Raw genomic sequence first — 56,662 nt, 5'->3', positions numbered from 1 at the left:
CGCTCCCGGGAAGGGAGCAGCCGCGACGGCGGCTCCGGGCGGGTGCACTCCCGGAACCGCCGCTTGCCGCCCGCGCCGTCAGGGCGCGCTGGTGTGGGTCAGGGTCTCCCAGCCGATGAAGTAGTTGGCCCCGAACGGGCTGTGCGCGGCCACGTACTGCTCGGTCTGCGGCATCGCCACGCCCTCGCGCAGGTGGTACTCGTTGTACGCGAGCTGGACGGCCGGGCCGAGGCCGGTCTTCGCCGAGCCGTCGCAGAGCCAGTCCGGCACGTTCGCGCCGTTGTCGTAGGCGGTGTGGAACTCCAGGGCCTTGACCAGCCGTTCACGCCCCTCGCCCCACAGGTCGAGGCCCTGGAGCCGGGCGGTCTCGGCGGTCTGGGCGGCGGCCTCCAGGCCCCAGCCGGTGTGCCCGAAGTCGCGGCAGGTCTCCTGCGAGAGCCCGTCCACGAAGGTCGACTGGCCGGACCAGTACTTCACCAGCGCGGTCTCGCCCTCGATCCCGGCCTTGGGCGGCGGCACCGGCAGATCGCCGTCGGAGGACAGGTAGACGTAGGCGGGCAGGCGCTTGCGCCACATGCCGGCGGCCTGGTCGAACAGGCCGCGGTCGTCGAGGAAGACCGCGATGCCCATCAGGGCGTCGGTCTCGATCAGCTCCCAGTTGCCGTTCTTGCGCGGGCTGCCGGGCGACAGCAGCGGCACGTAGACGGTGCGCAGCATGGTGGCGAAGCGGTCGACCGAGGCGGCCGGCCAGCCCGCCCCGGAGTGGCGGATCAACTCGGCGGCCCGGGACCAGTTGTTGCCCGACCAGCCGGTCTGCAGCGGGGCGTTGCTGTTGGTGTGCTCCTGGATCACGGCCGACCAGGCGTCCATGATCTCGATCGCCTTGTCGGCGTACCGCTGGTCGCGGGTGAGCACCCACTGCAGGGCGTGGGCGTAGGCGGCCATCGCGTCGTCGCGCTCGTCCGAACAGCCGTTGTCGGGGTGGGAGCTGGACCCGCACTCGACGGTGGCGCGCGGCCGGGGCCGCCAGTCCAGCGAGGCGTACTTGCTCGACCGGAGGCCGGCGAAGGCGGACGTCCAGGGTTCGGCCCCGGCCGCCAGCTTGTCCTTGAGGAAGCCGAGTTGCTGGTCGCCGACCAGCACGCCGGGGTGCTGGAAGGCGGCCCGCGGGCTGTGCGGGGCGGGTGCGACGGGTGCGGTGGCCCCGGCCGGTGCGGAGGCGAGCGGGAGCAGGGCGGCGAGTGCCGCCGCGGCGATCAGTGTCCTGGTGCTGCTACGTCCCATGGGGAGGTGTTCCTCTCGCGGGGGAGGCGGTCGAGCGCTGATGTCATGTTAGGAAAGTTGCCTAACATGGGAAGTGAACCACCAACCCCCGCGCGCGCCAAGAGGACCGGCTCCGTTCACCGCCGCACCCGTAGGCGTGCGTTCCGCATTTATCGCCTGTTGATCGTCGGGGCGTAACGTCGGACCCATGAACGAGATGACGGCCGAGTGGCCGGGGGCGGCGCCCGAGGGGCGGATGACGGAGCAGGACACCGAGCGGTTCCGGGAGTTGCTGGCGCGGTTGGAGAACTCGCTGGCGGCGGATCGGACGGCTGACCGGGCGAGGCGACGGGCGGCGGCCGGGTCCGATGCCTGACGGGTCGGAGCGGCGCCCGGTGGTGGTGCTGCCGCTCTGGCGGCGCGGTGAGGCGTACGGGCCGGCTGACCGGCCCGGGGTGCCGCGGGGGCGCTCCGGGCCGGTGGCGGTCGATCAGGTGGCGGTGTCGCAGATGCCGCCGCTGCCGCCGGCGGCGCGGTGGAATCCGGACGGCTGACGGTACGGCACGTCAGCAGCTGCAGTCGCAGCAGTCACAACCATCACAACAGCCACAGCCGTCGCAGCCATCGCAACCGTTGCAGCAATTGCAGGGGTCGCAGCAGTCGGCGCAGTCGCAGTCGTGCCGCTGGCACCAGCCCTCCCGGCGCTCCCGGTTGAACGGGTCGTTGTGCTCGCAGCAGAGCAACTGGCAGGTGCAGGCCATCAGCGCCCACACGGCGCACCCGGCCAGCAGGTTGCGCGGTCGCGGCGGCTTGGCGCCGATCGGGGTGAAGCCGGGGCCCTGGGGCACCCACGGCGGGAGTGGGGTCCGGCCGGGATCCTGACCGGGAGTCTGCCCGGGCGGCGCCTGGCGCGGCGGCGCGTCGTGCGGGTGCTCCCCGGCGGCGTGCGGGTGCCCGCCGGTCGCCGCGTGCGCCGACCCGTCGGCGGCGGGTCCGGCGTTCCGGGTCTGGCAGGCGGCTGCGTGGGCGGCCGGGCCGAAGACCCGCTCGACGGCCCGCTCGGTCTCGTGCGCGAGCAGCAGGTGCACCAGGGCCCGGTCGGTCAGTTCGACCTCGCGCAGCGCGAGCCGGATGCCGTGGACGGCGTCGCGGCACAGGCGTTCGGCTTCGGCGCGCCCGGTGCCGGTGGCGGTCAGCGGGTTCCAGGCGCCGCCGGCGGCGTCGGCGGCCTGGTCCTCGGCGGCGTCGAGGAGGTGGGCGAGCCGGCCGAAGAGCCGGCCGGCCTCGGCGAGTGGGGCGGCGTTGCCGGGGCGCCCGGCGAGGACGGCGGTGTGCGCGAACGCGGCCGAGGTGGCGGTCTCGGTGGGCTCGGTGACCAGCAGGACTGAGCCGCCGGGCGGCAGCGACCGCTCCAACTCGCCCTGCCGGGAGGCGGCTTCGAGGAGTACGCCGGTGTCGAAGCCGACCGTCGAGGCGCTGCCGGCGCTCTGCCGGTCCCACCGCCGGGTGACCGCGCGGGCCCCGACGGCGACCGGGCGGCGGCCGAACACGCCGTCACGGTCCTCGACGTGGTCGCGGATCTTGACCGAGGCGAGGGCGAGCGAGACGGCGGCGGCGAGCCGGGCGCCCTCGCCCCGGGCGACGGAGGCGGTGCGCATGCCGCGCAGCGGGCAGGGCCCGGCGGTGCGCCGCCAGGAGGCGTCCTCGCGGGCGGCCTGGGCCTCGACCAGGACCGAGATGATCAGGCCGTCGTAGTTGGTGGCGGTGCGGGCGAGTTGGCCGTGGTCGTCGCGCAGCGCGAGGCAGAGCCCGCACAGGTGCGCCAGCCACGACGCCTGAAGCCGTTCGGACAGCCGGTGCTTGCACGGTCTGATGATGCCGAACATGGTTCCCCCTCGCCGGTGGGCCGCTGACCAGCCCTGATCCGCCGCACATCATATGATCACCGCCCCTCCCGGGCCGAGGGGGCGGAAGAGTCGAGGCGGCGGAGGAGCCGGAGGAAGGGAGAGGGCGCGAGGAGCGCAGGGGCGCGCACCCGAACGCGGCGCGCCGTCCCGGCCGAGTCCACGCCTCCCGCCCTTCTCCACGCCCCGGCCACAGCGGCCCGCGCCCCTGGGAGTGATCTCATATCCGGGATAGCATCGCGAATATGGGAATCGAGACGGCCGTCGACGAGCGGCTCGCCAACCGGCTCGCCGAATTGAGGCTGGAACGGGGCTGGACGCTGGAGGAACTGGCCCGGCTGGCGGACGTCAGCCGTTCGACGCTGTCGCGCGTCGAACGGGCCGAGGTCAGCCCGACCGCCGCGCTGCTCGGGCGGCTCTGCGCCGTCTACGGGCGGACCATGTCCCGGCTGCTCGCCGAGGTCGAGTCGGCGCCGGCCCGGCTGGTGCGGGCCGCGGACCAGCGGATCTGGCGGGACGAGACCACCGGCTTCGTCCGCCGCTCCGTCTCCCCGCCGCACGGCTCGCTGCGCGCCGAGATCGTCGAGGGCCGGCTGCCCGCCGGCGCCGACATCGCCTACGACCGCCCCTGCCTGGCGGACCTGGAACACCACCTGTGGGTGTTCGAGGGGGTGTTGGAGCTCACCGTCGACGGCGAGCGGCACCTGCTCGGCCCCGGCGACTGCCTGCGCTACGTCTCCGGGACCAGCCGCTTCCGCGCCCCCGGCCCGGACGACGCCCGGTACGCCCTGGTGGTGGTGGAACCGTGAGGCGCCCGAAGACCCGGATAGCCGCCGGGCCCCGCGAGCGCTTCGACGCCGCCGGGCGCCGCGTCCTGCTGGTCTGCGTCGCCGGCGGCTTCACCACGCTGCTCGACCAGTCCGTCCTCAACACCTCCATCCCGGCCCTGCGCGAGAGCCTGCACGCCCAACCCGCCCACCTCCAGTGGATCGTGGCCGGCTACTCGCTCGCCTTCGGCCTGGCACTGATCCCCGGCGGGCGGCTGGGCGACGTCAGGGGCCGCAAGTGGTTCTTCGTCACCGGCCTCACCCTGTTCACCCTGGTCAGCCTGGTCTCGGCGACCGCCACCGCGCCCGAGGTGCTGATCGCCGCCCGGCTGCTCCAGGGCGTGGGCGCCGGACTGGTCAACTCGCAGATGATCGGCACCCTCCAGGACGTGTTCGACGGCCAACTACGGGCCCGCGCCCTCGGCATGTACGCCGTCACGGGCGGGCTGGCCTTCGCGCTCGGCCCGCCGATCGGCGGCGCGGTCCTGGCGGCGGCCGGCCCCGAGCACGGCTGGCGGCTGACCTTCCTGCTCAACGTGCCGTTCGGCCTGGCCACCGTCGCGCTGGCGGTGCGTCACCTGCCCAGGCCGCGCCCGAGTGCCCGGCACGCCGACCTCGACCTGGTCGGCCTGCTGCTGGTCGCCGCGCTCACCCTCGCCCTGATGCTGCCGTTCGTCCAACCGCCGGGCTGGACCGGCTGGCTGGCCTTCGCCGCCGTCGCCGTCCTGCTGCTCGGCGCCCTCGCCTGGTGGCAGCGCCGCTACGCCCGCTCCGGCGGCCACCCGCTGATCCACCCGGCACTCACCCGCTCCGCGCCGTACGCGCTTGGCACCGCGACCGCGATGGCCCAGTTCGGCTCCTCGCTCGCCGCCGGACTGGTGCTCACCATGTTCCTCCAGGACGGCCTCGGGCTCTCCCCGATGGGCGCCGCACTCGTTGCGCTGCCCTCGGCGGTGGCCATGGGCGTCGCCTCCGCGCTGGCCTGGCGGGTGGTGCAGCGCTTCGGGCGGCGCACCATCACCGCGGGCATGACCGGCTCCGCCCTGGTCATGCTGGCGAGCGGACTCGTCGCGCACTGGGCGCCCGCGGCCGTCCTGCCCTGGCTGCTGGCGCTGCTGCAACTGTTCGGCGGCGCCTCGATCGGCGTGATGGGCGCCACCAACCAGGCGTACGTGCTGCGCCACGCGCCCGCCGAGGCGGCCGGGGTGAGCGGGGCCATCCTGCAGATGGCCCAGCGGATCGCGGCGGCGGTCGCGGTCTCGGCGCTGTCCGGCGTCTACCTGCGGCAGACCGCCGGGGGCGGCGACCACCGCTCCGCCTACCTGGCCACCAGCGTGGTGTGCGCGGCGGTCGCCGCCCTCGCCGTCCTGGCCTCGGTGTTCGCCGGCCGGCGGGCGGCCCGGGAGGCGACCGGCGAGCCCGTCGCGGTGAGCCGTGGGCGAACAGCGGTCCGTTAGCGCAGGCCTGCACGTACGGTGGCGGGCATGACCGAGAACCGGATCGTGGACCTGCCCGAGGTGGCGCTCGCCTACCGCGAGAGCGGCCCGCCGGACGGCCCGGCGCTGGTGCTGCTGCACGCCCTCGGGGAGCGCGCCACGGACTGGGACGTCGTCCTGCCGGAGCTCGCCCCCAGGCACCGCGTGTACGCGCTCGACCTGCGCGGCCACGGCGACAGCGGCCGCACCGCCCGGTACGGCCTGGAGGAGATGCGCGACGACGTGCTCGCCTTCCTCGACGCGCTCGGCCTGGCGCGGGTCGACCTGGTCGGCCACTCGATGGGCGGCGTGGTCGGCTACCTGGTCGCCCAGGCCCGGCCGGAGCGGATCGGCCGTCTGGTCCTGGAGGACATCCCGGCACCGCACCCGCGCCCGGCCGGCGCGGTGCCGGACGCGCCGGAGGAGCCGGTGCACTTCGACTGGGCCGTGGTGAAGGCCGTCAAGGCGCAGGTCGACACCCCCGACCCGGCCTGGCTGGCGGGGATGGCCGGGATCACCGCCCGCACCCTGGTGGTCGCGGGTGGCTCGGCGAGCCACGTCCCGCAGGAGCGGCTCGCCGAGCTCGACCGGCTGATCCCGGACTGCCGGATGGTCACCATCGAGGTCGGGCACCTCGTGCACAGTGCCCGGCCCGTCGAGTTCGTCGCCGCGGTGGCGCCGTTCCTGTCCGCCTGACCCGGGCGTCCTGACGCGCGGGCTCCGTTCGGGCCCGGTGCCCCCGGTCAGACGCCGAACTCGGCCGGCAGCCGGCCGGCGCGCACCGCCGCGACCAGGTCGGCGTGGTCGGCCTCGGTCCGGTCCGCGTACGCGACGGCGAAGGCGGCGACCGCCTCGTCCAGCGCCTCGCTCCTGCCGCAGTAGCCGGCCAGCAGGCCGGGGTCGGCGGTGTGCGCGTGCGCCCGGGCCAGCAGGGCGCCGGTGATCCGCGCGTAGTCGTCCAGTTGGCCCGGCAGCAGCGCGGCCGGGTCGACGCTGCCCTTGCGGTTGCGGAACTGCCGGACCTGGTAGGGGAGTCCGTCCACCGTCGTCCAGCCCAGCAGGGTGTCACTGACCACCTGCATGTGCTTCTGCCCGAGCACCACCCGGCGGCCCTCGTGGCCGTCCTGACCGGCCACCGGGTGGCCCGCGCGCTCCAGGTACGGCAGCAGCACGGACGGTCGGGCCTCCTTCACCTGGAGCACCAGCGGCTGGTCCCGGTGGTCGGTGAGCAGCACCACGTACGAGCGGGTGCCGACGCTGCCGGTGCCCACCACCCGGAACGCCACGTCCTGCACCCGGTAGCGGGACAGCAGGGTGCGCACCTCGGCGGGCACCGTCGCCACGTACGGGCCGAGCGACTGCGCGACGGCCCGCGCGGTCGCGTCGGTCACCTCGGTGAGCACCGGCGGAGCGGCCGTGAACCGCCGTCCGCCGTCCGCCGTACGGGCGGTGCTGCGGGCGGCGAACCTGGCGCTGGTGTTGCCCAGCGCCTTCGTGCCGACCTTGCGCAGCACCTCGGCCAGGTCGTGCGCCTCGGTGAAGGAGACCAACTGCTCGTCCGCGACGGCGTTCCAGGCGTCCAGCGCGGGCAGCTTGGCGAGCGTGCGCATCGTCCGGCGGTAGGAGCCGGCCGCGTGCTGGGCGGCCTCCCGGGCGGTGGTCTCGTCGGCCCCGGTCTCGCGGCCGGCCAGCACCAGGCTCGCGGCCAGCCGCTTGAGGTCCCACTCCCACGGGCCGGGCACGGTCTCGTCGAAGTCGTTGATGTCCATCACCAGTTGCCCGCGGGCGTCCCCGTACAGCCCGAAGTTGGCGGCGTGCGCGTCCCCGCACAGCTGGGCGCCGACCCCGGTGTCCGGGGTGCCCGCCAGGTCGGCGGCCATCAGTCCGGCCGAACCGCGCAGGAACGCGAACGGCGTGGCGGCCATCCGCCCCACCCGGATCGGCACCAACGCGGCGATCCGGCCCGCGTTGGACGCCTCGATCGCCTCGACGGCCGTCGGCCGCTCGGGCCCGGGCGAGAACTCCGCGTGCCGTTCCCGGGGGATGCGCCCGCGCAGCGCCTTCCCCCGTTCCCGCGCCCGCCCGCCCCGCCCCGACGCGAACCCGGCCACCGCGAACGCCCGCCGCCCCTGCGGCGCAGCTCCGTCCACACCGGCCACGGCCCCGTCCGCCACCTCGGTCACCTCGGTCACCTGCGTCACCGTTCCCCACCCGTCCCTTCCGGCTCCCACTCGCCCGCGACGTGCGCGAACGGCTTGCAGGGGGAGTGACGTCCGACATCTGACGACGGTTCCTGAGCCCGCCGGACGCGGGACGGCCGGCGAGCAGTCGGCGGAGGTCTCCGGAGGTCTTCGGAGGTCTGCGGAGGCGGGAAGGGCGTCCGCCCGTATCCTCGGGGCACGGCCCGCCGTGGAGGCCGGGCGTGGAGCTGGTCGGGACCGGGGGGCAGCGGTGAGCGACGGGGGGAGAGCCCGGCGGGGCAGGCCCACGGTGAACGACGTGGCGGCGCTGGCGGGCGTGTCGATGGCGACGGTGTCGCGCGTGCTGGCGGGCGACTACCCGGTGGCCGGGGCCACCCGGGAGCGGGTGCTGCGCGCGGTGCGCGACCTCGACTACGTCGTCAACGCGCAGGCGCGGGCGCTGGCCGGCCGGCGGTCCCGGACGGTGGCGATCCTGCTGGGCAACCTCGCGGCGCCCTTCCACAACCGGGTCGCCCACGGCGTGGAGCGGCAGGCGGTGGACGAGGGCTGCCTCTGCCTGGTGGCGGCGACCGACGACGACCCCGACCGCGAACTGACGCTGGTCGAGGAGATGCGGGCGCGCGACGTCGAGGCCGTCGTGCTGGTGGGCGGGGTGGAGGACAGCCCGGGGTACCGCTCCCGGATCGCCCGGCTGGCGCGCATCCTGGACGCGGCCGGCTCCCGGCTGGTGCTCTGCGGCCGGCCGGCCCCGGGGGAGGAGCTGCCGCTGACGGCCGTGCACTACGACAACGCGGGCGGCGCGCGGGCGGCCGTCGACCACCTGCTGGCGCTGGGCCACCGGCGGATCCTCTTCCTCGGCGGACCGGCCGCGACCACCACCACCCGGGAGCGCCTCGCCGGGTACGAGGCCGCGCTGGCGACCCACGGCCTGCGCCGCCCGGCCGAACTGACGGTGGAGGGGTGCCACACCCGGGACGGGGCGCGGGCCTGGCTGCGCCGCCGCCTGGCCCAGGGGCCGCCGGACTTCTCGGCGGTCTTCGCGCACGACGACGACGTGGCGGCCGTCGTGCTGACGGTCCTGCGGGAGCACGGGATCGCCGTGCCCGGACAGGTCTCGGTGGTCGGCTTCAACGACCTGCCCGGGGCCGAGGACCTCAGGCCCGGCCTGACCACCGTGCGCATCCCGCACCTCGACCTCGGCCGCACGGCGCTGCGCCTCGCGCTGCACCGCCCCGGCCCCGAGCCGCAGCGGGCCGTCCTCGCCACCGAACTGGTGCCCCGCGGGTCGACGGGGCCGGTCGGGTAGCCGGCCCTCCGGTCACGGGCCCGTGCCGGAAGCGTTGTCCTCGCGATAGAAAGCGCTTACTCTCCGGTCAGACAAGGGAGTTCGCGAGGAAGGACGGCCCGATGGACAGCTCGTGGACGGAGACCGGTGACCCGGCGGCGATACCGGTCCTGAGCAGGCGCGGACTGCTCAGGACCAGCGCCGCCGCCACCGCCGCGGCGGCCGCGTGGTGGCTCGGCGGGCCCACCGAGGCCCGGGCCGCCGACGGCTACGACGCGATGCGCGCGGCCTGGTCCGAGCAGCTGACCGGCACCGGGTACGACCCGGCCGCGCCGCCGTTCGCCCGCGCGCTCACCGCGCTGGGCGACCAGGCGCGGGGCCACCAGGCCGCGTTGAGCCCGCAGTCCGGGTCGCTCTGGCCCGACCTGCCGGTCGGCTCGGCCTCCGCCGCCGTCACGTCGACGGTCGGGCGGCTTCGGCTCATGGCCCTGGCCCTCACCCGGCCGGCCACCGGCTCGACGGGCGATCCCGGCCTCGGCGCCGCCGTCGCGACCGGCCTGGACTGGGTGCTCCAGCGCTCCTACACCGCCACCACCACGTCGTACGGGAACTGGTGGGACTGGCAGATCGGCGCCCCCCAGGCGCTGCTGGACGTGTGCGTGCTGCTCGGCGACCTCCTGACGGCCGAACGGGCGGCCGCGTGCGGTGCGGCCGTGGACCACTTCGTCCCGTCCACGGTGGTCGACAAGTACACCGGGACCAGCACCGGGGCCAACCGGGTGGACCTGTGCCGGGTGCTCGCGCTGCGCGGTGTCATCGGCCGCTCGGCGGCCCCGGTCGCCGCCGCGCAGCGGGGGCTGTCACCGGTGTTCCGCTATGTGACCACCGGCGACGGGATCTACGCCGACGGCAGCTTCGTCCAGCACACCTGGGTGCCGTACACCGGCAGCTACGGCGAGGTGCTGCTCGGCAGCCTGAGCCGGCTGCTGCGCCTGCTCGCCGGAACGCCCTGGGCCGTCACCGATCCCGCGCTGCGGAACGTCTTCACCGCCGTGGACCGGGGGTTCCTGCCGTTCCTCTTCAACGGCCTGGTGATGGACGGGGTTTCGGGCCGCGCCGTCAGCCGGGGCGTGCAGGCCGGCGACGCGCGGCGGGCCCGCCTGGACGACCACGTGCGCGGTCACGCCCTGCTCGGGGACGTCCTGCGGCTGGCCGACTCCGGGTCGGTGCCGGCCGCCCAGGCGGCGGCCTGGCGCGCCGCCGTGAAGGGCTCCCTCCAGCGCGACCAGGTGCTCCCCTACCTGTCCAACGTCCTCGCCGACATCCCCGAACTCGCCCGCGCACAGGCCCTCCTGGCGGACTCCGGCACCCGGGCGGCGGACGAGGGCACGGGCAGCCGGGTGTTCACCATGGACCGGGCCGTCCACCGCCGGCCCGGCTGGAGCGCGCAGCTCAGCCTGTCCTCGTCCCGGACCGCCTTCTACGAGTGCGGGAACGGCGAGAACCTGCGGGCCTGGCACAGCGGCAGCGGAATGCTCTACTGGTACGGCGGCGAGCAGGGCGACGAGCAGTACAGCGACTCCTTCTGGCCCACCGCCGACCCCTACCGGCTGCCCGGCACCACCGTGTCGACGCGCCCGCTGGCCGACGGGGCCGGCGGCGACTGGGGCCAGGCCCGCCCGGCGACCGCCTGGGCGGGCGGGGCGAGCGACGGCGACTGGTCGGTGGTCGGCCAGGACGTCCGGGGCCTCGGCTCCGCCCTGGTCGGGCGCAAGTCCTGGTTCTGCCTGGACGATTCGATCGTCTGCCTCGGCGCGGGCATCGGCTGCACCGACGGCGTCGCCGTCCGCACGACCGTCGACCACCGCAACCTCGGGGCCCGCGAAGATCGGGAGTTCGTGCTGGACGGCGTCCGCCAGCCCGCCGACCCCGGCTGGAGCCGGAGGGCCGACGGCGTCCGCTGGGCGGCGCTGGCCGGGTCGGGCGCCTGGGTGTTCCCCGACGGCGCCACCCTCGACCTCGCCCGCGAACGGCGGACCGGGGCGTGGGTCGACATCAACCGGGGCGGGGCGCCCGACCCGATCACCCGGACCTACCTGTCGATCGGCCTCGACCACGGCACCGACCCCGTCGACGGGACGTACCACTACGTGCTGATGCCCGGGGCCGGCCCGGACCAGGCGGCGGCCCGCGCGGCGGCCCCGACGGCCACCGTGCTCGCCAACACGGCCGACGCCCAGGCGATCAGCGTGCCCGGACTCGGACTCACCCTCGCCAACTTCTTCGCCCCCGGCACGGTCGGCCCGCTGACCGTCTCCGCCCCCTGCTCCGTCCTGCTTCGCGAGAACGGCGGCGACCTCTCCGTCGCCGTCGCCGACCCCACCCGGAAGGCGGCCACCGTCCAGCTGACGCTGGCGCGGGACGGCTACCGGCTCGCGAGCGGCGGCACCGGCATCACGGTGCTCTCGGACTCCGGGCCGCTGGCGCTGCGCTGCGCGGTGGCGGGCACCGGGGGAGCGAGCCTGTCGGCGGTGTTCCGGCGGGGCGCCGCCTTCCAGCGAGGCGCCGCCTGACGGGGCCGCCCGCCGAGGTCAGCGCGCCGGGACGGGCCTCACTGGCCGACCCGCCCGTCGAGGCACTCGCGCAACAGGTCGGCGTGCCCGCAGTGACGGGCGTACTCGTCGATCCTGTGCACCAGCAGCTCTCGCACCGCGATGCCGTTCTTCCCCAGCCGCACGCCCAGATCGGGGTGTGCGGCCAGGGCGGCGTCGGTGGCGGCCTGTTCGCGGGCGAGGTCGGCGAAGGCCGCGTCGACCTCGGCCTGTTCGGCGACGGCTCCGTCGAAGTCCGCGTCCCGCCGGCCGTAGAGCTTCGGCAGCGGATCACCGTCGCTGATCCAGCCGCGCCAGTCCCGTTCCACTTCGGCGAGGTGCCGGACGAGGCCGAGCAGTGACATCGTCGACGGCGGGACGGAGCGGCGGGCCAGCTGCTCCGGGTCCAGGCCCTCGCACTTCATCCGCAGGGTGTGGCGGTAGTTCGTCAGGAAGTCGTTCAGAGTCGGGAGTTCGCCGTCCGGGCTGACTCCCTCGCTGTTGCGGGGGTCGTCGTCCGGGTCGGCCCACATGTCGGGGTAGACGGTCGCCTGGGTCCATCGCTCGGGTTGGTCGCTCATGCGGGCCATGCTCGTTCGTGCGGGCCCGAGCCGCCAGTGGGTTTCGCCGCGATGGTGGCGGCTCCTCAGAGCGTGGACGTGGGCGTGGGTGTCGGCGTGGGCGTGGGAGCGGCGGCCGGAGGCGGAGGGCCGGGGAGGGCGCTCGCGCGGGCGGCGAGGTCGGTGACGACGCCGGTGCAGCTGTCGCCCTCCTTCTGGTGGCCGCACACCTGCAAGGTGGTGTCGCCGGGGCTCGCGTCGACCATCACGGAGTAGTTGTCGTAGCCCCAGTGGATCAGGGCGGTCTCCTGCGAGCCGTGGTTGGTGGTGATGGTGGCGCTGTCCCCGGGGGAGCCGTCGGTGATCCCCGACCAGGCGGCCCGGCACCGCGGGCTGTAGTGGACGTAGAGGACGACCTTGCCCACGTTGCCGGTCAGCAGGGTGCGCTGGTCGACGTCGCACCGCATGTCCTGGGGGTCCTTGCCGGCGCAGCCGACGCCCTCGCAGAGCGGCGCCGACCCGGCGGCCGTCGTCGCCGCCGTCTTCGGCGGGAGCGTCGCCGCCGATGCCGTGCCGTTGCCGCCGTGCGGGCCGCGCAGGTACAGGGCCGCGAACAGGATGAGCACGGCGGCGACGGCGGCTCCCACGCCGGCCGCCGGCCGCCGCCACGGGGCGGCCCGCGGTGAGGCGGGGGCGGCGTCGGGCGCTTCGGTCGCCGGCTCGGGCACCTCGGCGGGCGGTGCGGGCGCAGGTACGGGCTGGGGCTCGGGGGCCTCGGCCGGCGCTGCGGGCGCGGGCGCGGGGGCTTCGGCCGGCGCGGGCGCGGCCTCGGGGGAGAGCGCCTCGTCCGCGTCGCGCGCGGCCTCGGCCTTCCGCAGCAGGGAGGTGAGCAGATCGGCGTCGCACTCGACCGTGGCGATCAGGCCGGCCAGGGCCTGCGGGGTGATCAGGCGCTTCCCGTTCAGCCAGCGCTCCCAGGAGGCCTTGCTGAGGTAGGTCCTCTTCCCGAGTTCGGCCAGTGAGATCTGGTGCGCGTCCTTGACCGCGCGCAGCTCCTCGGCCAGACGCCGAGCGGGTTCCGAAAGATCGTCAGGGAGCGGCTTCCAGGACTGGCTCATCGCGGGTACCTCGGGCGGGTCGGTGGAGGATGCAAACTGATCCACTTTCGGATGATCAGTCTAATCGGTCGACTTCCCTCGGCCACCGCCCGCTTCCCCGAGCGCCGCGCCCTGCGGCGCGCCCACCCGGGGCCCGCGTCCCGGACACCGTCTCACGATGCCTCCGCCCCGGCGTCCCAAGGTGCAGCTCCGGGCCGTGGGACGACCTCGGACCGTCTCAGAACCGCCGAAGACGCTCGAAGACCGGCGGAGAATCCCGCAGAGTGGGCCGCGCCTTGGCCGGCACGCCAGCAGGCTCCCGGCCCGGGCACGGTCACAGCACAGAGCAACGGGGGAGAAGCCACATGGACCGCCACCACGCGTCGTACACCACGTCTCCAGCCCCTGCCGACGAACTCGCCAGGGAGCTCCGGTCGCTGAAGTCCGAGTCGGGCCTGACGTACGCCCGGATCAGCGAACGCACCCACTACGCGAAGTCCTCCTGGGAGCGGTGGGTGAACGGCAAGCAGTTCCCGCCGCGCGACGCCGTGGAGAGCATCGCCTCCGTCTGCGCCGGCGACGCCGACCGGCTGCTCGACCTGTGGCGCCGGGCGGACGGCTGCCGCGCCGCGGGCGCACCGGTCGGCGCACCGCCGGACACCGCCGTGCCGCCGGCACCCGGGCCGACGGGGACCCACCGCTGTCGGACGGCCCTGCTGCGGCCGCTGATCGCCCTCGTGCTGGTGCTGGCGGCGGGCCTGGTGCTGGCCGTCACCGGCCGCCGGCCGTCCCGGCCGGACAGGACCTTGGGCTGACCACGACGACGCCCCCGCGGACGCAACGGATCCGCGGGGGCGTCGGGTGGTCCGGGCCAGGGCCGGCGGGCACGGGGTCAGGCGACCAGCCGGCTCCAGGTGCGGGCGTCCACCACCCCGTCGGCGGGCAGTCCGGCCGAGGTCTGGAAGGCCGTCACCGCGGACCGGGTGCCGGGGCCGAACGCGCCGTCCACGCCCACCTGGATGCCGTGCGCCACCAACTGGCCCTGCACGGCCAGCACCGCGCCGCCCGAGGCGCCGTCGGCGAGGGGCGCGACCGCCTGGCTCCACGTCTGGTTGCCCGCGATCCCGTCCGCGGTGGCGTGCGTGAGGTTCTGGAAGGCCGTGACGGCGCTCTGCGTGGCGGGCCCGTACGCCCCGTCGACGGTCAGGCTCGCGCCGTGCTGCACCAGCAGGTACTGGAGGGTCCGCACCGTCTCGCCCGAGGCCCCGCCGGTGAGCAGCGGCCACACGGGCCCGGTCGGGTCTCCGCCGATGCGGGCCGCGACGTCGCGGCGCAGCTGCGGGATCAGCGCGTACAGGCGGTCACCGGGGCACTCGGTGTTGTTGAAGTCCCGGTGCCCGTAGATCTGGTAGGCCCGCAGCCCGTACTGGCGGCAGATGTAGGTGATCAGGTCGACCAGCGCCGCGTACTGCTCGCCGCGCGGGTCGACGGTGGTGTAGGTGCCCTCGTTCTCGATGCCGATCGCCACCGTGTTCTGCGCCGTGCAGTGGGCGGACTCGACGTGCTGGGCGCCGCCGCGCAGCGTGGACAGGCTGTTGTGGCGGCCCTCCAGGACGTACGCGCCGCGGCTGATGGTGAAGTGCTGCCCGGTGTCGATCCAGCCCTCGGAGTCCATCTGGTACGTCTGCATCGACCGGGCCAGCGAGAACGCGGCCGCCTGCGAGTAGTCCGTCACGTTGGGGGTCGCGGTGTGGTGCACGATCACCTTGTCCGGCACCCCGGCCAGGACGTTGACGGGGATGCTGGAGGGCCGGGCGCCCCACGCGGCCGTGTCGGCGACCGTCGGCCCGTCGGCGGCTCGTGCCACCCCGGCGGGCAGGGCGGACGCGAGCAGGGCACCGCCGCCGACCGCGAGGGCGCCGGTCAGGAAGGAGCGGCGACCGGGGCGGGGCGGGGTGAAGTCGGGGTACATGAACGGGGCCACCTGTTCCTTGGCGGGCTGGCGGGCTGGCGGGCGGGTCCGGGCGGGTCCGCGGGCGGTCCGCGGTCCGCACCGGTCGGACCCGTCGGACCGGTCGGCCGCCACGCTAGGAGCGCGGAGGCCCGGTCCACCATGGCTTCGCCGTCCCTCCCACGTCCCGGGACGCCGCAGCCCGGGGCGGGAGACGCGAGGGTGCGTTCCTCGGGGAGCCTTCGCGCACCCGGCGCCGATCGCCTACCATCGCGGTCGGCCGCGTCGAGCGACGGGCGGGGCGACGGGCAAGGGCGATCCGAGAGGCGCGGAGCATGGGCGACGAGCGCGGCTACCTGCTGGACAACCGGCAGCGGGAGGCGGGTCGACGGTTCGAGGGCATCGCCGAACTGTTCGACCCGTGGACGCTGGAGCACCTGGACCGGCTGGGCCCGGCCGACGGGCACCACTGCTGGGAGGTGGGTGCGGGCGGCCCGGGGATCCCGCTGGCGCTGGCCGAGCGGGTCGGGCCGACCGGCCGGGTCCTGGCCAGCGACCTCGACACCAGCTGGCTGACCGGACTGCCCGCCGACCGCGTCGAGGTCCGCCGGCACGACGTCACCCGCGACCCGCTGCCCGACGAGCTGTTCGACCTGGTGCACGTCCGCCTGGTGCTGGTGCACCTGCCGGACCGGGCCGAGGTGCTGCGACGGCTGGCGTCGGCGGTCCGGCCCGGGGGCTGGCTGGTGGTGGAGGACGCGGACCCGGCCCTGCAACCGCTCGCCTGCCCGGACGAGCACGGACCGGACCAGGAGCTGGCGAACCGGGTGCGCCGGGCGTTCCGGGCCCGGCTCGCCGAGCGCGGCGCCGACCTCGCCTTCGGCCGCACCCTGCCCCGGCTGCTCCGCGAGGCGGGCCTGACGGACGTCGCCGCCGAGGCGTACTTCCCCGTCACCTCCCCGGCCTGCCGGGAGCTGGAGGCGGCGACGGTCCGTCAGCTCCGCGACCAGTTGGTCGGCCCCGGCCTCACCGCCGCCGACCTGGACCGGCACCTGGCCAACCTCCGCGACACCGAACTGGACGTGACCACCGCCCCGCTGATCACCTGCTGGGGCCGGCGCCGGTAGCCGACCACCGCGGGAACGCTCAGTCCCCGACCGGCCGGGTCGTCGAGGCGACGGCGTAGCCGGTGAGCAGGGCGGTCACGATGTCGGTGAGGCGGGGTTTCAGAACTCGGAGCTGGGGGCGTCCGTGACGGGGCCGAGGTCGGGTCGGTCGCGGAGGTCGAGGGCCTCGCCGTGGCGGGTGAGTTCGAGGAGGACGAGGGTGTTGGTGCCCGGGCGCCAGAGCGGGGCGGGGGCGTAGAGGGTGCGCTGCGGTCCCTCGTCGGTGTAGCGGCCGAGGAGGAAGCCGTTGAGCCAGAGCAGGCCGCGGCCCCAGCCGGGGAGGGCGAGGAAGGCGTCGGCGGGGGTGTCGAGGTCGGTCTCGAAGCGGTGGAAGGCCGGGTCGCCGTCGGTGGCGGTGGTGGCCGGGTCGAAGGCCAGGCCGCTCAGGTCGGTGAGGGGGAGCGGGCGGATCTCCCAGTCGTGGAGGCGCTGGCGTTCGTGCGAGACGCCGCGCCGGATGCCCTTGCGGTCGTCGAGTTGGGGGCCGTAGTTGGTGCGGCCGAGCGCCTCGACCAGGATGTCCAGGGTGGCGCCGGCCGGCGTGGTGGCCAGCGGGAGGGTGGCGCCGGGGTCGTTGCGGTCGAGGGTGCCGAGGGGGTTGCCGTCGGCGAAGACCTGGGCGCGGTCGCCGAGGCCGTCGACGCTCAGCGGCAGGGTGGGGCGGGGGCCGGGGACACGGGTGCGGTAGTGGATGAGGCCGAGTGACTGGCCGAGGTTCTCCATGGGTTCCGGGACGGGCCGGTGGTGGGGGGTGGCGAGCGCGTCGAGGGAGTCGAACAGGCGGGCCCGGCCGGTCCTGCGGTCGATGCGGCGCGGGGTCAGGCGGGGCGGCTCGGCGGGGAGTTCGCCGTCGGGCAGGGGGAGGTACCGGCCGATGACGTCGCGCAGGGCGTGGAACTTGGGGGTGAGCTCGCCGGCCTCGCCGATGGGGGCGTCGTAGTCGTAGCTGGTGGTGGTGGGCTCGTAGCCCGGGGTGTCGGGGCTGGTGCCGGTGTGGTTGGCGCCGGACCAGAGGCCGAAGTTGGTGCCGCCGTGGGCCATGTAGAGGTTGACGGAGGCTCCGGTGGCGAGGAGTGCGTCCAGGGAACGGGCGGTCTCCTCCGGGTCGCGGACGTGGTGGGGCCCGCCGACGCGGTCGAACCAGCCGATCCAGAACTCCATGGCGGCGAGCGGCCCCTTGGGCTGCTGGCGGCGCAGCACCTCGAAGCGCTCGGGGGCGCGGGAGCCGAAGGTCGCGGTGGCGAGCAGGCCGGGGATCGCGCCGCCCTGCTGCATGAAGTCCTCGGCGCCGTCGGCGGTGAACAGCAGGCAGTCCACGCCGCGCGCGAGGAGGCCGTCGCGCAGGTGGGCGAGGTAGCCGGCGTCGGTGCCGTAGCTGCCGTACTCGTTCTCGACCTGGACGGCCACGACGGGGCCGCCGCGGCTCGCCAGCAGCGGCACCAGCTCGGGCACGAGGGCGTCGAACCAGCCGTCCACGGCGGCCAGGAAGGCGGGGTCGGCGCAGCGCAGGCGCAGGCGCAGGCCGTCGACGGCGAGCAGCCGGGCGGGCAGGCCGCCGAACTCCCATTCGGCGCAGATGTAGGGGCCGGGCCGCAGGATGACGTCCAGTCCGTGCTGCTGGGCCAGCCGGACGAACCGGGCCACGTCCCGCCAGCCGGTGAAGTCGATCTCACCGGTGGGAAGTTCGTGGAAGTTCCAGGGGATGTAGGTGTCCACGGTGTTGACGCCGAGGGCGCGCAGGCGGCGCAGCCGGTCGTCCCAGAGCTCGGGGTGGACGCGGAAGTAGTGCAGGGCGCCGGCGACGATCCGGTGCGGGGCCCCGTTGCGGCGGAACCCGGAGTCGTCGTAGTCGAGTTCGATCGTTTCGATCATGGCGTGACCAGCTTTCGAGGGGGTGGCACGGGCTGCCAGGGTAGGGCAGGGCCGAACGGCGAACGCCCGACGGCTACCGGCGCGGCGCGGCGACCACGTGGGTGCGGTGGCGGTCGGCCACGGTGGCGAGGGTCTGCGCGCCGGGGGTGGCCCAGATCCGCTCGTTGAAGATCTCGACCTCGATCCAGCCGGTGTAGCCCGCGGCCGTGACCTGGTCGGTGAGGGAACGGAAGTCGATGTGGCCGTCGCCGACGTGGCCGCGCCCGAGCAGGACGTCGGCGGGCAGCGGCAGCGTCCAGTCGCACACCTGGTAGGCGGCGATGCGGCCGTCCCGGCCCGCCCGGTCGAGCTGCTCGGGCAGCGCCGGGTCCCACCAGACGTGGTAGCTGTCGACGACCACGCCGACCTGGGCGGCCGGGTGCGGCGCGGCGAGGTCGAGCGCCTGGCCGAGGGTGGAGACCACGGCGCGGTCGGCGCAGAACATCGGGTGCAGCGGTTCGATGGCCAGCCGTACGCCGAACTGTCCTGCGTACGGGGCGAGTTCGGCGAGCAGGTCGGCGATCCGGGCGCGCGCGCCGGGCAGGTCGCGGCTGCCCTCGGGCAGGCCTCCGGCGACCAGCACCAGGGTGTCGGTGCCGAGTTCGGCGGCCTCCTCGACGGCCCGCCGGTTGTCGTCGAGCGCGGCGCGGCGGCCCTCCGCTCCGGCGGCGGTGAGGAAGCCGCCCCGGCAGAGGCTGCTGACGGTCAGGCCGCTGTCGCGGACCAGCCGGGCGGCGCGGGCCGTTCCGGTCTCGGCGACCTTGTCCCGCCACAGGCCGATCGCCGGGATGCCCGCCTGCGCGCAGCCCCGGACGGCCTCGGGCAGGGTCCAGTGCTTGGTGGTGATCTGGTTGAGCGAGAGCCGTTCCAGTCCGGGGGCGGCGGTGCCCCGTTCGGCGGGGTGAGGTGCGGTCATGCCGACCACCCGGCCAGGGCGAGGTAGCGGCGCATCCGGTCGGCCGCGAGCTCGGGGTCGGGGAGTACCCCGGCGGCGTCGGCGAGTCGGAGCAGTTCGACGAGGTGCGGTACGGACCGGCCGCTCTGGGCGCCGGCCACCATGGTGAAGTGCTCCTGGTGGCCGGCCAGGTAGGCGAGGAAGACCACACCGGTCTTGTACTGGTAGGTCGGCGCCGCGAAGAGGTGCCGGGCCAGCGGAAGCGTCGGGCCGAGCAGCGCGTCGTAGCGGGCGGTGTCGCCGGCGTCGAGGGCGTGCAGGGCTGTCGCGGCGTGGCCGGCGATCGGGTCGAAGACACCGAGCAGGGCGTCGCTGTGGCCGAGTTCGTCGCCCTTGATCAGTTCGGGGTAGTGGAAGTCGTCGCCGGTGTAGAGCCGCACCCCGGCGGGCAGGGCGCGGCGCAGCGCGATCTCCCGGTCGGCGTCCAGCAGCGACACCTTGATGCCGTCGATCCGCCCGGGGTGTTCGCGGATGAGGGTGAGGACGGTGTCGGTGGCCGCGTCGAGGTCGGCGGAGCCCCAGTAGCCGGCCAGTGCCGGGTCGAAGGCGGCGCCGAGCCAGTGCAGGATCACCGGCCGGGCGGACTGCCGGATCAGCCCGTCGTAGACGCGGAGGAAGTCCTCCGGGCCACGGGCGCGGGAGTTGAGGGCCCGGCTGGCCATCAGGACGGGCTGCGCGCCGGCCGCCTCGACCACGGCGAGCTGCGCCTCGTAGGCGTCCGCCACCTCGCTCAGGGCAGCGGCCGTGATGTCGCTCAAGGAGCTTGCCGGGTCGGTGAGTTGGTCGGTGCCGACACCGCAGGCGAGCCGGCCGCCGACGGCGCGGGCCGCCGCGCCGGAGCGGGTGATGAGTTCGCGGGTGGCGGCCCAGTCCAGGCCCATGCCGCGCTGGGCGGTGTCCATGGCGTCGGCGACGCCGAGGCCGAGCGACCAGAGGCGGTGGCGGAAGGCGAGGGTGGCGTCCCAGTCCAGGGCGGCCGGGGCGCCGGCGGCGTTGGCGCCGAGCGGGTCGGCGACGACGTGGGCGGCCGCGAAGGCCGTGCGGGAGGCGGGCGGGTGCGCGGGCAGGTCGAGCGGTGCGGGCTCGCGCAGCCGCAGCCGGCCGTGCCCGGGCAGGTCCAGTTCGGCCATCAGAGCACCAGCTCGGGGACGTCGAGGCGGCGGCCCTCGCGCGCCGAGCGCAGGCCGAGTTCGGCGAGTTGGACGCCCTTGGCGCCCTCCAGGAGGTCCCACGGGTAGGCGGAGCCGGTCGCCACGTGGCGCAGGAACAGCTCCCACTGCACCTTGAAGCCGTTGTCGTACTCCTCGTTCGCGGGCACCGGCTGCCACTGGGCGCGGAAGGGGTCGGTGGCCGGGAGGTCCGGGTTCCAGACCGGCCGGGGGGTGGTGGCCCGGTGCTGGATGCGGCACTCGCGCAGCCCGGCGACGGCGCTGCCCTCGGTGCCGTCGACCTGGAACTCGACCAGTTCGTCCCGGTCGACCCGCACCGCCCAGGAGGAGTTGATCTGCGCGACGACGCCGCCGGCCAGCTCGAAGACGCCGTACGCGGCGTCGTCGGCGGTGGCGGGGTAGGCCCGGCCCTGCTCGTCGACGCGGCGGGGGATGTGGGTGGCGGTGTGCGCGTACACCGTGCGGACGGGCCCGAAGAGGTTGTCCAGCACGTAGCGCCAGTGCGGGAACATGTCGAGGATCACGCCGCCGCCGTCCTCGGCGCGGTAGTTCCAGGACGGGCGCTGGGCGCTCTGCCAGTCGCCCTCGAAGACCCAGTAGCCGAACTCGCCTCGCACGGACAGGATCCGGCCGAAGAACCCGCCGTCGACCAGCCGCTTGAGCTTGCGCAGCCCGGGCAGGAACAGCTTGTCCTGGACGACGCCGTTGCGGACGCCGGCCGCCCGGGCGAGGCGGGCCAGCTCCAGGGCGGCGTCGAGGGATTCGGCGGTCGGCTTCTCGGTGTAGACGTGCTTGCCGGCGCCGATCGCGGCGCGCAGGGCGGCCTCCCGGGCGGGGGTCACCTGGGCGTCGAAGTACACCTCGGTGAGCGGGTGGGCGAGCGCCTCGTCGAGCGAGGTGGTCCAGTGCTCCAGGCCGTGGCGTTCGGCCAGGGCGCGCAGCTTGGCCTCGTTGCGGCCGAGCAGGATGGGTTCGGGCCAGAGCACCCGGCCGTCGTCGAGGTCGAGGCCGCCCTGCTCGCGGATGGCGAGGATCGAGCGGACGAGGTGCTGGCGGTGGCCCATGCGGCCGGTGACGCCGTTCAGGACGACGCCGATCACCTTGCGGTCCACGGGTGTTCTCCTTGCAGCTGGTAACGGGGGGCGGTCAGGCCGTGCGGTGGATGCCTTCGGGGTGGACGGCGTGGGCGAACGGCAGGCCCCGCGCGTAGCGGGCGAGTTCGTCGGCCGCGGCGGCGGCCATCCGGTGCAGCTCGCCGCCGAGCGAGCCGGCCACGTGCGGGGTGAGCAGGACGTTCGGCAGCTCGTACAGCGGTGAGTCGGCGGGCAGGACCTCGGGGACGGTGACGTCGAGGACGGCGTCCAGGCGGCCGGCGACGAGTTCGTCGGTGAGCGCCTGCTGGTCGACCAGCGAGCCGCGGGAGGTGTTGACCAGGGTGGCGCCGTCGCGCATCAGGGCGAGCCTGCGGCGGTCCACCAGGTGATGGGTCTCCGGCAGTTCGGGGGCGTGCACGGTGACCACGTCGGAGGAGGCGCACAGGTCGTCCAGGCCGACGGCCCGGGCACCGAGCGCGGCGGCCTCGGCGGCCTCCACGTACGGGTCGTACAGCAGCAGGTCGAGGTCGTGCGGGCCGAGCAGTTCGAGCACCCGGCGCCCGATCCGGGAGGCGCCGACGATGCCCACTGTGCGCCGGTAGTTCCCGGCGGCGGCGTAGGCGCCCTGCCAGTCGTGCGGGGCGCGCCGGTGCCGGTAGTCCTCGCGGATCGCGAGCAGCCGCTTGTTGGCGAGCAGCACGGCGGCGACGGTGTACTCGGCGACGGGCAGCGCGTTGGCCCAGGCCGCCGAGGTCACCTGGAGGCCGCGCCGCCAACAGGCCTCGGTGACATGGTGCTTGACCGAGCCGGCGGCGTGGATGACGGCGCGCAGCCGGGGCGCGGCGGCCAGCACGGCCTCGTCCAGCGGCGGGCAGCCCCAGCCGCTGATGATGACCTCGGTGCGGGCCAGCGCGGCGGCGGCCTCGGGGGTGGCGAAGTCGTCCACGACCAGGTCGGGGTCGAGGTCGGCGAGGTCGGTGAGCCGCTGGACGGCGTGCCGGTCGAGCAGCCGGGCGGGCAGGGCGCGGTCCATCGCGAGCAGGGCGCGGGGCCTGCGGGCCGGGGCGGCGGGGGAGCGGATGTCGGCTGTGGTGGTGGTCATTTGACGCTTCCTGCGGTCAGGCCGGCCCGCCAGTGGCGTTGCAGGCCGACGAAGGCCGCCACCAGCGGGAGGACGGCGAGCAGCGAGCCGCTGACGACGAGGGGGTAGTACTCGGGGAAGGCGTGGGTCTGGGCGTTCCAGCTGAACAGGCCGAGGCTGACCGGGAAGAGCCGGTTGTCCGAGAGCATCACCAGGGGGAGGAAGAAGTTGTTCCAGATCGCGGTGAACTGGAAGAGGAACACCGTGACGAAGCCGGGCGTCATCATCCGCAGGCCGATCGACCAGAAGGTGCGCAGTTCACCCGCGCCGTCCATCCGGGCCGCCTCCAGCACCTCCCCGGGGACGTAGCCCGCGCAGAACACCCGGGCGAGGTAGACGCCGAAGGGGTTGACCAGGGAGGGCACGAAGACCGCCCAGAAGGTGTTGACCACGCCGAGGTCCGAGGCGAGCAGGTACATCGGCAGGGCCAGCGTGGTGGTGGGCACCAGCACGCCGAGCAGCACCAGGCCGAACAGCTTCTCCTTGCCGGGGAAGGCGTGGACGTGGAACGCGTACCCGGCGCAGACGCAGACCAGGGCGCAGGCCAGGGCGCCGAGCCCGGCGTACAGCAGGGAGTTGAGGTACCAGCGGAAGTAGATGCCGTCCCCGGTGGTGGCCAGCGCGTGCAGGTTGTCGCCGAGGTGCCAGGTGGCGGGGGAGAGGGCGCGCCCGCCGAGCAGGTCGCCGGTGTTCTTGGCGGCGGCGGTCACCAGCCACAGCAGCGGCAGCAGGGTGTAGGCGGTGGCGAGGACGAGGGCGCCGTTGACGGCGGCCTTGGAGAGCGTCCACGGCCGGCGGGGCGGGTGGCTGCGGGCGGCGGAGCGCTGCCGGGGGCGGCGTCCGGGGGCGAGCGTGGTCATCCGGTGGCCTCCGTCCGCCGGTCCGGGCGCGGGCGGGTGGCCCGGGTGACGAGGAAGGACAGCGCGGCGGCGGCGAGCGCGAGCAGCACCGAGGCGGCGGCGGCCAGGCCGTAGTCGCCCCGGTCGAAGGCGGCGGTGTAGGCGTACATGCTGGGCGTCCAGGTGGAGACGACGCCGGGGGAGGCGCCGTGCAGGATCATCGGTTCGGTGAAGAGCTGGAGCGAGCCGATCAGGGTGAACAGGCCGACCAGCACGATCGAGGCGCGGATGAGCGGGATCTTGACGCTGACGGCGGTCCGCAGCGGTCCGGCGCCGTCGACGACGGCCGCTTCGAGGACTTCGCGCGGGACGGCCTGGAGCGCGGCGTAGAAGATGACCATGTTGTAGCCGGTCCACTCCCAGAGCGCGATGTTGACCACGGCGGGCAGTGGCGCGCCGAACGGGTCGGGGTGGGCGCCGCCGGCGTTCAGCACGTCGATGACCGGGCTGATGCCGGGCGTGTACAGGTAGACCCAGATCAGCGCGGCGATGATGCCGGGCACCGCGTGCGGCAGGAACAGCGCCAGCTGGAAGAACCGGCGGGCGCGGGCCAGCGCCGAGTCCAGCAGCAGCGCGAGGAGCAGTGCCAGCCCCGTCATCAGCGGGATGTAGAGCAGGCAGTACTGCGCGGTGGTCCAGAAGCCCGAGCGGAACGCCTGGTCGCCGAGCGCCCGGGCGTAGTTGCCGAGGCCGGTGAAGACCGTCTCGCCGCCGCCGAAGCCGAGCCCGGACCGGTGCTCGGTGTACAGGCTGAGGTGGACGGCGTAGCCGATCGGAACGAGCGTGCAGGCCGTGAACAGGAGCACGAACGGGGCGAGCAGGACGGCCGGGGCCCCGTACCGCCCGCGCCGGCGGGCGCGGGCGGCGACGGCGGGCCCGGGCCCGGGCCCGGTGCGGGGCGGGTGGGCGGTCACTGCTTGACCTTGAGGCCGCGGTTCTTCAGCTCGGCCTGGGTGGACTGCTGCGCGGCGTCGAGGGCCGCCTGCACGGTGCCGCCCTGGGTGAGCTTGCCGAACGCGTCCTTGAGCGCGTTGTTGGTCGCGTTCATCGTCGGGCCCCACTGCCAGTTCGGCTTGATCGACTTCGCGGCGTCCGTGTAGAGCGCGTACACGTCCTGGCCGCCGTAGAAGTCGGACTTGAAGGCCTCCTCGGCCACCGGGACGAGGGCGGGCGCGGCCGGGAAGGCGGAGGAGGTGCCGGAGGCGATCCGGGCCTTGATGCCCTCCGGCGTGGTGGTCGCCCAGGTGGCGAACTCGACGGCGGCCCCGGCCTTCTTGCTGTCCTTGGAGACGGCGAAGGTGGTGCCGCCGACCATGCCGCTGGCCGGGGTGCCGTCCCAGCTGGGCACCGGGGCGACGGCCCATGTGCCGGCCGCGTCGGGCAGGGTGCCCTTCAGCACCCCGCCGCCCCAGGAGGCGCCGAGGTAGCCGGCGGTCTCGCCCTTCTGCAGCGAGGCCGTCCACGGCTGGCTGAACGAGGGCTGGACGCGGACCAGGTCCTCGGCGATCAGTTGCTGCCAGTAGTCCGCGGTCGGTTTGGTCCCGGCGCCGTTGAGGTCGACGCTCCAGGCGTCGTCGCGGCCGGTGAACCAGTGGGCGCCGGCCTGCCAGGCCATCGCCTCGAAGGTGGCCGGGTCGTCGGGGAAGAAGGTGGCGATCCGGGTGTCCGGCTGGGCCTGCTTCAGTTTCTGCGCGGCGGTGCGGAATTCGTCCCAGGTCTTCGGCGGGGTGAGGCCGGCCCGGTCGAAGAGGTCCTTGCGGTAGTAGAAGGCCTGCGGCGAGGCGTCCAGGGGCAGCGCCCAGGTGCGGCCGCCGAGGGTGGTCAGGTCCATGGTCTGCGGCAGGTACTTCGCCCTGAGCTCGCCGGGGACGAGCTTGGAGATGTCCTGGACGGCGCCCTGGCTGACGAAGTCCGGCAGTTGGGCGTACTCGACGTTGAACACGTCGGGGGCGTTGCCGGCCTTCACCGCGTTGGAGATCTTGGCGTACCCGCCGGCCGTGCCGGAGGGTATCTCCTCGTAGACCACGTTGACGTCGGGGTGGGAGGCGTTGAAGGCGGCGACGACCTCCTTCGTCCCCTTGGACCAGGCCCAGAAGGTCAGCGTGACCGGCTTGCCGTCGTCGGCCTTCGGGGCCCCGCCGCCGCTGCCGGCGCAGGCGGCGAGGAGGACGGTGGACAGCAGGCCGCCGGCGGCCGCGCGGAGGAGTCTGCGCCGGGGGTGGGGGAGGGGGAGCGGGAGTGAGGGCATGCACGACTCCGGGAGAGGGGGGCGCGGCCGGGGGTCAGGGGGGCTGCCGGTGGCCGCGACCGGGCGGGCAAGTGGTCGCCATCCTGGGCGGGCGATCGATCGAAGTCAAGAGATCTGGATCAAATGATCCATTGCGATCAAAAGCCTTGACGAACGATCAACCGCTTTCTAGATTCCCCGCACGGGGCGCGACTCCCGAGCCCCGGGCCATGGAGGACACCGCCGTGCTGCTGCCCCCGGAAGACCACGCCCTCAGCCCCCGCACCGGCTGGACCAGAGCCCACTGGGAGGCCGCCGCCGACGGGCTGCTCGACGCCGTCCTCCCCTGGGCCGGCCCCGGACACGCGCTGATCGACCTCCCCGGCCCCCGGCCGAGCTGGTCCGGCCGCCGCTCCGACGCCCTCGAAGGCTTCGCCCGCACCTTCCTCCTCGCCGCCCTGCGGATCGCCGGCGCCGGCGGCGCCGACCCCCACGGCCTGCTCGACCGCTACGCCGCCGGACTCGACGCCGGCACCCGCCACCCCACCACCGCTCGCGACCTCACCGACGACGACCCGGCGTCCTGGCCCGTCGTCACCGACCGCGGCCAGGCCATGGTCGAGGCCGCCGCCATCGCGTTCGCCCTGCGGCTGACCCGCCCCTGGCTCTGGGACCGCCTCCCCGCCGACGTCCGGACCAGAACTGCCCGGTGGCTCGCCGAGACCCTCCACCGCACGCCCAACGACAACAACTGGTGGCTCTTCCCGCTCGCCGTCGGCGGCTTCCTCGCCGAGGCCGGCATCGAGGAGCACGCCGCCCGCGCCGCCGTCCGGCGCGGACTGGACCGCGTCGACCGCTTCTACCTCGGCGACGGCTGGTACACCGACGGCCGCCCCCGCGCCTTCGACCACTACAACGGCTGGGCCCTGCACCTCTACCCCGTGCTGCACGCCCACCTCGCCGACGACCGCGCCCTGCTCGCCGAGTACGGCCCCCGGCTCGCCGCCCACCTCGCCGACCACGCCCACCTGTTCGGCGGCGACGGCGCGCCGGTGCACCAGGGCCGCTCGCTGATCTACCGGTTCGCCGCCGCCGCCCCGCTCTGGGCCGGCACGCTCACCGGCCACACCCCGCTCACCCCCGGCACCACCCGCCGACTCGCCTCCGGCGCCCTGCGCCACTTCCTCGACCGCGGCGCCACCGGCCCCGACGGCCTGCTCACCCTCGGCTGGTACGGCCCCCACCCCCCGCTCGTCCAGCCCTACTCCGGCCCCTCCTCGCCCTACTGGGCGGCCTCCGGCTTCCTCGGCCTGCTGCTGCCCGCCGGCCACCCCGCCTGGACCGACCGCGAGGAGCCCGCCCCCGCCGAACGCCGCGACACCGTCCGCGCGCTGCCCGGCCCCGGCTGGCTGGTCCAGTCCACCGCGGCCGACGGCCTGGTCCGCCTCCACAACCACGGCAGCGACGACCAGCCCGCCGACCGCGTCCACCCCGACGACCCGTACTACGCGCGGCTCGCCCACTCCACCGCCACCGGCCCCGTCCACACCGGTCCGGCCGACAACCACCTCGCCCTGCTGGTCGACGGCGAACCCACCGAACGCGGCCCGATCACCCCGCTCGCCACCGGCGACGGCTGGGCGGCCTCCACCCACCGCCCCCGGGCCGGCGGACACCCCCTGCCCGGCGTCACCGTCACCTCGCTGACCCTCGCCCACGGCGCCGACGAGGTCCGCGCCCACCTGGTCGTCGGCGCCCCGCCCGGCACCCCGCTGCGCGAGGGCGGCTGGGCCGTCGCCGGAGACCACCTGCCACCCGCCCGGCCCGGCACCGCCGCTGCCTCTGCCACCGCGACCGCCCACACGCTGGACGGCCGGCTGCTGACCAGCGAACTGCGCGCCCTGCACGGCTACGCCGCCGCCCGCACCAGCCCCGTCCCGGACGGCACGGCCTTCGGGTCGGCCGCCGCCCTGCCGGTCCTGACCGGCGCCACCGGCGGGGCCGTCCACCTGCTGGTGTGCGCAGCCCGCCTCACCGCAGCCCGCCTCACCGCCGCCGCAGGCGAGCTCCCGCCGCTAGGTGGCCCGACGGCGGACGTGGCGGCCGCTCCCGACGAGGCCTACCGGCTGCGGGTGCGGTGGGCCGACGGCACCGTCCACGAGGCGGAGCTGTCGCCGGGAGCGGCCTTCGCCCGCCGACTTCCGCCCGGCGACCGAACCTGAGGAGCACCCGTGCCGCTCGCCCTGTCCACCCTCGGCCTGCCCGATCTGCCGCTCGCCGCCGCCGCGCGCCTGGCCGCCGACCACGGCTGGCACGGGCTGGAACTGCGCTGCGCCCCGGGCCAGCCGGTCCACCCCGGCCTGACCGCCGACGGGCGGCGCGCCGCGGTGCGCGCACTGGCGTCCACCGGGACGGTTCCGCTCGCGCTGGCCTCCTACCTCGGCATCGCCGCCCCGGGCGCGGACGCCCCGCTTCTCGCCGACCTCGGCGGTCACCTGGAACTCGCCGCCGACCTGGGTTGCCCGGCCGTCCGGGTCTTCCCGCGCGGCGGTGCCGCGCCCGGCCCGGCGGCGGCCGACGAACGGGCTGATGAGCGTGCCGCCCGGCGGCTGGCCGCCGTCGCCGGCCGCGCGGCCGAGCTCGGCGTCCGGGTCCTGGTCGAGACGCACGACTCGCACCCGACCGGCCGCGACCTCGCCCGGCTGCTCGCCCCCGTCGACCACCCGGCCGTCGGCGCCCTGTGGGACCTCCAGCACACCGTCCTCGGCGGGGAGCCGCCGCAGGCCACCCACCGGGCGCTAGCCGGCCGGCTGGGCCACGTCCAGGTCAAGGACGTCGCCTCGGCCGTCGACCGCACGCCGCTGCCGCTCGGCGCCGGCACCCTGCCGATCGCCGCCTGCCTCGCCCTGCTGCCGGCCGACGCCTGGGTCTGCTGGGAGTACGAGGCGCCGTGGTACCCCGAGGCCGCCCCGCTGGCTCCGCTGCTCGGCGCGGCCGCCGCCTGGCTGGCGGGACTGCGGCGGTAGCGCTCCCCGGCCCGGCCCGTGGGCGGACCGCCCTGCGAAGGTGGCAGCTGGACGGGCCCCCGGCCGGGGGCTGGGGGTTCAGCCGCCGCAGGAGGTGCGGATGCGCAGGGCCGGGAGCAGGGAGATCCGGTGCACCGGCAGATCGGGCCCGGCGGTGAGACGGCGCAGCAGGAGGCCGACGGCGGTCTCGCCGACCGCGCGGGTCGGCGGGGCGACGGCGGTCAGCGGCGGGGCCGCCAGGGCGGCGAACACGTCGTCGTAGGCGATCAGCGCGAGGTCGGCGGGCACCGCGAGGCCGCGGGCGCGGAGCAGCGGGAGCAGCTGGATCGCGTCCTGGTCGTTGTGGATGAGGGCGGCGCGGACGCCGTCGGACACGGCGTCGGCGATCAGCCCGGCGAGCCGGTCGGAGTCGGCGGGGCGGCCGTCGTCACCGAGGGTGTCCAGGACGGGCAGGGCGGCCAGTCCGAGCAGCCGGGTGCCGTGCTGGTAGCCGGCCCGGACCTCCCGGGCCGTCCAGGAGTCGCCGCGGGCCGCGAGCAGGACCCGGTCGTGGCCGAGGTCGGCGAAGTGGCGCAGCGCGAGGAGGACGCCCTGCCGGTGGTCCGAGCCGACGGAGTCCAGGCCGGCGCCGGGGCCCCCGTACTCGGGCGCGCCGCGTTCGACCAGGACGGCGGGCACCGGCAGGTCGTCCAGCCAGTCGTGGGCCTGCGCGGGCCGGCCCGGCAGGAGGTTGGGCGCGAGCAGCAGCCCGTCCAGGCCGGACTCCAGCAGCCGTTCGGCCTGCGTGCGGTCGTCGCGGGCCTCGTACGGGGCGATGCCGAGGACCAGCCGGGCGCCCGCCGCCGTCGCGGCGGCCCGGGCTCCGTTGATCAGCTCGTCGAAGTACGACCCGACGGAGGGCACGAGCAGCCCGAGGGCGCGGGTCCCGCCCTCGCCGTCCGTCGGCTTCTCCGGTGTGCGCCGTACGACGAATCCGTGTGAGCGCCCCACCCGGCCGGCCTCGGCCAGCGCGGCGACGTCCCGCCGCACGGTCACCGCCGGAATGGCGAGCCGCGCCGCCAGGTCGGCGAGCCGCAGGGGCCCGCTCGCCTCGCCGACGGCCTTGAGGATCAGGTCCCGACGTTCCTCGGCCGAGATGGTCATCGCCTGTCCCCCGTACTGCTCCGAACCGCCGCTGGTTGATCGGACCATATCTTTCGATCGACTTCCGATCAAGTATGACCGTGATGCCGCACCCGGTACCGCACCGGCCTGCCCGCGCGTCCACGGCGACGGCCCGCCCGGCCTGACCTCAGGCGCAGTCCTTCCGCCCGCCCTTCGCACTCGCGGGGAATCCGCCGCGCCCGTGCATGATCGGATTCCAGCCGCGCACTGGCGGAAAGCCACCTTGCCCACCCGTCACGTCGAGTGAGAACGTCGACACGTTAAGTGTTGATCACCGGTCGTCGCGTTCCCGGCGGCCAACGGCTTGTGAGGTGGCGGGTTTGACGGAGGTTCAGCATCTGGCGCGGGTCTACAGCGACCGCTCCTATGTGCACACCACGACCGTGCGGCACCAGGGCAGCACGGTCGCCTTCGCGATGGACGACCAGCGGCGGATCGTCTACACGGTCCTCGACCTGTCGCAGCACGACGAGGCGCGCGGGGAGGCGGATGCGGCGTACTGGTCGGAGAACCCGCTGCCGCTGCCGTTCCCGGCGGAGCTGGCCCGGGTCGGCTACGCGGTGGCCGGTGCGGTGCGGATGCCCGTGGTCAAGCGCGGCGGGCGGGTCGAGGCGGATCCGGCGGAGCGGCTCGGCGACGACGAACTGGACCCGTTCCTGTCCAGCACGGCCAGGCTCGGTGCGGCCGCGCCCTTCCACGTGGTCTCCGACGGCACCCACCTGTACGTGCTGCGCCAGTCGATCCGGGCCGACGACGCGGACGCCGTCTTCCGGCTCGCCGACGGCACCGGCTCCTCGGCCGACCCGACCCGCACCGACTACCTCGCCGGCGGCGGTGCGGGCCGGACGCCGGTGGTCGACGCCACGCTGCTCTGCGACCGGTTCCTGCTGGTCGGCGGCGAGTTGAAGCCGGTGCTGGAGGTCCGCTACCGCCGCAGCCGGCACAAGGGCCGCCCGGACTCCGCGAAGGACAGCCTCGGCACCCGGGACATGGAGGGCCGGGCGTTCATCGAGCCGACCCAGGAGCTGAACTTCGTCCGCAACCTCTCCCGCGGCCGGTTCACCGCCCTGCTGGTGCCCACCGCCGTGCACGGCCGGGAGCGCTGGCAGATCTTCGCGCACAACGACGCCACCGCCCGGATCGACGGCTTCAGCGTCGAGCGCAGCCGCGACGGGCTGTTCAACACCCAGGGCTCGCAGGCCTGGACCAGCCCCGACGAGCGCTACCGCGAGGCCGTCTACGAACCCGCCCCCGGCACCTGCCCGTTCACCGGCCGGCCGCTGGTACCGGCGGTGAGCGAGAGCGGCCACGCCGAGACGGCGCTGCGCTTCGACGGCGTCGACGACGTGGCCGAGCTGCCCGCCAACGCCCTCCAACTCGCCGACGCGGACTTCACCGTGGAGTTCTGGGCCCGGCGCACCGCGACCGGCGGCCGGGAGGACTTCCTGATCGGGCACGGCGCGGCCGCCGGCGCCCGGCTGCGCAGCCTGCACATCGGCTTCCGCTCGGACGACACCTTCGCCTTCGCCTTCTACGCCGACGACCTGAACGTCGGCCGGCGCACCAGCGACACCGACTGGCACCACTGGGCCTGCGTCTTCGTCCGCGCCACCCGCGAGCAGATCGTCTACCGCGACGGCGTCGAACTCGGCCGCCGCACCACCGACATGCCCTACGCCGGTCTCGGCCCGCTGACCCTGGGCCGCGCCCTCGGCTCGTTCGGCCGCGCCGAACTGGACGAGGTCCGGATCTGGAACCGCCCCCGCAGCGGCGACGAGCTGGCCGCCGACCGCGGCCGCCGCCTGATCGGCAACGAGCCCGGCCTGGCCGTCTACTACCGCTTCGACGAGGGCGCCGGCGACACGCTGTACGACCAGACGGACAACGCCCGCAACGCGGCTCTGCGCGGCGGGCCGGCCTGGATCACCTCCGAGGCCCCGATCGGCGACAACCCCGGGGTGCGCCGCGACAGCTTCGCCTTCACCGGGCGCACGGTGGTCTCCGGCCTCTCCGCCGTCCTGCACCACCAGCAGGAGGCCTCCCCGGCCGGGTACGACGGCGCGGCCAAGCCCGTCAAGCGCCAGGCCCGGGTGCTGCTCGCCTGCGCCACCGGCGGGCCCGACCCGGTGAGCGGCAAGGCCACCGACGACGCCTACCTCGCCACCCTCGACCTGGGCGTCGGCGGGGACGGCCGGCTGGCCGAGATCCCGGACCGGGTGGCCCTGCCGGTGCTCGCCGCCCCCGACTCCAGCGGCGCCGTGGACGCCGTCGGTGACCTGGACGCCCAGGTGGCCAAGCTCGTCCGGGACGTGGCCAACTCCGAGGCGGAGATCGCCCGCCTCCAGCAGGAGACCGCCGAGGTCCCGGAGTTGGAGCGCCGGCGCGCCGAACTGCGGGCAGGCCAGGACGACGACGTCACCCTCTGGCGCTACCGGCTGCGGTTCAGGCTGCCCAAGGACGGCCGGGACCAGTACCTCGCGGTGGAGAACGACCGCAAGGACGCGACGGCCCCGCTGGTGCGCACCGCCAACCGGACGGCCGCCTCCACACTGTGGACCTTCGAATCCACCGGCACCAACCTCAACGGCGTCCCCTGCTACTTCCTGCGCAACGTCGACTCCGGTCTGGACATGAACCTCTCCGGCGGGAAGACCGACAACGACACCCCGCTGATCCAGTACCGCCGGGAGGCCGACAACGACGCCACCCACTTCGCGCTGGACAGCTGGAACGGCCGAGGCCTGGTGGTCCGCCGCAGCGGCAAGCTGGTCTGCGCCCGGGACAGCCAGGGCGACCGCATCGTGCAGTACGACTACGGGACGGTCAACGCCTCCGGCGAGGGCGTCATCGTGCTGGAGAAGGACGGCGCCTCCGGCAGGCCGGGCGCGAGTGCCGCCCAGCGGAACCAGCAGATCCTGGACATCGACAATCGGCTGCTGACACTGGGCGGAAAGCAGGACGCGCTCGCCCGCCACCGCCGCGACCTGCCGGCCCGGCAGGCCCTGCTGGCAGCCAAGCGCGAGGAGCTGGGCCGGCTCACCGGCGGCGTGCGCGGCTCCGACGACATCGCCCTGCCGATGTCCCAGCTCTCCGTCGACCGCACCGGCCTCAGCAGCTCCGGCGCGCTGCTCGCCTTCGCCCGGGGCAGTGACCGGCCGTTCCTGCTGGACAGCGCCACCGGCAGCCTGGTGCTCTACTTCCGGGGCGCCAACGGCCAGTTCTTCGCCGGCTACTACGACACGCAGGTGCTGCGCTCCTCCCGGCGGCTGACGGCCGGCGGCAAGGCGCTCGCCTTCACCGCCCGCGATGCCGCCACCGACCTGGCCGCGGCGGAGATCACCGTCGAGGTCGGCGACAACCCGGCCCAGGTCAAGCTGACCATCCGCCGGGACGGGCAGAGCGAGCAGTGGTCCCACCTGCCCCGCCGGGCCGAGGACTTCGCCGCCGTGGTCAACGGCGCGGCCGAACAGCCGGTGCCGATCGGCACCGTGCTGCGGATCGACGGCGGCGTGGTGGAGTTCACCGAGGGCACCCTCGCCCGGCTCGCCGGCCCCGGCTTCGTCACCGTCGGCGGCCACGGCTTCCGCTTCGAGGGCGACCACCCCGCCGGCAGCAAGTCGCTGAAGCTGGGCGCGGGCGCGGACCCGACGGTGCTGAAGCCGGGCATGGGCGTGCAGCGGGTGCGCTACGACCAGCGCTGGGCCACCGCCTCCGCGCCCGGTGTGGCGCTCTCGTCCGGCTCCCGGCTGGTCACCGTCGACCCCGGCGGCCTCGCCGAGATCCCGGTCGGCACCGCCGGCGACCTGCTGCGCGGCCACGGCGGACGCTGGCGCGCCGACATGCCCGGCCGCGCCTACGCCTTCGACGGGCAGGGGCGCTTCCTGACCCTGCCCGCCGAGCAACTGCCGCGGGCCGCCACCCCCGGTGACCTCACCCTGGAGGCCTGGGTGAACCCCGAGCGGGTCGAGGGCCCGGTGCGGCTGGTGCACGCCAACGCGGGCGACACCCCGTACGGCCTGGGGCTGCTCGGCGGCCCCGCCGCCTCGGCGCTGGCCTACGACGGGGTGAGCGCCGCCGCGGTGGTGCCCGGCGCGTTCGGCTTCGGCGACGGCGACTTCACCGTCGAGTTCTGGGCCCGCCGCACCGCCGTCGACGAGCGCGACCACTTCGTCCTCGGGCACGGCGGCGACCAGGGCCGCAACAACGAGAGCCTGCACATCGGCTTCCGGTCGAACGGCAAGTTCACCTTCGCCTTCTTCGGCGACGACCTGGACACCACCCAGCGGTTCGGCGACACCCAGTGGCACCACTGGGCCTGCGTCTTCGAACGCGGCACCAGCCAGCAGGTGGTCTACCGGGACGGCCAGGAGATCGCCCGCCGCACCGCGAGCGCCCCCTACCGGGGCCAGGGCAGGCTCTCCCTGGCGCAGGTGCCCTTCCAGGCCACCAAGTTCGCCTCCCTACAGATCGACGAAGTCCGGCTCTGGTCCAGCGCGCGCGGCGGCGACGACGTGCGCGCCGCGATGAAGCGCCGGCTCACCGGCGGCGAGACCGGGCTGCTCGGCTACTGGCTCTACTCCGCCCCGGCGGCCGGTGCGCAGCCCGTGCTGGCCGACCGTTCCGGCAACCAGCGGCACGCCGAACTGCGCGGCAAGCCGGGCCCGGTGCCCGCGCCGTCGCCGATCGAGGGCGGCCGCTACTGGGCCGTCGCCACCGTCGGCGATCGCCGGGTGGTCAGCCGGGAGACCTTCCCGCTGAGCGAGTGGAGCCACTTCGCCGCCGCCTACCAGCAGTCCTGGGCCGTCCGGTTGGACGGCGAGGCCTACCTGGAGGTCGCCGACGACGACGCCCTCGACATCGCCGACGACCTGACGCTGGAGGTCTTCGCCCGCCTCGACCGGCTCGGCGAGACCCAGGGCCTGCTCTCCAAGGGCCGCACCGCCGACGGCGCGGGCGGCAGCGTGCCGTACCGCCTGGCGGTGCTGCCCGACGGCAGGCTGGAGTTCGCCTTCGAGGAGCCCGAGGGCCGGGCCGTGCGGTACACCTCCACCGAGGGCGTCAAGGCCGGGGCGTTCCACCGGATCGCGGTGGTCCGCAAGAGCGGGCGCTCGATGCAGGAGCAGAAGGGCACCCGCCAGATCACCGCGGCCGGGGCCGACGGCAAGCCGGTGACCCAGAGCGTCGAGCTGGTCGAGTCGGTGGCGGTCCGCGAGTGGCAGGACATCCGCTTCCACCTGGACGGCCGGGAGATCGGCACGGCCCGCTACGAGGGCCCCGGCCCGCGCGGCAACGACGCGCCGCTGGAGCTGGGCCGGGCCCGCGACGGCTCCGTCGTGCAGCGGCTGACCGGCGTGCTCGCCGAGGTCCGGATCTGGGGCGCCGCCCGCGACGCCGCCCGGCTCGGCACCGCCGTCACCGCCCGCGACCGGGGCCTGATCGCGCACTGGCGGTTCGAGGAGAACGCCGGCGGCACGGCGGCCGACGCCACCGGCTCGCACCCCGCCCGGCTGCGCGGCGCCCGCTGGGTCCGCAACCCCGACCCGCGCGGCAGCGTCTTCCGGCTCTACCGCAACGGCGTCGCCGTGGCCTGCGACCCGGCGGGCACCCCCGGCGCCCCCGACAGCGCGGCCCTCGCCGACGCCGGCGACGCCCAGCTGACCCTGGGCGCGGTGATCAGGGGCGGCAAGGCCGCGGAGTCGTTGAACGGCGTGCTGGAGGAGGTGCGGATCTGGCGCACCGCCCGCACCCACGAGCAGTTGCTCGACAACCTCTTCACCCGGCTCAAGGGCGAGAAGGAGGACCTGGTCGCCTACTGGCCGTTCGACCGCGACTCCACCGAGCCGGACGTCGCCCAGGTCCGCGACGACGGCCTGCGCGGCAACCACCTGCGCCTGGGCGCCGAGGCCACCCGCCCGCGCACCGTCCTGTCCAGCGCGCCGGTCTCCACCGACACCGCGCAGGTCCGCTCGGCGCTGGCCGGCATGCGCACCCCGTTCCACGAGACCGTCTCCGCCGCCCCGGCCGTGGCCGAGTACGCCGACATGCAGTACGGCGCCCGCGGCGAGGCGTTCGGCGTCCTCAAGCGCGCCTACAGCTACCTGCGGGACGGGCGCTGGCACCTGGTCACCGGCTACAAGGTCGGCGAGCTGGTGAGCGAATGGGTCAGCCAGATCCAGTTCGACCCGCAGCTCGTCGGCTACGTGGAGGGCGCCCCGCCGGTCCCCTCGGAGAACCTCACCGCCGGGCTCACCGACCCCGGCAGCGACACCTTCGAGGGCGCCTCCTCCGTCCAACTCACCGAGGCCGAGCAGGTGGTGCGCTCGCTGTCCTCCGCCAAGGAGCGCAGCGTCGACGCCGCCTTCGGGTTCGCCCTGTCCAACGAGGTGGACGTCGACGTCTGGATGATCACCGCCCCGCTCGGCTTCGGCATCGCCAAGGCCATCGCCAAGGGCGGCGTCTCCGCCTGCGTGCGCGGCAACCTGGAGTTCTCCAACAGCTGGGCGGAGGAGACCTCCGTCTCCCAGGGCGAGAACACCGCCCGCACCACCAAGGTCTCCCTCACCGGCCACTGGGAGGACCCGGGCCGCCTGCTCAACCCCGCCACCGGCCGCCGCTACGTCCCGGCCAACACCGGCTTCGCCGTCGTGCAGTCCCAGACCGCCGACGTCTTCGCCCTGCGCCTGGCCCACAGCGGGGCCCTGGTCGCCTACCGCATCCAGCCCAACCCCGACATCCCCAAGGACTGGAACGTCATCCCGTTCCCGATCAACCCCCGCTACACCAAGCAGGGCACCCTCGACGGCACCGTCGGCTTCGACGAGCGCGGGAAGGTCGCCGACCCCGACTACCGGGGCACCCGCGAGCGCGGCGAGTACAGCTACTTCAAGCCCCGCGAGGCGTACGCGCTCAAGCGCCGCATCCAGCGCGACCAGCAGCGCCTGCACAGCTACTACGACACCGTCTCCACCGAGACCCACGCCCCCGACCCCACCGCCCAACGGGCCGGCCGGGTACTCGGCGGCGCGATCGGCACCGACGCCTCGCCGGCCCGCGAGCGGGGGACCACCGACAGCGCCACCGGCCAGGGCTTCTCCCGCCGGGACCTGGTCAACACCTACGTCTGGACCGCCGCCGGAGGGTTCTTCGCCGAGACCACCGAGACCACCGACGTGGTCAGCGAGACGACCTCGGGCTCGTACTCGCTGTCCGGATCGGTCGGCACCTCGGTCGGCACCTCCTTCCAGATCGCCGGCATCGGCATCGGCGCCCAGCTGGACGCCTCCGTCGGCGGCGGGATGACCGCCACCCGCGCCCGGGGCAAGGAGGCCACCCGCTCCTTCGGACTGAACGTGGAGGTCAACCCCGCCACCAACCTCCAGCGCTACGACCAGGACCGCAAGCCCGTCTTCGACCAGGACGGCCAACCCGTCAAGGTGCCCGGCAAGGTGGACGCCTACCGCTTCCTCAGCTTCTACCTCGGCGAGGACAGCGAGCACTTCGAGACCTTCTTCCACAAGGTCGTCGACCCCACCTGGCTCGCGAACGGCAACGACCCCAACGCGGCGGCGCTGCGCCAGGCCCGCCAGTCGGACCGCAAGCCCCCGTGCTGGCGGGTGCTGCACCGGGTCACCTTCGTCAGCCGGGTGCTGCCCGCCGTCCCGCCGGCCGGGGCGCCGCCGCTGGAGAAGGCCATGCGCCAGCTCGACGTGGAGAGCAACTACGAGCTCATCCGCCGCCTCGACCCGTACGTGAAGGGCGCCGCCACCGGCCTGCCCGAACTCGCCGAGGCCACCCGCTCCGCGCTCGCCGCCCAACTGCCGGAGCTGCTCCCGCACGCGGCGGACGTGACCGGCTTCCTCGCGCAGTACTACGGCGTGGACGCCTGAGCACCACCACCGTGGGCTGACCGGCACGCTCAAGGCCTCGCCGTCGGCGAGGCCTTGAGCGGTGTTCAGGCCTCCCTGCCCGCTCGCGCGCGGCCGTTGGAGCAGCAGGTCGGCCTGGAGCCTGCTGGTCACGCCGAGTTCGGTGTTGATCCGGAGACGATTGGTTGACACCCGCACCCGCAGGGGCCCGGTGCGGTGTCAGTAGTTCGCGGACTCCTCCAGGACCCACCAGGCCCACAGGCTGAACGGGGTGCCGATCCCGCCCACGACGACCGCGATCCACAGCGGCCAGTAGCCGCCGTCGGTGACGGGATCCCGCTGCGGGTGGACGGGATCGATCCGCACGTCGACCCGGTGCCCGTCGGGCCACTGCACGTCCGTGCCCTCGGCGGCGCGGTACTCGTGCCCGTCCGCCGTCCAGAGGAAGGTGCACTCGGTACTGGTGTCACCGCTGTTGTGGCAGCCGGTGACGGTGGCGGACACCCGCAGCGTGGCGTGCAGGTCGCGGTCGTGCTCGTGGAACCAGCCGCTGAGGGAGAAGGCGAAGCAGCCGGCGAAGGTGCAGAGCATCAGGGCGAGCATGGCGCCGTGGAACAGGGCGGCGACGGAGCCGGAGCGCGGGCTCTCGCCCAGGGCCGACCGCACCGGTGAGGCCAGCGCCGCGAGTGCCGCCGCACCGGCAGCGCCGATCCAGCCGGTGTACCAGGGCGTGGATCCCCACGGGGTGCAGGCCGTCGTCACCGCGCCGGCCAGCGTGGTGGCCCAGGCCGCCCGTTGGATCAGACGCGTGGCGGCGCGCGCCCGGCGGCGCAGCCCGCCGGAGGGGGCAGGAGGAGGGGCGGGGGGTCGCTCGTCCGCGATGGTGGTCACCCGGCCACGCTGGCAGAGGGCCGGGCCGGGCACCAGCAAGCGGCACTCACCCCTGGCGTTCAGCAGCGCTTACGGTGTCGCGACGGGCGGGTCGGCGGGCGTGTTCGGCTCGCTGGGGTCGACCAGGTGGCCGTTCACGCGCGGCTCACTCTCGGTCAGACCCTGAGCCGCCAGCCGCTCGCTCGCCGCCAGCAGCGCGCTCTGCAGCGCCTCGGCCGCCGCCCGCACCGCCGGCGGCGCCCCCCACGGTCCGGTGCGGCGCAGCAGGCGCACCAGGTAGGCGCCCGGCACCGGCAGCGCGGTGACGGTGCCGGCGCCCGGTCCGATCAGGGCGGCGGCGTTCGCGGGCAGGATCGCCGCGCCCAGACGGGCGGCGAGCATGGTGTAGACGGCGAAGCGGTAGTGGGCGGTGTGCTCGACCAGGGGCACGATGTCGTGCCGGGCTGCCAGGCGTCGGAAGGCCAGCTGCCGGGGTGAGCCGGCCGGGGCGGCGATCCAGGGGCGGCCGGACAGCTGGGCGGGGTCGGCGAGCGGGGGCCAGTCGGAGGGGACGACCAGGCGGTAGGCGTCCTCGAACATGACGCTCGCCTCGACGCCGGGCGGCAGCGGGGTGGGTTCCTGCCGGTCGTCCTCGATGACCAGGACGTCCAGTTCGCCCAGGCGCAGGGCGCGCAGGCCCTCCTGCCGTCCGGTCTCCACCAGGCGGGGGGCCAGGTCGGGGTGGGTGCGGGCGAGCAGGTGGACGGCGGTGGTGGCGAAGAACGTGATGGCGGGCGGCGGCACACCGATGGCGACCGGGCCGGCGGCGGCGGCGCCGAGTGCGCGCAGGTCGCGGGCGGCGTCCTGGAGCGCCTGGCCGATCCGGTCGCCGTAGCCCGCCAACAGGCGGCCGGCGGCGGTCAGTTCGGCCCGTCCACCGGTGCGGTCCACCAGGGGGACGCCGACCTCGCGTTCCAGCCGGCCCAGTTGCTGGGACACCGCGGAGGGGGTGTGGCCCAGCGCGCGCGAGGCGCCCGCCACGCTGCCGGCGTCGGCGATCTGGCGCAGGATCAGCAGCCTCTTCGGGTCGAGTTCCACCACTGTGCCGCCCTTTCGCCGCGCCCGGGGTCGAGGACGCCCATCCTGGCAGAGGCCGGACGCGGCGGCGGCGGCCGGGCGGCGGGCCTGCCGGTCGGTTTGAGGGCGAAGCCGTTCGCCGGGCACCTCTCCTCGCCCTTCCCGAAAGGCAGGCAGGCGCGCCGCTGCCCGTCGGCCGGCCGCTCCCGGCGCGAGGGGCGGGACTCCAGCGGGTCGTCCCACACGCCGCGTGCGCAAACAGTCACCGGCGTGCAGCCGGAACCATCCGATCGAAGCCGGGTGCTGGCTCGCGGCCGACGAATCGTCGGGAAAGCGCTGCTGCGGCCGCCATGCGAGGTCCGGGCCTGGCGGAGAGTAGCCTGGACATCACCGAAGGCACCTCGCATGCCGGGCAAGACAACTGGCGTCGTCTCCGGCGAACGACGATGCCGGATCCGGCCCGAGGCCGGGTCCGGGGACAGGTCTTCGATCATGACCACGACCCTCGATCGCGCGATGGCGCCCACCGCCCCGGTACCCGCAGCACGGCTCTCCCGGGTGCCCGAGGGCACCCGGCCCGGTCGGCTGGACGGCGCCTGGTGGCCCCGCTCGCGTGATCTTCTCCTCGAACTCCCTTCCCTCGCCGCAGCGTTGGACGGTCCGTGGGGGCGGGTCACCCGGGCCACCGTGAACCCCGCGCAGTGGCCGACCGTCCCGCACCGGGCCCCGGTCGCCGGGCACACCGTCCACGTGGGCTGGTTCACCGTCGAGCAGGACGAGCACCTGATCGTGGTCTGCTCGTACGCCCCGCTGCGGCTGAACCTGCTGGTCGTACCGCCGGAGACGGACGCCGTCACCGCCGAGCGGCTGATGGCCCGGGCGGCCGACCCCGCCGACAGCCGGACCGCGAGCGAACTGCTCGCCTCGGAGCCGGCCCGCGGCGCGGCCGGACCGGAACCCGGTACCGACGTCCTGCCCTCGGCGGTCGTGCCCGCCACCGGCGCGGGCGAGGCCGGCCGGCGGGCGGACGTCGCCCGAAGCCGCGCCGCCTCCTGGCCCGCCGGCGCGTAGCGGTCCGGGTGCGGACACGCTGGACAGTCCTCAGACGTGGAACGGGACGGTGGTGACGACGATCTTCGGCAGTGGGCGGAGCGCCCTGCGCAGGCGGGGGGCGAGTCGGTTGTGCAGCAGGCGGTGGCGCCGGTGCCGTACGACGATCTCCGGGAGGACGACGGTCAGGGTGAGGTCCGGGCGCTGGCCGTGCAGGGCCTCGATGTAGTTGACCAGGGGCGCGACGATCGTGCGGTAGGGGGAGAGGAGGATCTTCAGGGGCAGGTGGTCGCCCCACAGGTTCCAGTACGCGCGGAAGCGCCGGGCCTCCTCCTCGCTGGCGCTGATGTGCAGGGCGAGGACGGGCTGGCGGAGCGAGGCGGCGTAGGCGAGGGCGCGCATGCCGGCCAGGTCCAGTGCGGCGATCGGCACGATCAGCAGCGGGTGGATCTCCTCGGGAGTCTCCTCGCTCTCCGCCTCGCGCTCACACTCCGCTTCCGCCTCTGCGGAGGGCGCGGGCGCGCCGTCCCGTGGGCGCGGCCGGGTGAGGGCGCGGCCGGGGACCTCGACGGCGTGCGGGTGCAGGGCGAGCGCCGCGGCGACCTGCTCGTAGTGGTGCCGGATCCTGGTGGCCACCAGGATGAACAGGCCCACCACGAGCGCGGCGAACCAGGCGCCCGAGGTGAACTTGGTGATCGCGGCGGTGACGAGCACGGTCGCCGAGAGCAGCGCGCCGACGGCGTTGAAGATCAGGCTCTTGCGCCAGTGGCGGTCGCGCAGGCGCCACCAGTGCACGACCATGCCGGTCTGCGACAGCGTGAAGGCGAGGAAGACGCCGACCGCGTACAGCGGGATCAGCGGCGCCGTCATGCCGTCGAACGCCGCGTAGATCGCGGCCGCGGCGACCGAGAGCACGACGATGCCGTTGCTGAAGGCCAGCCGGTCGCCCAGCCGTAGGAAGATCCGCGGCGCCTGGTTGTCGCGTGCCAGGAGGTAGAGGACGCGGGGGAAGTCGTTGTAGGCGGTGTTGGCCGCCAGGAGCAGGATCGCGGCCGTGGCGGCCTGGGTGAAGACGTAGCCGAAGCCCGGGCCGAAGGCGCGGTGGGCGAGCTGCGACAGCACCGTCTCCTGGGCGTCGGGGACGACGCCGTCGAGGTGGACCAGCGCGACCGTGCCGGCGAAGAGCACGATCAGCAGGCCGACCATCCAGGTCAGGGTGGTACGGGCGTTGCGCCACTCGGTGGGCTGGAAGGCCGGGACGGCGTTGGAGATCGCCTCGATGCCGGTCATCGCCGTCGAGCCGGAGGCGAAGGCGCGCAGGACCAGGAGCACGCCGACCCCCTCGGTCGCGGTCGACTGCGGAGCCGCGGTGGGCTGGAAGCCGTGGCCGGCCGCGTCGTACAGGCCGAAGGCGATGAGGGCGAGGACGGCGAGGACGAAGGCGTAGGTCGGTGCGGCGAACAGGGCGCCCGCCTGCCGTACGCCGCGCAGGTTCCCGGCGAGCAGCACGCCGATCACGGCGAGGCCGATCGGCACGGCGTCGCCCCGCAGCGAGGGGATCGCCGAGGTGACGGCCTCCATGCCGGAGGCGATCGAGACCGCGACCGTGAGGATGTAGTCGGTCATCAGACCGGCGGCCGCCGCCAGCCCGGGGAGGCGGCCGAGGTTCGCGGTGGCGACGATGTACGAGCCGCCGCCGTGCGGGTAGGCGCGGATCGTCTGACGGTAGGACACCCCGACCGCCAGCATCAGGAACGCGATCGTCGCGGCGATGGGCACCGAGTAGCGCAGACCGGCGGTGCCGGCCAGGACCAGGACGGCCAGCATCGCCTCGGGCCCGTAGGCGACGGACGAGAGCGCGTCGGCGGAGAGCACCGGCAGCGCCACCAGCTTGCGCATCCGCTCGTGCGCGATCGCGGTACTGCGCAGCGGGGCCCCGAGCAGCACGTGCCTGACCCCGGCGCCCGCCCGGCCGAGTCGGGAGGTCCGGGTGTCCTCGCCGCCCGCCTCGACGGGCGACGGCTGCCCGCCGACCGTGGCCACCCGCACGAAGCGGCCGAAGCGCACCGGCCGGATCTCGGAGGAGGCCGGAAAGCGGCCGAGCTCCGGGTCCACCGGCAGTGCCCGGCGCCAGGCCTGCGGATCCCCGGCCGCCCGGCCCCATTCCCGGCCCACCCGGCGCAGGACCCCGACCTGCTCCCGGTCGAGGGCCGGCAGCGGGGCGTCGGGACTGGGCGCACCGCCCGCCCCCGCGCCACCGTCGTCATTCTTCGCATTCGACACAACACACAGTGTTACGCATCGCGGCTCCCGGTGACGCGGGGCCGGCCCCGGGCCGTCGAGCAGGGCCGCCCCTCCCCGCGCAGGCGTCCGCCGGCGCCCGTTCGGCCCCGGTGCGGTCGGAGTACCGTGGGAGGGCGGGGCGGCCCAGTTGCTGGAACCGAAGGGCCGGCCCCGTTCAGCGGGCCCGATCCGCGCCCGCGGAGAGGTGGCGAGCCATGTCGGACGATGCCGGTGCCCCGCACCCCGGGCTTCTGCCGGACCGCTTCCGGCAGGCGGTGAAACCGGGGACGGTCCTGCTGCGCCTGGAGACCACGCGGTCCCGCGAGGGCGCACTCGATGGCGCCTGGTGGCCGCGGTCACGGAACATCGGCGCCGAACTGCCCGGCCTGGTCGGCGCGTTGACCGAACACCTCGGCCCCGTGGTGAGCGTGGGCCTGGACGCGGACGCCTGGGACGAGGTGCCGGCCCGGATCGTCGTCGAGGGCCGGTCGGTGCGCATCGACCGGTATCCGGTCGGCGACGACACGGTGATCGTCACGCGGGGCGACCGTGATCACTTCAGTCTGCTCGTGGTTCCGCCGCAGGCGGGCCGGGAAGCGGCCCTGGCCTCGATGGCCCGTGCGGTCCGGGCCGGCGGCACCGACTCGGCGCGGCAGATCCTCCTGGCCACCGGCATCGGCTCCGAGCCCACGACCGAACTGCACTGACCGGACCGCACGGACCGGACAGCACCGAGGAACGGCCCCGGGCCGGAGGAGGTCAGGATGCGGCACTACCGATGGGTCCTGGAGACCCAGGACGACGACGGCGACTGGGCCCGGCAGAGCGGCGCGCCCATGCCGAACCCCCTGGAGTACGACGGGCCGCCCCAGCAGGCCGCCAACCACGTCCGGGAGGTGTTCGTGCGCACGCTCTCCCGACCGGCCCCGGGGCCCCGGGCGGTCAGGGTCCGGGTCTGGGGCGGGTCCGACGCCGTCGGCGAGCCCGAGGCCGAGACCGAGTGGTCACGCGAGTGACGTGCCCGGTCCCGGCCCACGGGCGGTGTCCGTGGGGTCGGATCAGGAGCATCCCGAGCTGATCTCGTGGAAGTTGGCGTAGTGGTCGTCGCTGTACCAGACGTGGTCGGTGGCGGGGTCGCGGACCAGGCGTTCGGCGTCGCGGTGCTGGCCGGGCTGGCGCGGGTTGACGTCGTACTCGCGGTAGTGGCCGTCCTGGGGGAGGTCGCCGCTGCGGTTTCCGTAGACGTTGCTGCCGCGGATCACGAAGGGGGAGCCGGCCACCGGGTAGTCCCGGGGGGCGTTCGCGGTCGGCCACTGCAGGTCGTGCCAGATGTGGCACGCCTCCTCGACCTGGGGCGGGAACTGGTCGACGGGCAGCGGGGGTTCGAGGATGCCGCGGACGATCCGCGGCGCGGGGTGGGCCGCGGCGGCGGCGCCGGCCGGAGCGGCGGAGGGAACGGTGACGGCCGTCAGGAACAGTGCGGCGGCGGCCATCCGGAGCAGGCTTCGGTGTGCGGTCACGCAGCGGCCAACGACGCCCGGGCGTCACGGATGCGGGAGGTCACCCGGACGGCCCAGCCCTGGACCCGGCGGCCGGGCCGTAGGGTGGGGCGGGTGGATGATCTCTGGGGGCGCCTGCGGGTGCGGGTGGTGCCGCTGCTGGCGGCCGGGGCGACGGTGGCGGCCGGGCTGGGCGTGCGGGCCGTGCTCGGCGGGGACGTCGCGAAGTACGCCGGGGACGCGCTCTACACGGTGCTGGTGTACGCGCTGGTGGTGCTGGTCGCGCCCCGTGTTCGGCCGGGGCGGGCGGCGGTGGTCGCGGCGGGACTGAGCTGGGCGGTGGAGCTGTTCCAGATCACCGGGGTGCCCGACGAGTTGGGGCGGCGCAGCGAGCTGGCCCGGCTGGTGCTGGGGTCGACGTTCAATCCGCCGGACCTGTTCTGGTACGTGGTCGGTGCCGCGTTCGCCGCGCTGGCGCACCGGGTGCTGCGGACCGCGAAGGCCGCGCGGACCGCGAGGACCGCAAGGGCTGCGAGGACGACCGCAGCACCCGGTGCCGCCTGACGTTTCGTCAGAGCGGAAGCAGGTCAGGCCGCTTGGCCTCGACGTGGTCCCCCGAGGACTCCCCGCGCAGCCGTCGGCCGACCCAGGGCAGCAGGTACTCGCGGGCCCACTGGAGGTTCTCGCGCCGCTGGTCGGCGGCGGACGGCTCCGGGGTGGCCGGCCAGGGCGCCTCCGGGTCCTGCTCGGTGCGCAGCCCCAGGGAGCGGGCGGCCAGCAGGGCGACCCGCTGGTGGCCTTCGGGGGAGAGGTGCAGCCGGTCCTCGCTCCAGGCCCGGCGGTCCTGGACGGCGCGCAGCGACCACAGGTCGGCCACCTTGCAGCCGTTGCGGTCGGCGACCGCCCGCATGTGCCCGTTGTACGTGGCGATCTTGCCGCGCAGGTGCTTGAACAGCGGTACGTCCCGGGTGTCGAAGCCGGTGCAGATCAGCACCGTCCCGGCGGAGGCGGTGAGTTGGACGATGGCCGCCTCGAAGCGCTCGGCGACCTCGTCCGGGTCGCTGCCGGGCCGCAGGATGTCGTTGCCGCCGGCGCAGAAGGTGGCCAGGTCGGGCTGGAGCCGGCGGACCTGCGGCACCTGCTCGGCCATGATCTGGTCCAGCAGCCGGCCGCGCACCGCCAGGTTGGCGTAGCGGAACCCGCCCGGCGGCCGTCCGTCGGCGAGCAACCCGGCCAGGCGGTCGGCCCAGCCGGCGAAGGCGCCGTCGGCACCGGGGTCGTTCAGGCCCTCGGTGAAGCTGTCGCCGAGGGCGGCATACGAACTGAGGTCAAGGGTCTCCTGGAGGTTCGGCATGAAGGAGATAGTTCACCCATTCAAGTGACCTACGCCACCGTAGGTGACCCCGCCGGCACGTGAGATGGGCCACGTGCCCCACCCGGAATACAACCGGAGTGCAGAGCGGCGGCCCCCGGAAACCACAAGATCCCGCCCCCCTTCCGCTTTTGGGCCCGCCCGGACGATGCTCGAAGGACGGCGGCCGGCCCGGCCGCCGTCCTTCCAGGGGGAAGACATCCATGGCTCTGAATCCGACCTCCGGTCTGTCCGGGCAGTGGTCCGTCGACGACCGCTGCACCAACTGCGACGTGGCCCGGCAGCTCGCGCCAGGACTGATCCGTGAGCGCGCCGGCCGCTCCGAGCTGGTCCGCCAGCCGCGCGACGAGGCCGAGCACCGCCAGCTGCTCGCCGCCGCCCACGCCTGTCCGACCCGCTCCATCCGGCCGGGCACCGGCCCGCTCGACCCGGCCACCGACCCCTTCCCGCTGGCCCTCGACGACGGCCTGCTGCTGCTCGGCCACAACTCCCGCCACAACGCCGGGGCCAACTCCTACCTCTGCCGCCGCCCCGCGGGCTGGCTGATGGTCGACACGCCCCGCTACGCCGAGCCGCTCGCGGCCCGGTACGAGGTCCTCGGCCCGGTCACCGACATCCTGCTGACGCACCGCGACCACGCGGCGCACGGCCGGGCGTACGCCGACCGGCTCGGCGCCCGGCTCTGGATCCACGAGGGTGACCTGGACGCCGCGCCCGACGCCGACCGGGTGCTGCGCGGCGTCGAACCGGTGGAGGTCGCCCCCGGCGTCACCGCCCACCCCTTCCCGGGCCACACCCGCGGCAGCGTGCTGTACCTGGTCGACGAGCGGTACTGCTTCACCGGCGACACCCTGTACTGGTCCCGCACCACCGGTGACCTGGAGGTGTACGACACCGTCACCTGGTACTCGATCGAGGAGCTCTCCACCTCGCTGGACCGCAGCCTGGACGCGCTGCGCTTCGAGTGGCTGCTGCCCGGCCACGGCCAGCGGCACCGGATGCCCGCCGAGGAGGCGGCGGCCCGGCTGCGGGCGCTCGCCGACCGCTGCCGGGGCCTGCGGCCCGCACCGGTGGACTTCGGCGCGGTCCGCTGGTGACACCTCGGCGCGGCCCGTCCTCGTGACGTTCGGCGCGGCGCGTCCCCGTGACGCTCGGTGCGGTCCGGCCCGTGGCGATCGGCCGCGCGTGCGCCGGAGCCCGCGCCGGGTGCGCGGGGGCCTGCGCCCGCCGGGGGCGCCCGCGCGGGTGTGCGAACAGCCCCGCCGGGGCAGCGGCCTGGGGAACGGAATCCCCGAACTCCCCTGCACCCGAGGACGGTTGAGGAATGCCCACGCAGACCCCGGAGCGCACTGCCAGGCCGCGGCGCTACCTGATGTGCCGGCCGACGTACTTCACCGTCGACTACGCGATCAACCCGTGGATGGACCCGGCGCAGCCCACCGACACCGCGCTCGCCATCCGCCAGTGGGAGCGGCTGTACTGGCTGTACCGCCGCCTCGGCCACACCGTCGAGCTGATCGACCCGGTGCCCGGCCTGCCCGACATGGTCTACGCCGCCAACGGCGCGACCGTGCTGGACGGCCGGGCGCTGGTCGCGACCTTCCGCTACCCGGAGCGGGCCGCCGAGTCCGAGGCCTACCAGGCCTGGTTCCGCTCGCACGGCTACCGCGAGGTGCACCGCGCCGGGCACGTCAATGAGGGCGAGGGCGATCACCTGGTGGCCGGCGGCCGGGTGCTCGCCGGGACGGGCTTTCGCACCTCCCGGGCCGCGCACGCCGAGGCGGGCGAGTTCTTCGGCGTCCCGGTGGTCGGCCTGACCCTGGTCGACCCGCGCTTCTACCACCTGGACACGGCGCTGGCCGTGCTCGCCGACGACCACGTCATGTACTACCCGGAGGCCTTCGACGCCGACAGCCGGGCCGTGCTGCGCACCCTGTACCCGGACGCGATCCTCGCCGACCGGGCCGACGCCGAGGTGTTCGGCCTCAACGCGGTCTCGGACGGGCGCCGGGTGCTGCTGCCCGAGGCCGCGAAACACCTGGCCGGGCGGCTCGTCGAGCACGGCTACCAGCCGGTCCCGGTGGACGTCTCGGAGCTGCTGAAGGGCGGCGGCGGAGCCAAGTGCTGCACGCTGGAGCTGCGGCCCGCCTGAATCGGACCCTGCCGTCCGCACTGCCGTCCGCACTGCCCTTCGCGCTGCCCTTCGCGCTGCCCTCGCGGACCTTCCCGGCCGCCCCGCCGTCCGGTAGAGGTTGGCCAGGGCATCCGGGGCGGTGCCGTGCCGACAGGAGGGCCACATGCGCGATCAGGCTTCCGCATCCGAGGACGAGGCGGCGCGGCGGCGCAGGGCCGCGTCCGAGCGCCGGAGCACGGACCTCCCGGCCGAGGGCGCCCGGGAGGCCGCGGCCGTCGGCCCGCTGTCCCCTTCGACGGCGCTGCCCCTGCAACGCACCCTCGGCAACGCCGCGGTGGCCCGGCTGGTCGAGCAGCAGCGACACGGCCACGACGCCTCCGGCGGCGCGGGGGTGTCGGTCCAGCGGGCCCCCACGCCCGGAACCGGGCCGGCGACGCAGATCGCGCTCACCCATCTGACGGCCGACGACCTGGAAGGCGAGTGCGGCTACTTCGAGCGCAGGCGGCAGTTGAGCGTCGCCGCGCCCCAGCAGGGCGTCATCATCCAGGAGATCAACCGCGTCTTCGCCGTGGAGGAATGGGACGGTACGGACTGGAACGCGATGTCGGGCAGCCGGATCGACTCGTACATCACCGCGAAGGGGTCGAGCGCCCACGCCACGGTCGCCCGCTACTGGGAGCTGTGGACGGTCGACGCGGCGGGCAACGTCTCGGACGGTGCCGAGGACACCTTCTCGCTGTGCTCGGTCATCCCCGGCCGCAAGCGCAAGGACACCACGCGGGGGACGTACACGATCACGGGCCGGGCGGTGTTCTACCCCACGGCCGTCGCGCCCGCGGACCTTGGCTTCACACCTGGCGGCGCCCCGCCGGCGGGCGGCCTGTTCAGCACGCTGGCCGACCCGTCGGCGGCCATCGCGGGGCAGGGACTGGCCGCTTCCGGGCGGCCGGTCGACTGCCGGGTGCAGGTGGCCTGGGACAGCTCCCAGGGCGACCGGTACAGCGAGGTGACGATGAGCTGAGTCGCCGCGGCCCCGGTCGGCGCGGTCAGCCGTCGACCAGCAGCACCTCCAGGGTGCGCGGGCCGTGCACGCCCTCGACCCGGTCGAGCTCGATGTCGCTGGTCGCGGACGGCCCGGAGATCCAGGTCTGCGGGCGGGCCGGGTCGAGCCGGGGCAGTGCGAGCGGCACGGAGGCGACGACCTGCCCGGGTGCCCGGACGACGCACAGGTGATGGTCCGGGACGAGGGTGAGCAGCCGCCGCCCCTGGCCCGGCCCGGCGTCCAGCACGATCGTCCCGGTCTCGGCGATCGCGAGCGCGCAGCCGGTGACGACGCTGTCCACGGCGTCGAGCCGGGCGGCGGTGAGCGTGCCGTCGTCGGGGACGGCCGTGACGGCGGTGGCGCTGAGCCAGGCGGGCGGCAGGCCGGGCGGCACGGCGACCGTGCGGCTGCCCCGTCCGGCCAGCAACCGGGCCAGGACGGCGGGCAGTTCGGCCTCGGTGCAGCGGTGCACCCGGGCCCGGTAGTCGGCCAGGTTGTGGTGCAGCAGGTCGAGCAGGGCCGCCGGATCGTCCGGACTGTGCGTGCGCAGGTAGTCCCGGGCGACCGGCCCCTCCGCTGCCCGGTCCCGGCCGGGGGCGGGGTCGGCGAGCGCGGCGCGGATCCGGGCGAGGATCAACTCCCGTGAGGTCATGAGCGGTTCCTCCGCCACCAGTCGCGGAACGGCTCGGCGGGCAGCTCCGGGAGGTCCCGGGTGTCGGTCCAGGCCCGGCCCGGGCCGGGCAGTCGGCGAGGGTGCAGCGCGCGGGTGCGCCCGGCGAGCCGCTCGGCGGCCGCGAGCGCCGCCGGGTGGTCGAGCACGTACCCGGCGGCCGCGATCGCGGCCCGCTCCAGCGGGTGCCCGCCCTGCTCGGCGACCCGCTCGCGCAGGTGCACCAGCACCTCGGGGATGTCGATCGCCACCGGGCAGACCTGGTAGCAGGCCCCGCAGAGTGAGGAGGCGTACGGCAGCGAGGCGTCCAAGGGGCTGGTGGTGCCGCGCAGTTGGGGTGTCAGGATGGCGCCGATCGGGCCCGGGTAGACCGAGCCGTAGGCGTGGCCGCCGGCCCGCTCGTACACCGGGCAGACGTTGAGGCAGGCCGAGCAGCGGATGCAGCGCAGCGCTTGGCGGCCGACCTGGTCGGCGAGCACGGCGGTGCGCCCGTTGTCGAGCAGCACGAGGTGGAAGGCGGACGGGCCGTCGCCTTCCGTGGTGCCGGTCCAGAGCGAGGTGTACGGGTTCATCCGCTCGGCGGTGGAGGAGCGGGGGAGCAGCTGCAGGAAGACCTCCAGGTCCTGCCAGGTCGGTACGACCTTCTCGATCCCGACCACGGAGATCAGCGTGCGCGGCAGGGTGAGGCACATCCGGCCGTTGCCCTCGGACTCGACGACCACCAGGGTGCCGGTCTCGGCGACCATGAAGTTGGCGCCGGAGACGGCGACCCGGGCGCGCAGGAACTTCTCCCGCAGGTGCAGCCGGGCCGCTTCGGCGAGTTCGGCGGGGGAGTCGGTCAGCCCCTCGGGTGCGGGGCGGCCCCAGGCGGCCATCCGTTCGGCGAAGATCTCCCGGATCTCGGCGCGGTTGCGGTGGATCGCGGGCACCAGGATGTGCGAGGGCCGGTCCTCGCCCAACTGCACGATGAGCTCGGCGAGATCGGTCTCGTACGCGGTGATCCCCTCGGCGGCGAGCGCCTCGTTGAGCCCGATCTCCTGGGTGGCCATCGACTTGACCTTGACGACCTCCGTCTCTCCCGTGGCGCGGACCAGGTCGGCGACGATCCGGTTGGCCTCCTCGGCGTCGGCCGCCCAGTGCACGATGCCGCCGGCCGCGGTGACGGCCTCCTCCAACTGGACGAGGTAGCGGTCGAGATGGCGCAGCGTGTGGTCCTTGATCGCCTTGCCGGCCGCACGCAGTTCGGCCCAGTCGTCGAGTTCGGCGACGGCGCGGGCCCGTTTGTCCCGGATGGTGTGGGTGGCGTGCCGCAGGTTGGCGCGCAGCCGTTCGTCCCGGACGGCCGCCGCTGCGGCCTGTGGGAAGGTCGCCTGCGGAGAGGCCGCCTGCCGGAAGGCGGGCATGCCGAGGAAGGCGCCGGTCATGCGGGTCTCCACGGGTGTTCCTCGGTGCTGGCGAGGATCTCCGCCAGGTGCAGCGGGCGCAGGGCCGCGCCCCGGCGGCGCAGCGTGCCGCCGAGGTGCAGCAGACAGGAGTTGTCGGCGCCGCACAGGACTTGGGCGCCGGTGCCGAGCGCGTGGGCGATCTTGTCCTCGGCCATGGCCGCCGAGACGGCCGCGTTCTTGACCGCGAAGGTGCCGCCGAAGCCGCAGCACTCCTCGGCGCCGGGCAGTTCGACCAGTTCCAGTCCCCGGACGGCGCGCAGCAGCCGCAGCGGCCGTTCGCCGAGGCCGAGCACCCGCAGGCCGTGGCAGGAGGGGTGGTAGGTGACGGTGTGCGGGAAGTGCGCGCCGACGTCCTCGACGCCGAGCACATCGGTGAGGAACTCGGTCAGCTCGTACACCCGGGGCGTCAACGCGGCGGCCATGGAGTCGAGTTCGCCGCCCCGGCCGTCGGCGGCGGCCCGGGCTCCGATCCGCGGGTAGTTGTCCCGGACCATGGCCACGCACGATCCGGAGGGCGTCACCACGTGCTCGTACCCGGTGAAGGCCCGTGCGGTGCGCCGCAGCAGCGGCTCGCACGCCCGCCGGTAGCCGGTGTTGTACTGCGGCTGCCCGCAGCAGGTCTGCCCGGCGGGGAAGTCCACGGTCACGCCGAGGCGTTCGAGCAGCCGGACGGTGGCGACCGCCGTGGCGGGGAACAGAGCGTCGTTGACGCAGGTGGCGAACAGTGCGACCCGCATCGGCCCTCCCTTCGTCCGGCGACACCGGCCGGCCCGCTCGCGATCGTACCGAGCGGGCCGGCCGGGGCGGGGGATCTCGGGGACCTCGTGGGGTCCCAGGGGATCTCAGGCGAGCCAGAGGTCGGGGCCGAACACCTCGTAGTGGATGTCCGCCGCCGGGACGCCCGCCGCGAGGAGCTGCTCGCGGACGGCGCGCAGGAAGGGCAGCGGGCCGCACAGGTAGGCGGTGGTGCCGGCCGGGACGTCGACGGTGGCGAGGTCGACCAGGCCGGTGCGCTCGGCGGGCCAGTCGCCGAGCGGCCGCTCGTAGAAGACGTGGGCGGTGGCGTTCGGCAGCTTGGCGGTGAGCTGGGCGAGGTCGGCGCGGAAGGCGTGGGTGAGCTGGTCGCGGTCGCCGTGCACCGAGACGACCTGCCGGGCGGAGCCGGTGGCGGCGAGGTGGTCGAGCATGGCGGTCATCGGGGTGTTGCCGATGCCGGCGGAGGCGAGCAGCACCGGCCCGTCGCCGTCGGCGAGGGCGATGTCGCCGAGCGGGGGCGCGAGGTGGACGAGGCCGCCGGTGTGCAGGTGGTCGTGGAGGTGGGCGGAGACCTCGCCGCCGGGCTCACGCTTGACGGTGAAGCGCAGCGCGCCGTCGGCGGTGCCGGAGAGGCTGTACTGGCGGATCTGCCGGGCGCCGTCGGGCAGTTCGGTGCGCACCGAGACGTACTGGCCGGGCCGGGCGGCGGGGACGGGGCCGCCGTCGGCGGGGCGCACCAGGAAGCTGGTGACGGTGTCGGTCTCCTGGTAGCGGGCGACGACGGTGTAGGGGCGCCAGAGGTCGGCCTGGTCGCCGCCGGCGGCGGCCTCGGCGCGCAGCCGGTCCTCGACGGCGACGAGGGCGTTGACCATCAGCCAGTACACCTCGTCCCAGGCGGCGGCGACCTCGGGCGTGACGGCTTCGCCGAGCACCTCGACGATGGCGGCGAAGAGGTGCTCGTGGACGATCCGGTACTGGCTGCTGTCGATTCCGACGGAGACGTGCTTGTGGGCGATCCGGGCGAGCATCGCGTCCGGCCGCTGGTCGGGGTGGGCGACCAGCGCGCCGGCGAAGGCGGCTATCGACCCGGCGAGCGCCTGCCGCTGGGTGCCGTTGGCCTGGTTGCCGCGGTTGAACAGGTCGCGCAGCAGCTCCGGGTGGGCGGCGAACATGCGGTCGTAGAAGAGCGGGGTGATGTCTCCGATGGCGCCGCCCACGACGGGCAGGGTGGCCTCGATGACCTCGGCGGACTTGGCGGACAGCATCAGTCCGGCTCCTAACTGGTATGTGAGATTCGTATTAAAGGCCGTGCGTGAGCCCGGCCCCGGGGGGTGGGGGATCAGTCGGTGGGTCTGGCGGTGAGGCCGAGCAGCACCGGGCCGGTGGGTGCGGCCACCAGGTCGTCGATGCTGAGCGGGTCGAGTGCGGCGAAGAACGCCTCCTGCGCGGTCCGCAGCGCACCGCGCAGACGGCACGCGGCCCGCAGCGGGCACGGCGGGTCGTCCTCGCAGCCGACCACGTCGCCGACCCCCTCCAGCTCGCGCAGGAGCAGCCCGAGTGAGCCGGTCCGCCCGGCGAAGGTGAGCAGCAGCCCGCCGCCGCGCCCGCGCCGGGCCTCCACCACGCCGAGGTGCTGCAGGCGGCTGACCACCTTCGCCGCGTGGGTGTACGGCACGCCGACCGCCTCGGCCACCTCGCGGGTGGTCGGGTTGGCGTCCTCGCTCAGGACGGCCAGCCGCATGGCGATCCGCAGGGCGATGTCGGTGCTCTTGGTCAGCCTCACGTTCGAAACGCTATCGAATGCGACTCCACAACTCCAATTTCCTGCACGCCCCCGCCCCGACCGGCCCCCGACCGGCCCATGACCCATCCACGGTCGGCCCGCGCCCCGCCCCCGGCCGGTCCCTGGTCGCGACGGGGCGCGGCCGGCGGGGTGGCTGCTGTCCGAATCTCGGTCGAATCTGAACAGTTGGCGACATTACCGATCAGCCCCTGACGGATGGTCATACCGGCTTCTACGCTTCGTGCGGCTCCGGATCCGCAGGGGGCTGGAGCGACCGGCGTTGCATCCCTTGACCGACCATGCTGGAGAGACTCGTGAGAACACGTCGCGCACCCGGGCGCACCTGGACGGCCGTGACCGCGATAGCCGCGGCCACGGCCGCACTGCTGTCGCAGCCCGCCACCGCCGAGGCCGCCACACCGCCGCCGACCGTCAAGGCGCACGTGCCGGTGGCGCCCTACCCGGCGGGCGTGGCGCTCACGCCGGACGGCGGCCACGCCTACGTGACGAGCCAGAGCAGCGGCACCGTGAGCGTGCTGGACACCGCGAGCAACACGGTGGCCGCCACCTTCACCGCCGGCACCGGCTCCTACGCGGTCGCCCTGTCCCCCGACGGGCACCGGGCGTACCTGACCCACCACCTCGACGGCACCGTCAGCGTCGTGGACACCACGAGCAACACCGTGACGGCCACCGTCCCGGTCGGCGCCCAGCCGTGGGGCCTCGCGCTCTCCGCGGACGGCTCGCGCGCCTACGTCGGCAACGCCGGGGCCGACACCGTGAGCGTGCTGGACACCACCACCAACACGGTCACCGCCACCGTCCCGGTCGGCGCCGAGCCGCACGGGCTGGCCGTCTCGGCGGACGGCAAGCGGCTCTACGTCGCCGCCTCCGGCGCGAAGGCGGTGAACGTGATCGACACCGCGAGCAGCACGGTGAGCGCCACCGTTCCCGTCGGCCGCAGCGTCTTCGGTCTCGCGCTCAGCCCGGACGGCACCCGGCTGTGGGCCGCCGACGCCGACGACGCCACCGCCAGCGTCCTCGACACCACCGGCAACACGCTCGTCGGCACCGTCGCCGTCGGCGCCGGCCCGTACGCCGTCTCGCTCGCCCCGGACGGCAGCGCCGCGTACGTCTCCAACTACGCCGACAACACGGTCAGCGTCGTGGACACCGCCAGCCGGACGGTCACCGCGACCGTCCCGGTCGGCGCGAGCCCGTACAGCCTGGCGATCACCGGCGACGGCCGGCGCGGCTACCTCACCGACTTCACCGGCGGCGCCGTCGACGTGCTCGACTTCCCGCTGCCCGTCCCGGCCGTCACCGGGATCAGTCCGTCCGGCGGCTCGGGGGTCGGCGGCACGACGGTGACCGTCACCGGCACCGACCTGAACGGCGCCACCGCCGTGACCTTCGGCGCGGCGGGCGCCGCCACCGCCTTCAACTGCACCAGGACCAGCTGCACCGCCACCGCCCCCGCCACCGCGGTGACCGGGCCGGTGGACGTCCGGGTCACCACGCCCGGCGGCACCAGCGCCGCCGTCGACCGCTTCAGCTACACGGCCCCCAGTGCCCACCTCGGCGTCGCCCTGACCGCCACGCCGGTGTCCAACCTGCTGAGCGGCCGGGTCGACTACACCGTCACGCTGACCGGCCAGGGCCCCGACACGCTGACCTCGGGCACCGTCTCCGCCGACCTCCCGGCCGGCCTCGCGGCGACCTCCAGCGACTGCACCATCGCGGGCACCAAGCTCACCTGCAAGCTCACCGGGCCGCTCGCCAAGGGGGCGAGCACCACCCGGCACTTCTCGATCTCGGTCGGCCTGCTCAGCCTGATCCGCAGCTTCGACGTCACGGTGGCCCGCACCGCCGGCGTGCCCGCCGACCCGACCCCGGCCACCAGCCGGGACACCCGCAGCTGCACCGCCGTCCTCGGACTGCTGATCACCTGCCACTGACCCTCCCCGAGCACCGAAGGCCCCGCCTGCGTCGGCGGGGCCTTCGTCGTCGCCGCAGGTGCCGGATGCCCGGACGAAACGCCTGAACGAAACGCCTGAACGAAACGTCGCGGATGAATCGTCTGGACTAAACGTCTTGCCTGGACGTACAGTCCGAGCATGACCACCGAAACCCCCGACCCGCGCGTCCGGACCTGGACACCGGTCTGCCGCGCCGTGGCCCTGCTGCTCGGGCCGTACGCCGAGGTGGTGCTGCACGACGCCACCGCCGACCGGGTGCTGGCCATCTGGAACCCGATGACCCCCCGCACCCCCGGTGACCCGTCGCTGCTCGGCGAACTGGACACCCTCGACCCGTCCGCCCCGGACGTCTACGGGCCCTACGAGAAGCTGCTGCCCGACGGGCGCCGGCTCTCCTCCGTCAGCGCCGTGCTGCGCGACGACGCCGGACGGCCCTCGGCGGTGCTCTGCGTCAACCTCGACCGGGGCCCGCTGGAGCACGCCGCCGCCCTGCTGGCGGGTTTCGCCGCGCCCACCGCGCCCCGCCCCGAACCGCTCTTCGAGCGCGACTGGACGGAGCGGATGAACGACGTGATCGGCGGCTACGTCCGCGCGCACGGCCGCCCGCTCGAACGCTTCGGCCGCGAGGACCGGCTCGCCGTCCTGCGCGAACTCGACCAGGCCGGGGTGTTCGCGGTCCGCCGCGCCGTCCCGGCCGTCGCCACCGCACTGCGGGTCTCCCGTTCGACCGCCTACACCCTGCTCGCCGAGCTCAAGCAGGCCCCCGAGCCCCGGCAAGCCCCTGAGTCCTGGCAGGCCCCTGAGAACCAGCAGGCCCCCGAGCCCCAGCACCGGCACCCCGGGGGGGGGGGGGGGGGGGGGGGGGGGGGGGGGGGGGGGGGGGGGGGGGGGGGGGGGGGTGCGGGTTGCAGTCTGCGTCCTTTGCTTTGTG

45 protein-coding genes are annotated in these 56,662 nt (G+C 74.9%); 20 read left to right on the top strand and 25 right to left on the bottom strand.

The features are described from left to right. Window positions 1–78: 78 nt before the first annotated feature. Window positions 79–1,284, bottom strand: a complete 1,206-nt coding sequence (locus AC07BF_RS00500; protein WP_400985041.1) for an alginate lyase family protein — start codon at window positions 1,282–1,284, stop codon at window positions 79–81. 187 nt (window positions 1,285–1,471) lie between these two features. Here AC07BF_RS00500 and AC07BF_RS00495 point away from each other — a divergent pair, with 187 nt between their 5' ends. Then, on the top strand, window positions 1,472–1,639 hold the full coding sequence (locus AC07BF_RS00495) for a hypothetical protein (RefSeq protein WP_350879489.1): 168 nt from the start codon (window positions 1,472–1,474) through the stop codon (window positions 1,637–1,639). Window positions 1,640–1,829: 190 nt separating this feature from the next. Here AC07BF_RS00495 and AC07BF_RS00490 read toward each other — a convergent pair whose 3' ends face one another. After that, complete coding sequence (locus AC07BF_RS00490) at window positions 1,830–3,149, bottom strand: proline-rich domain-containing protein (RefSeq protein WP_478317689.1); 1,320 nt, start codon at window positions 3,147–3,149, stop codon at window positions 1,830–1,832. Window positions 3,150–3,412: 263 nt separating this feature from the next. Here AC07BF_RS00490 and AC07BF_RS00485 point away from each other — a divergent pair, with 263 nt between their 5' ends. From AC07BF_RS00485 to AC07BF_RS00475, 3 genes are read left to right on the top strand one after another with little or no spacing between them, the layout of a single operon-like run. Further along, window positions 3,413–3,976: a helix-turn-helix domain-containing protein gene (locus tag AC07BF_RS00485; RefSeq protein WP_363630482.1), complete on the top strand. Its 564-nt coding sequence runs from the start codon at window positions 3,413–3,415 to the stop codon at window positions 3,974–3,976. After that, the gene (locus tag AC07BF_RS00480) at window positions 3,973–5,451 is read left to right on the top strand and encodes an MFS transporter (RefSeq protein WP_363586484.1); all 1,479 of its coding nucleotides are present in this window, start codon (window positions 3,973–3,975) and stop codon (window positions 5,449–5,451) included. The genes AC07BF_RS00485 and AC07BF_RS00480 overlap by 4 nt, the downstream gene beginning before the upstream one ends. A gap of 27 nt (window positions 5,452–5,478) precedes the next feature. After that, window positions 5,479–6,165 (top strand): alpha/beta fold hydrolase, encoded by a 687-nt coding sequence (locus AC07BF_RS00475; protein WP_478332686.1) that lies wholly within the window; start codon window positions 5,479–5,481, stop codon window positions 6,163–6,165. Window positions 6,166–6,212: 47 nt separating this feature from the next. Here the strand turns inward: AC07BF_RS00475 and AC07BF_RS00470 are convergent, their stop codons facing one another. Then, the gene (locus tag AC07BF_RS00470) at window positions 6,213–7,652 is read right to left on the bottom strand and encodes a DUF2252 domain-containing protein (protein ID WP_478332724.1); all 1,440 of its coding nucleotides are present in this window, start codon (window positions 7,650–7,652) and stop codon (window positions 6,213–6,215) included. Window positions 7,653–7,959: 307 nt separating this feature from the next. Between AC07BF_RS00470 and AC07BF_RS00465 the strand changes: the two genes are divergently transcribed. Both AC07BF_RS00465 and AC07BF_RS00460 read left to right on the top strand, forming a co-directional pair. Beyond that, window positions 7,960–8,976: a LacI family DNA-binding transcriptional regulator gene (locus tag AC07BF_RS00465; RefSeq protein WP_478332685.1), complete on the top strand. Its 1,017-nt coding sequence runs from the start codon at window positions 7,960–7,962 to the stop codon at window positions 8,974–8,976. A 101-nt stretch (window positions 8,977–9,077) separates the two neighbouring features. Beyond that, the gene (locus AC07BF_RS00460) at window positions 9,078–11,528 is read left to right on the top strand and encodes a polysaccharide lyase 8 family protein (protein ID WP_478332684.1); all 2,451 of its coding nucleotides are present in this window, start codon (window positions 9,078–9,080) and stop codon (window positions 11,526–11,528) included. A 38-nt stretch (window positions 11,529–11,566) separates the two neighbouring features. Here AC07BF_RS00460 and AC07BF_RS00455 read toward each other — a convergent pair whose 3' ends face one another. Both AC07BF_RS00455 and AC07BF_RS00450 read right to left on the bottom strand, forming a co-directional pair. Then, a complete protein-coding gene (locus AC07BF_RS00455) occupies window positions 11,567–12,136 on the bottom strand; it encodes a DinB family protein (RefSeq protein WP_363586480.1) in 570 nt (189 codons plus the stop codon). Between the two features lie 56 nt (window positions 12,137–12,192). Further along, window positions 12,193–13,269, bottom strand: a complete 1,077-nt coding sequence (locus AC07BF_RS00450) for a DUF2690 domain-containing protein (RefSeq protein ID WP_478332683.1) — start codon at window positions 13,267–13,269, stop codon at window positions 12,193–12,195. Between the two features lie 299 nt (window positions 13,270–13,568). Here AC07BF_RS00450 and AC07BF_RS00445 point away from each other — a divergent pair, with 299 nt between their 5' ends. Continuing rightward, window positions 13,569–14,018, top strand: coding sequence for a helix-turn-helix domain-containing protein (locus AC07BF_RS00445; RefSeq protein ID WP_478332682.1), 450 nt, complete (start codon window positions 13,569–13,571; stop codon window positions 14,016–14,018). Between the two features lie 77 nt (window positions 14,019–14,095). Here AC07BF_RS00445 and AC07BF_RS00440 read toward each other — a convergent pair whose 3' ends face one another. Continuing rightward, window positions 14,096–15,187: a peptidoglycan recognition protein family protein gene (locus tag AC07BF_RS00440; protein WP_478332681.1), complete on the bottom strand. Its 1,092-nt coding sequence runs from the start codon at window positions 15,185–15,187 to the stop codon at window positions 14,096–14,098. A gap of 302 nt (window positions 15,188–15,489) precedes the next feature. Here AC07BF_RS00440 and AC07BF_RS00435 point away from each other — a divergent pair, with 302 nt between their 5' ends. After that, a complete protein-coding gene (locus AC07BF_RS00435; protein WP_363630494.1) occupies window positions 15,490–16,281 on the top strand; it encodes a methyltransferase domain-containing protein in 792 nt (263 codons plus the stop codon). Window positions 16,282–16,380: 99 nt separating this feature from the next. On the opposite strand, the gene AC07BF_RS00430 is transcribed toward AC07BF_RS00435, so the two are convergent. From AC07BF_RS00430 to AC07BF_RS00395, 8 genes are all read right to left on the bottom strand, one after another. Beyond that, window positions 16,381–18,192, bottom strand: a complete 1,812-nt coding sequence (locus tag AC07BF_RS00430) for a beta-galactosidase (protein ID WP_478332680.1) — start codon at window positions 18,190–18,192, stop codon at window positions 16,381–16,383. 73 nt (window positions 18,193–18,265) lie between these two features. Continuing rightward, window positions 18,266–19,147 carry a sugar phosphate isomerase/epimerase family protein gene (locus tag AC07BF_RS00425; RefSeq protein ID WP_478332679.1) on the bottom strand — a complete coding sequence of 294 codons (882 nt, stop codon included), beginning with the start codon at window positions 19,145–19,147 and terminating at the stop codon, window positions 18,266–18,268. Continuing rightward, window positions 19,144–20,316 (bottom strand): dihydrodipicolinate synthase family protein, encoded by a 1,173-nt coding sequence (locus AC07BF_RS00420; protein WP_478332678.1) that lies wholly within the window; start codon window positions 20,314–20,316, stop codon window positions 19,144–19,146. Before AC07BF_RS00420 ends, AC07BF_RS00425 begins: the two co-directional genes overlap by 4 nt. Then, window positions 20,316–21,419 carry a Gfo/Idh/MocA family protein gene (locus tag AC07BF_RS00415; protein ID WP_478317728.1) on the bottom strand — a complete coding sequence of 368 codons (1,104 nt, stop codon included), beginning with the start codon at window positions 21,417–21,419 and terminating at the stop codon, window positions 20,316–20,318. Before AC07BF_RS00415 ends, AC07BF_RS00420 begins: the two co-directional genes overlap by 1 nt. 82 nt (window positions 21,420–21,501) lie before the next feature. Continuing rightward, window positions 21,502–22,551, bottom strand: coding sequence for a hydroxyacid dehydrogenase (locus AC07BF_RS00410; protein WP_478332677.1), 1,050 nt, complete (start codon window positions 22,549–22,551; stop codon window positions 21,502–21,504). After that, window positions 22,548–23,450: a carbohydrate ABC transporter permease gene (locus AC07BF_RS00405; protein ID WP_363586471.1), complete on the bottom strand. Its 903-nt coding sequence runs from the start codon at window positions 23,448–23,450 to the stop codon at window positions 22,548–22,550. The genes AC07BF_RS00410 and AC07BF_RS00405 overlap by 4 nt, the downstream gene beginning before the upstream one ends. Further along, a complete protein-coding gene (locus AC07BF_RS00400) occupies window positions 23,447–24,403 on the bottom strand; it encodes a carbohydrate ABC transporter permease (protein WP_400805926.1) in 957 nt (318 codons plus the stop codon). The genes AC07BF_RS00405 and AC07BF_RS00400 overlap by 4 nt, the downstream gene beginning before the upstream one ends. Beyond that, entirely contained in the window at window positions 24,400–25,737 is a 1,338-nt protein-coding gene (locus AC07BF_RS00395; protein WP_478332676.1) for an ABC transporter substrate-binding protein, read from the bottom strand. Before AC07BF_RS00395 ends, AC07BF_RS00400 begins: the two co-directional genes overlap by 4 nt. A 209-nt stretch (window positions 25,738–25,946) precedes the next feature. Here AC07BF_RS00395 and AC07BF_RS00390 point away from each other — a divergent pair, with 209 nt between their 5' ends. Both AC07BF_RS00390 and AC07BF_RS00385 read left to right on the top strand, forming a co-directional pair. Then, a complete protein-coding gene (locus AC07BF_RS00390) occupies window positions 25,947–27,938 on the top strand; it encodes a DUF2264 domain-containing protein (protein ID WP_363630503.1) in 1,992 nt (663 codons plus the stop codon). Window positions 27,939–27,947: 9 nt separating this feature from the next. Beyond that, the gene (locus tag AC07BF_RS00385) at window positions 27,948–28,742 is read left to right on the top strand and encodes a sugar phosphate isomerase/epimerase family protein (RefSeq protein ID WP_363630504.1); all 795 of its coding nucleotides are present in this window, start codon (window positions 27,948–27,950) and stop codon (window positions 28,740–28,742) included. A gap of 78 nt (window positions 28,743–28,820) precedes the next feature. Here the strand turns inward: AC07BF_RS00385 and AC07BF_RS00380 are convergent, their stop codons facing one another. Beyond that, the gene (locus AC07BF_RS00380; RefSeq protein ID WP_400985028.1) at window positions 28,821–29,885 is read right to left on the bottom strand and encodes a substrate-binding domain-containing protein; all 1,065 of its coding nucleotides are present in this window, start codon (window positions 29,883–29,885) and stop codon (window positions 28,821–28,823) included. A gap of 341 nt (window positions 29,886–30,226) precedes the next feature. Here AC07BF_RS00380 and AC07BF_RS00375 point away from each other — a divergent pair, with 341 nt between their 5' ends. Continuing rightward, window positions 30,227–37,792 (top strand): LamG-like jellyroll fold domain-containing protein, encoded by a 7,566-nt coding sequence (locus AC07BF_RS00375; RefSeq protein WP_478332675.1) that lies wholly within the window; start codon window positions 30,227–30,229, stop codon window positions 37,790–37,792. Window positions 37,793–37,990: 198 nt separating this feature from the next. Here AC07BF_RS00375 and AC07BF_RS00370 read toward each other — a convergent pair whose 3' ends face one another. Both AC07BF_RS00370 and AC07BF_RS00365 read right to left on the bottom strand, forming a co-directional pair. Further along, window positions 37,991–38,662, bottom strand: coding sequence for a DUF3592 domain-containing protein (locus AC07BF_RS00370; RefSeq protein WP_478332674.1), 672 nt, complete (start codon window positions 38,660–38,662; stop codon window positions 37,991–37,993). Between the two features lie 69 nt (window positions 38,663–38,731). Then, on the bottom strand, window positions 38,732–39,739 hold the full coding sequence (locus AC07BF_RS00365; RefSeq protein ID WP_478332673.1) for a LysR family transcriptional regulator: 1,008 nt from the start codon (window positions 39,737–39,739) through the stop codon (window positions 38,732–38,734). Between the two features lie 471 nt (window positions 39,740–40,210). Between AC07BF_RS00365 and AC07BF_RS00360 the strand changes: the two genes are divergently transcribed. Beyond that, the gene (locus AC07BF_RS00360; RefSeq protein ID WP_363630512.1) at window positions 40,211–40,789 is read left to right on the top strand and encodes a DUF5994 family protein; all 579 of its coding nucleotides are present in this window, start codon (window positions 40,211–40,213) and stop codon (window positions 40,787–40,789) included. Between the two features lie 30 nt (window positions 40,790–40,819). Here the strand turns inward: AC07BF_RS00360 and AC07BF_RS00355 are convergent, their stop codons facing one another. Next, window positions 40,820–42,667, bottom strand: coding sequence for an APC family permease (locus AC07BF_RS00355; protein WP_478332723.1), 1,848 nt, complete (start codon window positions 42,665–42,667; stop codon window positions 40,820–40,822). 599 nt (window positions 42,668–43,266) lie between these two features. Between AC07BF_RS00355 and AC07BF_RS00350 the strand changes: the two genes are divergently transcribed. Beyond that, entirely contained in the window at window positions 43,267–43,758 is a 492-nt protein-coding gene (locus tag AC07BF_RS00350) for a DUF5994 family protein (RefSeq protein WP_363586462.1), read from the top strand. 57 nt (window positions 43,759–43,815) lie between these two features. Beyond that, window positions 43,816–44,067: a hypothetical protein gene (locus AC07BF_RS00345; RefSeq protein ID WP_363586461.1), complete on the top strand. Its 252-nt coding sequence runs from the start codon at window positions 43,816–43,818 to the stop codon at window positions 44,065–44,067. A 42-nt stretch (window positions 44,068–44,109) separates the two neighbouring features. Here the strand turns inward: AC07BF_RS00345 and AC07BF_RS00340 are convergent, their stop codons facing one another. Next, entirely contained in the window at window positions 44,110–44,544 is a 435-nt protein-coding gene (locus tag AC07BF_RS00340; protein ID WP_363586460.1) for a ribonuclease domain-containing protein, read from the bottom strand. Between the two features lie 120 nt (window positions 44,545–44,664). Here AC07BF_RS00340 and AC07BF_RS00335 point away from each other — a divergent pair, with 120 nt between their 5' ends. Then, on the top strand, window positions 44,665–45,114 hold the full coding sequence (locus AC07BF_RS00335) for a ribosomal maturation YjgA family protein (protein ID WP_363586459.1): 450 nt from the start codon (window positions 44,665–44,667) through the stop codon (window positions 45,112–45,114). A 7-nt stretch (window positions 45,115–45,121) separates the two neighbouring features. Here the strand turns inward: AC07BF_RS00335 and AC07BF_RS00330 are convergent, their stop codons facing one another. Further along, on the bottom strand, window positions 45,122–45,904 hold the full coding sequence (locus AC07BF_RS00330) for an SGNH/GDSL hydrolase family protein (RefSeq protein WP_363630515.1): 783 nt from the start codon (window positions 45,902–45,904) through the stop codon (window positions 45,122–45,124). Between the two features lie 221 nt (window positions 45,905–46,125). Here AC07BF_RS00330 and AC07BF_RS00325 point away from each other — a divergent pair, with 221 nt between their 5' ends. The 3 genes from AC07BF_RS00325 to AC07BF_RS00315 all read left to right on the top strand — a co-directional run bounded on the left by AC07BF_RS00325 (window position 46,126) and on the right by AC07BF_RS00315 (window position 49,077). Continuing rightward, on the top strand, window positions 46,126–47,019 hold the full coding sequence (locus tag AC07BF_RS00325; protein ID WP_478332672.1) for an MBL fold metallo-hydrolase: 894 nt from the start codon (window positions 46,126–46,128) through the stop codon (window positions 47,017–47,019). A gap of 227 nt (window positions 47,020–47,246) precedes the next feature. Beyond that, entirely contained in the window at window positions 47,247–48,074 is an 828-nt protein-coding gene (gene ddaH, locus AC07BF_RS00320) for a dimethylargininase (protein WP_363586456.1), read from the top strand. A 145-nt stretch (window positions 48,075–48,219) separates the two neighbouring features. Further along, on the top strand, window positions 48,220–49,077 hold the full coding sequence (locus tag AC07BF_RS00315; RefSeq protein WP_363586455.1) for a hypothetical protein: 858 nt from the start codon (window positions 48,220–48,222) through the stop codon (window positions 49,075–49,077). Between the two features lie 25 nt (window positions 49,078–49,102). Here the strand turns inward: AC07BF_RS00315 and AC07BF_RS00310 are convergent, their stop codons facing one another. The 5 genes from AC07BF_RS00310 to AC07BF_RS00290 form a co-directional block, all read right to left on the bottom strand. Beyond that, window positions 49,103–49,750, bottom strand: a complete 648-nt coding sequence (locus tag AC07BF_RS00310; protein ID WP_478332671.1) for a LutC/YkgG family protein — start codon at window positions 49,748–49,750, stop codon at window positions 49,103–49,105. After that, the gene (locus AC07BF_RS00305; protein WP_400806156.1) at window positions 49,747–51,192 is read right to left on the bottom strand and encodes a lactate utilization protein B; all 1,446 of its coding nucleotides are present in this window, start codon (window positions 51,190–51,192) and stop codon (window positions 49,747–49,749) included. The genes AC07BF_RS00310 and AC07BF_RS00305 overlap by 4 nt, the downstream gene beginning before the upstream one ends. Then, complete coding sequence (locus AC07BF_RS00300; protein ID WP_478332670.1) at window positions 51,189–51,950, bottom strand: (Fe-S)-binding protein; 762 nt, start codon at window positions 51,948–51,950, stop codon at window positions 51,189–51,191. The genes AC07BF_RS00305 and AC07BF_RS00300 overlap by 4 nt, the downstream gene beginning before the upstream one ends. 105 nt (window positions 51,951–52,055) lie before the next feature. After that, complete coding sequence (locus AC07BF_RS00295) at window positions 52,056–53,234, bottom strand: globin domain-containing protein (RefSeq protein ID WP_478317703.1); 1,179 nt, start codon at window positions 53,232–53,234, stop codon at window positions 52,056–52,058. Window positions 53,235–53,308: 74 nt separating this feature from the next. Beyond that, on the bottom strand, window positions 53,309–53,752 hold the full coding sequence (locus AC07BF_RS00290; protein ID WP_363586450.1) for an RrF2 family transcriptional regulator: 444 nt from the start codon (window positions 53,750–53,752) through the stop codon (window positions 53,309–53,311). Window positions 53,753–54,066: 314 nt separating this feature from the next. On the opposite strand from AC07BF_RS00290, the gene AC07BF_RS00285 reads away from it, so the two are divergent. After that, window positions 54,067–55,710, top strand: coding sequence for a YVTN family beta-propeller repeat protein (locus tag AC07BF_RS00285; RefSeq protein ID WP_478332669.1), 1,644 nt, complete (start codon window positions 54,067–54,069; stop codon window positions 55,708–55,710). Between the two features lie 159 nt (window positions 55,711–55,869). Further along, window positions 55,870–56,662 (top strand): helix-turn-helix transcriptional regulator (locus AC07BF_RS00280; RefSeq protein ID WP_478332668.1); only part of this gene is annotated, 793 nt, incomplete at its 3' end.

Source organism: Kitasatospora sp. NPDC043950 (assembly GCF_056435345.1).
This window is presented reverse-complemented; position numbering and strand designations above follow the sequence as displayed.

Excerpts from the sequence above, each read along its gene's own strand:
- AC07BF_RS00455 (WP_363586480.1), bottom strand. The coding sequence starts at position 12,136 with ATGGCCCGCATGAGCGACCAACCCGAGCGATGGACCCAGGCGACCGTC.
- AC07BF_RS00475 (WP_478332686.1), top strand. The coding sequence starts at position 5,479 with ATGACCGAGAACCGGATCGTGGACCTGCCCGAGGTGGCGCTCGCCTAC.
- AC07BF_RS00325 (WP_478332672.1), top strand. The coding sequence starts at position 46,126 with ATGGCTCTGAATCCGACCTCCGGTCTGTCCGGGCAGTGGTCCGTCGAC.
- AC07BF_RS00345 (WP_363586461.1), top strand. The coding sequence starts at position 43,816 with ATGCGGCACTACCGATGGGTCCTGGAGACCCAGGACGACGACGGCGAC.
- AC07BF_RS00295 (WP_478317703.1), bottom strand. The coding sequence starts at position 53,234 with ATGCTGTCCGCCAAGTCCGCCGAGGTCATCGAGGCCACCCTGCCCGTC.
- AC07BF_RS00495 (WP_350879489.1), top strand. The coding sequence starts at position 1,472 with ATGAACGAGATGACGGCCGAGTGGCCGGGGGCGGCGCCCGAGGGGCGG.
- AC07BF_RS00420 (WP_478332678.1), bottom strand. The coding sequence starts at position 20,316 with ATGGCCGAACTGGACCTGCCCGGGCACGGCCGGCTGCGGCTGCGCGAG.
- AC07BF_RS00360 (WP_363630512.1), top strand. The coding sequence starts at position 40,211 with ATGACCACGACCCTCGATCGCGCGATGGCGCCCACCGCCCCGGTACCC.
- AC07BF_RS00500 (WP_400985041.1), bottom strand. The coding sequence starts at position 1,284 with ATGGGACGTAGCAGCACCAGGACACTGATCGCCGCGGCGGCACTCGCC.
- AC07BF_RS00410 (WP_478332677.1), bottom strand. The coding sequence starts at position 22,551 with ATGACCACCACCACAGCCGACATCCGCTCCCCCGCCGCCCCGGCCCGC.
- AC07BF_RS00395 (WP_478332676.1), bottom strand. The coding sequence starts at position 25,737 with ATGCCCTCACTCCCGCTCCCCCTCCCCCACCCCCGGCGCAGACTCCTC.
- ddaH (WP_363586456.1), top strand. The coding sequence starts at position 47,247 with ATGCCCACGCAGACCCCGGAGCGCACTGCCAGGCCGCGGCGCTACCTG.
- AC07BF_RS00380 (WP_400985028.1), bottom strand. The coding sequence starts at position 29,885 with ATGACCATCTCGGCCGAGGAACGTCGGGACCTGATCCTCAAGGCCGTC.
- AC07BF_RS00300 (WP_478332670.1), bottom strand. The coding sequence starts at position 51,950 with ATGCGGGTCGCACTGTTCGCCACCTGCGTCAACGACGCTCTGTTCCCC.
- AC07BF_RS00390 (WP_363630503.1), top strand. The coding sequence starts at position 25,947 with ATGGAGGACACCGCCGTGCTGCTGCCCCCGGAAGACCACGCCCTCAGC.
- AC07BF_RS00445 (WP_478332682.1), top strand. The coding sequence starts at position 13,569 with ATGGACCGCCACCACGCGTCGTACACCACGTCTCCAGCCCCTGCCGAC.
- AC07BF_RS00330 (WP_363630515.1), bottom strand. The coding sequence starts at position 45,904 with ATGCCGAACCTCCAGGAGACCCTTGACCTCAGTTCGTATGCCGCCCTC.
- AC07BF_RS00305 (WP_400806156.1), bottom strand. The coding sequence starts at position 51,192 with ATGACCGGCGCCTTCCTCGGCATGCCCGCCTTCCGGCAGGCGGCCTCT.
- AC07BF_RS00435 (WP_363630494.1), top strand. The coding sequence starts at position 15,490 with ATGGGCGACGAGCGCGGCTACCTGCTGGACAACCGGCAGCGGGAGGCG.
- AC07BF_RS00355 (WP_478332723.1), bottom strand. The coding sequence starts at position 42,667 with ATGCGCAAGCTGGTGGCGCTGCCGGTGCTCTCCGCCGACGCGCTCTCG.
- AC07BF_RS00405 (WP_363586471.1), bottom strand. The coding sequence starts at position 23,450 with ATGACCACGCTCGCCCCCGGACGCCGCCCCCGGCAGCGCTCCGCCGCC.
- AC07BF_RS00490 (WP_478317689.1), bottom strand. The coding sequence starts at position 3,149 with ATGTTCGGCATCATCAGACCGTGCAAGCACCGGCTGTCCGAACGGCTT.
- AC07BF_RS00485 (WP_363630482.1), top strand. The coding sequence starts at position 3,413 with ATGGGAATCGAGACGGCCGTCGACGAGCGGCTCGCCAACCGGCTCGCC.
- AC07BF_RS00340 (WP_363586460.1), bottom strand. The coding sequence starts at position 44,544 with ATGGCCGCCGCCGCACTGTTCCTGACGGCCGTCACCGTTCCCTCCGCC.
- AC07BF_RS00315 (WP_363586455.1), top strand. The coding sequence starts at position 48,220 with ATGCGCGATCAGGCTTCCGCATCCGAGGACGAGGCGGCGCGGCGGCGC.
- AC07BF_RS00430 (WP_478332680.1), bottom strand. The coding sequence starts at position 18,192 with ATGATCGAAACGATCGAACTCGACTACGACGACTCCGGGTTCCGCCGC.
- AC07BF_RS00460 (WP_478332684.1), top strand. The coding sequence starts at position 9,078 with ATGGACAGCTCGTGGACGGAGACCGGTGACCCGGCGGCGATACCGGTC.
- AC07BF_RS00415 (WP_478317728.1), bottom strand. The coding sequence starts at position 21,419 with ATGGGCCACCGCCAGCACCTCGTCCGCTCGATCCTCGCCATCCGCGAG.
- AC07BF_RS00310 (WP_478332671.1), bottom strand. The coding sequence starts at position 49,750 with ATGACCTCACGGGAGTTGATCCTCGCCCGGATCCGCGCCGCGCTCGCC.
- AC07BF_RS00350 (WP_363586462.1), top strand. The coding sequence starts at position 43,267 with ATGTCGGACGATGCCGGTGCCCCGCACCCCGGGCTTCTGCCGGACCGC.
- AC07BF_RS00425 (WP_478332679.1), bottom strand. The coding sequence starts at position 19,147 with ATGACCGCACCTCACCCCGCCGAACGGGGCACCGCCGCCCCCGGACTG.